This window comes from Acetobacter tropicalis (assembly GCF_001580915.1).
Classification (GTDB): domain Bacteria; phylum Pseudomonadota; class Alphaproteobacteria; order Acetobacterales; family Acetobacteraceae; genus Acetobacter; species Acetobacter tropicalis.
The window spans coordinates 1-45973 of the sequence record NZ_LHZQ01000200.1 but is presented as its reverse complement, the minus strand read 5'-3'; the positions used below and the strand labels follow the sequence as shown (position 1 = coordinate 45973).

35 protein-coding genes, 2 tRNA genes and 1 pseudogene are annotated in these 45973 nt (G+C 50.9%); 31 read left to right on the top strand and 7 right to left on the bottom strand.

The features are described from left to right. From AD944_RS07605 to AD944_RS07570, 9 genes are all read left to right on the top strand, one after another. Positions 1-1202 (top strand): glycogen synthase (locus tag AD944_RS07605; RefSeq protein WP_061474812.1); only part of this gene is annotated, 1202 nt, incomplete at its 5' end. Positions 1203-1204: 2 nt separating this feature from the next. Next, positions 1205-3430 (top strand): 1,4-alpha-glucan branching protein GlgB, encoded by a 2226-nt coding sequence (gene glgB / locus AD944_RS07600; protein WP_045543353.1) that lies wholly within the window; start codon positions 1205-1207, stop codon positions 3428-3430. Then, positions 3427-5556 carry a glycogen debranching protein GlgX gene (glgX, locus tag AD944_RS07595; RefSeq protein WP_035381488.1) on the top strand — a complete coding sequence of 710 codons (2130 nt, stop codon included), beginning with the start codon at positions 3427-3429 and terminating at the stop codon, positions 5554-5556. Before glgB ends, glgX begins: the two co-directional genes overlap by 4 nt. After that, positions 5553-7331 carry a malto-oligosyltrehalose trehalohydrolase gene (treZ, locus tag AD944_RS07590; protein WP_045543354.1) on the top strand — a complete coding sequence of 593 codons (1779 nt, stop codon included), beginning with the start codon at positions 5553-5555 and terminating at the stop codon, positions 7329-7331. Before glgX ends, treZ begins: the two co-directional genes overlap by 4 nt. Then, positions 7328-9349, top strand: coding sequence for a 4-alpha-glucanotransferase (malQ, locus tag AD944_RS07585; protein WP_045543355.1), 2022 nt, complete (start codon positions 7328-7330; stop codon positions 9347-9349). Before treZ ends, malQ begins: the two co-directional genes overlap by 4 nt. Next, the gene (gene treY / locus AD944_RS07580; RefSeq protein WP_052427272.1) at positions 9346-11982 is read left to right on the top strand and encodes a malto-oligosyltrehalose synthase; all 2637 of its coding nucleotides are present in this window, start codon (positions 9346-9348) and stop codon (positions 11980-11982) included. The genes malQ and treY overlap by 4 nt, the downstream gene beginning before the upstream one ends. A 281-nt stretch (positions 11983-12263) precedes the next feature. Beyond that, a complete protein-coding gene (locus tag AD944_RS17065; protein WP_169794939.1) occupies positions 12264-12434 on the top strand; it encodes a hypothetical protein in 171 nt (56 codons plus the stop codon). A gap of 253 nt (positions 12435-12687) precedes the next feature. Then, positions 12688-14166 carry an IMP dehydrogenase gene (gene guaB, locus AD944_RS07575; protein ID WP_045543356.1) on the top strand — a complete coding sequence of 493 codons (1479 nt, stop codon included), beginning with the start codon at positions 12688-12690 and terminating at the stop codon, positions 14164-14166. Positions 14167-14174: 8 nt separating this feature from the next. Continuing rightward, a complete protein-coding gene (locus AD944_RS07570; protein ID WP_045543357.1) occupies positions 14175-15515 on the top strand; it encodes an RsmB/NOP family class I SAM-dependent RNA methyltransferase in 1341 nt (446 codons plus the stop codon). A 121-nt stretch (positions 15516-15636) separates the two neighbouring features. Here AD944_RS07570 and AD944_RS07565 read toward each other — a convergent pair whose 3' ends face one another. Further along, a complete protein-coding gene (locus AD944_RS07565) occupies positions 15637-16155 on the bottom strand; it encodes a L,D-transpeptidase family protein (RefSeq protein ID WP_145912911.1) in 519 nt (172 codons plus the stop codon). A 152-nt stretch (positions 16156-16307) separates the two neighbouring features. Between AD944_RS07565 and AD944_RS07560 the strand changes: the two genes are divergently transcribed. Then, positions 16308-17027 (top strand): response regulator transcription factor, encoded by a 720-nt coding sequence (locus AD944_RS07560; RefSeq protein WP_035381477.1) that lies wholly within the window; start codon positions 16308-16310, stop codon positions 17025-17027. A 393-nt stretch (positions 17028-17420) separates the two neighbouring features. Here AD944_RS07560 and AD944_RS07555 read toward each other — a convergent pair. From AD944_RS07555 to AD944_RS07545, 3 genes are all read right to left on the bottom strand, one after another. Continuing rightward, positions 17421-17495 (bottom strand) — tRNA-Val (locus tag AD944_RS07555). A gap of 57 nt (positions 17496-17552) precedes the next feature. Then, positions 17553-19379, bottom strand: coding sequence for an ABC-F family ATP-binding cassette domain-containing protein (locus tag AD944_RS07550; protein WP_045543488.1), 1827 nt, complete (start codon positions 19377-19379; stop codon positions 17553-17555). Positions 19380-19465: 86 nt separating this feature from the next. Then, a complete protein-coding gene (locus tag AD944_RS07545) occupies positions 19466-20212 on the bottom strand; it encodes a PhyR family response regulator anti-anti-sigma factor (RefSeq protein ID WP_035381967.1) in 747 nt (248 codons plus the stop codon). Between the two features lie 57 nt (positions 20213-20269). Between AD944_RS07545 and AD944_RS07540 the strand changes: the two genes are divergently transcribed. From AD944_RS07540 to glpK, 12 genes are all read left to right on the top strand, one after another. Continuing rightward, positions 20270-20827, top strand: coding sequence for a sigma-70 family RNA polymerase sigma factor (locus AD944_RS07540; RefSeq protein WP_231551870.1), 558 nt, complete (start codon positions 20270-20272; stop codon positions 20825-20827). 122 nt (positions 20828-20949) lie between these two features. Beyond that, positions 20950-21525 carry a sigma-70 family RNA polymerase sigma factor gene (locus tag AD944_RS07535; protein WP_035381965.1) on the top strand — a complete coding sequence of 192 codons (576 nt, stop codon included), beginning with the start codon at positions 20950-20952 and terminating at the stop codon, positions 21523-21525. Between the two features lie 131 nt (positions 21526-21656). Continuing rightward, positions 21657-21824, top strand: coding sequence for a NepR family anti-sigma factor (locus tag AD944_RS16750; RefSeq protein WP_166443776.1), 168 nt, complete (start codon positions 21657-21659; stop codon positions 21822-21824). Between the two features lie 100 nt (positions 21825-21924). Beyond that, positions 21925-23595, top strand: a complete 1671-nt coding sequence (locus tag AD944_RS07530; protein ID WP_052427286.1) for a sensor histidine kinase — start codon at positions 21925-21927, stop codon at positions 23593-23595. A gap of 131 nt (positions 23596-23726) precedes the next feature. Then, complete coding sequence (gene cydD / locus AD944_RS07525) at positions 23727-25448, top strand: thiol reductant ABC exporter subunit CydD (RefSeq protein ID WP_045543492.1); 1722 nt, start codon at positions 23727-23729, stop codon at positions 25446-25448. A gap of 1 nt (position 25449) precedes the next feature. Continuing rightward, on the top strand, positions 25450-27165 hold the full coding sequence (gene cydC / locus AD944_RS07520; protein ID WP_045543491.1) for a thiol reductant ABC exporter subunit CydC: 1716 nt from the start codon (positions 25450-25452) through the stop codon (positions 27163-27165). A gap of 126 nt (positions 27166-27291) precedes the next feature. Then, positions 27292-27669 carry an OmpA family protein gene (locus tag AD944_RS07515; RefSeq protein ID WP_035381962.1) on the top strand — a complete coding sequence of 126 codons (378 nt, stop codon included), beginning with the start codon at positions 27292-27294 and terminating at the stop codon, positions 27667-27669. Positions 27670-27676: 7 nt separating this feature from the next. Then, positions 27677-29575 carry a DNA helicase RecQ gene (gene recQ, locus AD944_RS07510; RefSeq protein WP_082741336.1) on the top strand — a complete coding sequence of 633 codons (1899 nt, stop codon included), beginning with the start codon at positions 27677-27679 and terminating at the stop codon, positions 29573-29575. Then, positions 29572-30378 carry a DeoR/GlpR family DNA-binding transcription regulator gene (locus AD944_RS07505; RefSeq protein ID WP_035381959.1) on the top strand — a complete coding sequence of 269 codons (807 nt, stop codon included), beginning with the start codon at positions 29572-29574 and terminating at the stop codon, positions 30376-30378. Before recQ ends, AD944_RS07505 begins: the two co-directional genes overlap by 4 nt. 94 nt (positions 30379-30472) lie before the next feature. After that, positions 30473-31993: a glycerol-3-phosphate dehydrogenase gene (gene glpD / locus AD944_RS07500; RefSeq protein WP_045543486.1), complete on the top strand. Its 1521-nt coding sequence runs from the start codon at positions 30473-30475 to the stop codon at positions 31991-31993. A gap of 54 nt (positions 31994-32047) precedes the next feature. Continuing rightward, on the top strand, positions 32048-32872 hold the full coding sequence (locus AD944_RS07495; protein ID WP_045543485.1) for an MIP/aquaporin family protein: 825 nt from the start codon (positions 32048-32050) through the stop codon (positions 32870-32872). A 29-nt stretch (positions 32873-32901) separates the two neighbouring features. Then, a complete protein-coding gene (gene glpK / locus AD944_RS07490; protein ID WP_045543484.1) occupies positions 32902-34401 on the top strand; it encodes a glycerol kinase GlpK in 1500 nt (499 codons plus the stop codon). 63 nt (positions 34402-34464) lie between these two features. Here glpK and AD944_RS07485 read toward each other — a convergent pair whose 3' ends face one another. After that, complete coding sequence (locus AD944_RS07485) at positions 34465-34962, bottom strand: copper chaperone PCu(A)C (protein ID WP_052427284.1); 498 nt, start codon at positions 34960-34962, stop codon at positions 34465-34467. A 146-nt stretch (positions 34963-35108) separates the two neighbouring features. On the opposite strand from AD944_RS07485, the gene nrdR reads away from it, so the two are divergent. The 3 genes from nrdR to thiL all read left to right on the top strand — a co-directional run bounded on the left by nrdR (position 35109) and on the right by thiL (position 37139). Further along, positions 35109-35585, top strand: a complete 477-nt coding sequence (gene nrdR / locus AD944_RS07480) for a transcriptional regulator NrdR (RefSeq protein ID WP_035381953.1) — start codon at positions 35109-35111, stop codon at positions 35583-35585. 62 nt (positions 35586-35647) lie between these two features. Further along, the gene (nusB, locus tag AD944_RS07475) at positions 35648-36181 is read left to right on the top strand and encodes a transcription antitermination factor NusB (protein WP_035381951.1); all 534 of its coding nucleotides are present in this window, start codon (positions 35648-35650) and stop codon (positions 36179-36181) included. Then, positions 36174-37139, top strand: coding sequence for a thiamine-phosphate kinase (gene thiL, locus AD944_RS07470; protein WP_045543483.1), 966 nt, complete (start codon positions 36174-36176; stop codon positions 37137-37139). Before nusB ends, thiL begins: the two co-directional genes overlap by 8 nt. A gap of 128 nt (positions 37140-37267) precedes the next feature. Here thiL and AD944_RS07465 read toward each other — a convergent pair whose 3' ends face one another. Next, positions 37268-38413, bottom strand: a complete 1146-nt coding sequence (locus tag AD944_RS07465; protein WP_035381948.1) for a GNAT family N-acetyltransferase — start codon at positions 38411-38413, stop codon at positions 37268-37270. 72 nt (positions 38414-38485) lie between these two features. On the opposite strand from AD944_RS07465, the gene AD944_RS07460 reads away from it, so the two are divergent. Next, positions 38486-39292 (top strand): SDR family NAD(P)-dependent oxidoreductase, encoded by an 807-nt coding sequence (locus AD944_RS07460; RefSeq protein WP_045543482.1) that lies wholly within the window; start codon positions 38486-38488, stop codon positions 39290-39292. 96 nt (positions 39293-39388) lie between these two features. Here the strand turns inward: AD944_RS07460 and AD944_RS07455 are convergent. Next, positions 39389-39462 (bottom strand) — tRNA-Cys (locus AD944_RS07455). Between the two features lie 141 nt (positions 39463-39603). Between AD944_RS07455 and AD944_RS07450 the strand changes: the two genes are divergently transcribed. The 5 genes and pseudogenes from AD944_RS07450 to msrA all read left to right on the top strand — a co-directional run. After that, a complete protein-coding gene (locus AD944_RS07450; RefSeq protein WP_045543481.1) occupies positions 39604-40320 on the top strand; it encodes a protein-L-isoaspartate O-methyltransferase family protein in 717 nt (238 codons plus the stop codon). A 126-nt stretch (positions 40321-40446) separates the two neighbouring features. After that, entirely contained in the window at positions 40447-41880 is a 1434-nt protein-coding gene (locus AD944_RS07445; protein ID WP_035381931.1) for a TolC family outer membrane protein, read from the top strand. 34 nt (positions 41881-41914) lie between these two features. After that, positions 41915-42613 carry a DUF2497 domain-containing protein gene (locus tag AD944_RS07440; protein ID WP_052427283.1) on the top strand — a complete coding sequence of 233 codons (699 nt, stop codon included), beginning with the start codon at positions 41915-41917 and terminating at the stop codon, positions 42611-42613. Positions 42614-42758: 145 nt separating this feature from the next. Further along, the gene (locus tag AD944_RS07435) at positions 42759-45452 is read left to right on the top strand and encodes a valine--tRNA ligase (RefSeq protein ID WP_045543480.1); all 2694 of its coding nucleotides are present in this window, start codon (positions 42759-42761) and stop codon (positions 45450-45452) included. 107 nt (positions 45453-45559) lie between these two features. Continuing rightward, positions 45560-45928: pseudogene (msrA, locus tag AD944_RS07430) on the top strand (peptide-methionine (S)-S-oxide reductase MsrA); the annotation flags it as partial. Positions 45929-45973: the final 45 nt, after the last annotated feature.

Below are 45973 nucleotides of genomic sequence, written 5' to 3'. Positions count from 1 at the left end.
GATCCAAAATTACTCCATCTGTGAGATTTCCGCGTCGACCCGATCTTGTCTTGGCGCATGATTGGCCCGCAGGATTAACAGCCGCGTATCTTCACTTTACGCCTGAAGCCACACCTCCCGTTGTGCAAACCATTCATAATATTGCGTTTCAAGGGCGTTTTAGTGCTGAGTATCTTTCCTCCTTCGAGCTTCCCATTGAAGGATTTTCACAAAATGGATTTGAATTTCATGGGGATATCGGATTTTTAAAGGCAGGTTTATATTATTCGCGATGGCTGATTGCCGTTTCCCCCAATTATGCAGAAGAAATACAGACCGCAGAATTTGGTATGGGCTTGCAAGGGTTATTGTATAGTCGGAGGGCCAGTTTAAGCGGCATTCTTAACGGAGTAGATACGGATGTCTGGAACCCGGAGACAGATCCAGATATCCATTTTCCGTACAAAGCGGGAAACGTATGGACCCGCAGATCAAACAAGGCCGCTTTTCAAGCTGAATTTGGCCTGACTCAAAATCCTGATGCTCTCCTTATCGGCGTTGTCAGCCGCCTGACAGATCAGAAAGGGATAGATCTACTGGCGGAAGCTATGCCAGTTCTCATGCGGCAAAATCATGCTCTGCAATGTGTAGTTGTGGGAGGAGGGGAACTCCACATTGAACGGCAGCTTGGGCACCTTGCTCGTCGCTTTCCAGGACGTTTTGCCTGCACATTACGGTATAGCGAAAGCTTGGGCCACCGTGCTCAGGCTTCTGCTGATGTTATTTTTGTACCTTCCCGTTTTGAACCCTGTGGGCTTACGCAACTTTATGCCCTGCGCTATGGCGCGGTGCCAGTTGTTTCAAGGGTAGGAGGGCTGGCAGACACTATTATTGACGCGAATGCCGCGGCTCTTTCCGCTGGTTGCGCCACGGGTTTTGTTTTTTCCCCCAATGATGCTACGGCGATCATTAACGTCATGCACCGTGTTTATAAAGTCTTCTGCGATAAACCGTTGTGGACGCACCTTCAAAGAAACGGCTCTCAGCAAGATGTGTCTTGGCAGAGACCAGCAGCCCAATATGGCGATTTATTCAGAAAGCTGGTTCCATCCCACCATAGCAATCAAGCCGATGTTCTGTCTTTCAGCGCTAAAACTGCGGCAGGCAAACGAAACATTGCCCGGCGCCCTCCCATCGCCGGTTCAGAACGCTCGGTATCTTGACAATGACGCAACGTGAAACGGCAAAAGCGCTCCCAAGTGTAACACAAGAGCAACTTTCTTCCCTACTACATGGTACCTGCGGTGATCCATTTTCTTTGTTGGGCAGACATAGATCCGGAAGATCTGACATTATCCGTGTGTTCATGCCGGATGCCCGCGAAGTGCGCCTGGTTCGCTGGACACGCACAGGCGTTCAGCGTGAACAGGCCATGAAATGTGTTGCGCAGGCCGGGTTTTATGAAGCACGCATTCCCACTGGTGCCCCTTATAAATTACGGATTGGATGGGCAGATGGGTGGGAAGAAGGGGCAGATCCTTACTCTTTTCCGCCTCTTCTGAGCGCACATGATCTGCATCTTTTTGCAGAAGGAAAACACCGCGAACTGGCCCAGATGATGGGTGCTCAATCCATGACCATTGAGGGGGTGGCGGGCGTACGGTTTGCTGTATGGGCTCCCAATGCGAGAAGCGTGTCCGTGGTCGGAGACTTCAATCTCTGGAACGCCCGGCGTCATCCCATGAGGCTCCGGCATGACGGCGGCATCTGGGAACTGTTCATTCCCAATGTAATGCCGGGGTCGCGTTACAAATATGATATGACAGGCCCTGATGGAGCGCGCCTGCCATTGCATGCTGACCCTTTTGCTCTGGCATCCGAAATTCCACCCGCTACAGCATCTGTTGTGACCTCCTCCACAGAGTTTGAATGGCATGATGACGCGTGGATGGACCGCCGCGCTACATTGCATAAGGAAAATGCTCCTCTCTCAATTTATGAATGTCATGTAGGATCATGGCGACGGCCCGATAAGGATGGCACACGGGTTCTGACGTGGGATGAACTCAGGGAAACCCTTATCCCTTATGTTGTTGATATGGGGTTTACTCATATTGAGCTTATGCCAATCATGGCCCATCCTTTTGATGGATCATGGGGATATCAGCCCCTCGGTTTGTTTGCTCCCGTACCCCGACAAGGAAGCCCGCAACAGCTTGCCGCTTTTATAGATGCCTGCCATCAGGCTGGTTTGGGTGTCATTCTCGATTGGGTGCCAGCTCACTTTCCAAATGATGTCCACGGGATAGCACTCTTTGACGGCACATGCCTCTTTGAGCATCAAGACCCTCGAGAAGGCCTGCACCCTGACTGGCATACCCTTATTTATAACGTAGGACGAAACGAGGTACGAGGGTTTCTGATTGCCAGCGCCTTGATGTGGCTCAACAAATATCACGTTGACGGCCTGCGCGTGGATGCCGTGGCCTCCATGTTATACCGTGATTACAGCCGCCCCCATAATGGTTGGGTTCCTAATTATTATGGAGGCCGGGAAAACCTTGAATCTGTTGAGTTCTTGCGGGAGCTAAACACCGCAGTAGCGCAGTACGCGCCTACAGCCTTGATGATTGCAGAAGAATCAACCGCATGGCCTGGCGTTACGCGAAGCGCAGATAGTGGCGGCCTCGGGTTTCACTACAAATGGAACATGGGGTGGATGCACGACACCCTGTCCTATATTGGCCGGGACCCACTCTGGCGCCGTTATCATCATGATAACATTCTGTTCGGTCTGCACTACGCTTTTTCTGAAAAATTCGTTCTTCCCCTTTCTCATGATGAAGTTGTGCACGGGAAAGGCTCCCTGCTTTCTCGCATGCCCGGAGAAGGGGGGACGCGTTATGCAGGGCTACGCGCCTACCTTGCTTTCATGTGGGGGCATCCCGGCAAAAAGCTTATTTTTATGGGCGCAGAACTGGCTCAGTGGGACGAATGGGACCCTTGCGGTGAACTCGCATGGAACATGCTTGACACCCCTTGGGGACGAGGGATGCATGCCTTGATGCGCGATCTGAACCGTCTCTATCGGACAGAACCGGCTTTTCACCAACGCGACACCCATTCTGACGGATTTGCCTGGGTCATTGGTAATGACACAGAAAACAGTGTTTTTGCCTGGCTCCGTTACGGAGACGAAGGAAAACCCATTCTTGTTGTGTGCAACATGACACCAGTAGCACGGCTCGATTACCGCATAGGGGTTCCTTTGGCAGGATGGTGGGCAGAAAGACTAAACACAAATGCGGGTGAATATGGAGGAGAAGGGGCAGGCAATACGGGGGGGCGCAGTACAGAGCAGGTTGTATCTCATGGGTATGAACAATCCTGCGTTTTGTATCTCCCGCCCTTGAGCGTTCTGTATCTACAACATGAAGGACATGCCGGATGACATCATGGAGTGATGCCCTGCTGCCAGGACTGCCTTATCCTCTCGGAGCGACATGGGACGGAAATGGTGTCAATTTCGCTGTATTTTCTGGCCACGCCCAACGTATTGAACTCTGTCTATTTGATGCATCGTCACGCAAGGAATCCCAACGTTTTAAATTACCAGAATATACAGATGAGATCTGGCATGGTTACTTGCCAGGCGCGCGCCCCGGCACTCTGTATGGCTTTCGCGCTTTTGGTAACTATGAACCCATGCAGGGACACAGGTTCAACCCCCATAAGCTTCTCCTAGACCCATATGCACGCGGTATGGCTGGCCGCCTGACATGGACTGATGCTCTTTTCGGGTACCGCATTAACGCAGCGCGGGCGGATTTAACGCAGGATAAAAGAGACAGCGCTCCTTACATGCCCCGCAGCGTTGTCTGTCATAATGCTTTTGATTGGGGCGATGACAAACGCCCGCATGTGCCATGGGAAGACACGGTTATCATGGAAGCGCATCCACGCGGTCTATCCATGCTGCGTTCGGATATCCAGTTTTCCAAGCGTGGAACGTTTTCTGCCTTATGTGAAAACTGGTTTGTGGCCTACCTCAAAAACCTTGGGGTCACTACCTTGGAACTCATGCCCGTTCAGTCTTTTTTGACAGATCGCTATCTGCAGGACAAAGGACTGGTCAACTATTGGGGGTATAATACTCTTTCTTTCTTTGTGCCGCATGCAGGTTATATCGCCTCTGGTTCTTTAAATGACCTATGCATGCTCGTTCGTATTTTGCACGCATCGGGCATCGAAGTCATTCTGGATGTTGTCTATAATCATACGGCTGAAGGAAATGAACTTGGTCCAACGCTGTGTTATCGCGGCTTGGATAACGCAAGTTACTATCGCCTGGCACCAGACAATCTCCGCTGCTGCATCAACGATACGGGGTGCGGCAATACGTTGAACCTCTCCCATCCGCGGGTTTTGCAGATGGTCATAGACTCTCTGCGATACTGGGCGGAGACGTTTCATATTGACGGTTTTCGATTTGACTTGTGCACGACCTTAGGCCGCGAAGACTACGGCTTTGATCAACGAAGTGGCTTTTTTGATATTTTAAGACAGGACCCACTCCTGTCTCGCCTTAAACTGATTGCGGAACCCTGGGATCCAGGTCCGGGAGGGTATCAGATTGGCAACCATCCGCCCGGTTTTGCAGAATGGAACGATAGTTATAGAGATACCAGCCGACGGTTCTGGAGGGGGGATGAAGGGCAAAGAGGCCTGATTGCAGCCCGCCTTACCGGATCAGGCGATATTTTTGAACGTAAAGGCAGACGTCCCTGGAGTTCTGTCAATTTCCTGACAGCGCATGATGGCTTTACCCTCATGGATGTTGTGAGTTTTAATCAACGACACAACGAGGCCAATGAAGAAAACAACCAAGACGGCCATGGTGAAAATTATAGCACCAACTGGGGGGAGGAAGGACAAAGCGAAGATCCCGGCATCCTGCATGTACGCGATGCAGTTCGGCGCGCAATGTTTGCTACTCTCCTTTTGTCACAGGGCATACCGATGCTTTTGGCTGGGGACGAATTTGGGCAGACCCAGAATGGTAATAACAATGCCTATTGTCAGGATAGTGTCGTCAGTTGGCTGAACTGGTCACTTCTGGACACACCTCGAGAAATGGAAATGGCTGCATTTGTCAAACGGCTTCTCGCAGCGCGTCAAAATCATTTTTCCATAAATTCTGGACGATATCTACATGGTCATACTGAGATCAGCCCCGAGATAACTGACATTGGCTGGTTTTCGACCGATGGAAGCTCCATGAGCGTAGAAGAATGGGAGCGACCAGAAGGACGTACACTTGCCTTAAGACGCGCAGGCTCTCGTAAGGATGAAAAGGATATTACCCTTCTTTTACTAAATGCGAACGCCGACCCACAACTTTTTACTCTTCCTCAACCGAGCGGAGAGTGGCGGTTTATTCTGGAAAGCGCACGGCCCGACAAAGAAGAAAGTCTGGATTTTTCTCCTTTGACCGAAATTGAAGTAAGCGGACGAAGCGTCTTGCTGCTGGCGTATCGCCCAATCCCTGCCACTAAAGAAGCAGGAGCACCCTCATGAAGTCCTCAACCCGGTTCATGCCCCGTTGGGGGGCTTGGCACAAGGAAGACGGAACAACCCGTTTTCGGATATGGGCACCCCATTATAATAAGATTGCTGTTGCTTTAGAGGATAAACCCGCAATTGAGATGTCCCGGGATCAGGAAGGCTGGCACGAAGTTACTTTTCCATGTGCAGCAGGGACACTTTATAACTATCAACTCTCGTTCGGCACACTCATTCCTGACCCGGCATCTCAATGTCAACCAGAGGATGTGCATGGAAAAAGCTTGATTGTAGATCAGGGAGCCTATCAGTGGCGCACCCCACATTGGCGCGGCCGATCGTGGGAAGAAGCCGTTATTTATGAAGTTCATGTAGGGGCCGCAGGAGGATATGCCTCCATCATTAAGCAACTGGATGCACTTTCTGATCTTGGCATAACGGCTATTCAACTGATGCCGTTATCTGAATTCCCTGGCGGGAGAAACTGGGGATATGATGGTGTTTTTCCATATGCTCCAGAATCAAGCTATGGCACGCCGGATGATCTGAAAGCTCTTATCGACGCGGCTCACGAACGCAACATCATGGTTTTTCTGGATGTTGTCTATAATCATTTTGGGCCAGAAGGAAATATTCTCTCCCAATACGTTCCTACATTCTTTGACCCAGATCGACAGACAGCATGGGGACAAGCAATAAGCTTCACACTTCCGGTCGTGCAGGATTTTTTTCTAGATAACGCACTCTATTGGCTCAATATTTACCACTTTGACGGATTACGACTGGATGCAGTGCATGCCATTGCCCCTCAATCCTGGCTTCGGGATCTTCTGCAAAACATACGGGCAGAATGTGATCCGGAAAGGCATATTCACCTTATTCTTGAAAATGAGAATAACGATGCCTCCCTGCTGCGTGCAGGCTACTCCGCCCAATGGAATGATGATGCCCACAATGCCCTACATGTTCTTTTAACAGAAGAAACAGAAGGATATTATGGGAACTTCGCTCACAACCCCACACAGGATCTTGTACAGGCCCTACAGGAAGGTTTTGTTTATCAAGGACAAATTTCGCCCGATACACAAAAACCGCGGGGACAACCCTCTGCAGATTTACCTCCCACCTCTTTTATTTTCTTTCTCCAAAATCACGATCAGATCGGCAACCGTGCTTTAGGAGACCGGCTATCCACACAAATAGACCATGGCGTTTTAGGTGTGGCTCATGCTTTATTATTGCTATCCCCGCAAATTCCTATGCTTTTTATGGGAGAAGAATGGGGATCAAAAACGCCATTTCTCTACTTTGTCAGCCACAGTGAAGGCTTGAATACACTTGTCCGCGAAGGACGGCAGAAAGAAATGGCTTCTTTTTCTACTTTCAGTAGTCAGGAGGCGGCAAATCTTATTCCTGACCCAGCATCCCCTGATACTTTCAAGCGTTCGTGTTTGCACTGGTCTGAACGCACTCAATCTGAACATGTACAAACCTACGAAACAGTAAAAAAACTTCTTTCTGTTCGACAGGAACATATTGTTCCTCGGCTACATAATGCACGATCTGCCTCAAGCCATATCTGGGCTCCGGGAGCCTTCGCTGTCAGTTGGCATATGGGGGACGAAAGAATACTCGAGCTTTTTGTCAACTTCTCGGACACAGACATTACTCTGCTTACCGGCTATGCGGGAGTTGTTCTCTATCGTTCTGTGAATCAGGACTGTAAAATTAACCATACGTTAAAAGCTCATAGTTTCATAGCGACCTTACGAAAAGGTTCTGAACGATGACAAAACGTGATCTGCATCAGGCTGCTAAAAAAGCAGGGCTCGCCATTTCATGGCAGGATGCGTTCGGCAAGACCCATCGCACGGACCCTGATGTACTCAAGGCACTTCTTCAAACTTGTTCGTTCGGAGAGGAAAAAAAATATCCCACCTTGGTAAGCGTGAAAGTTGGGGAAAGTATATGTCTGCCTATTAATAACAAAGGATCAGAATCTTTTTTATTAAAACATGAAGATAATACGCAGACGGAAGGAAAAATTTCTCCCAATAAGGACGGGGTCTTTCAACTGCCGCCTTGTCACAAACCGGGCTACCATAAGGTGGAAATCGCTGGAACAGAGGTTACCCTTGCGGTTGCCCCCGAAACTTGCGCCGCGCTGACATTCCGCGATGAAGGCTCTCGAGCATGGGGCCTTACTGTACAAATTCCCGCACTCAGGCAAAGCAATGATACCGGTATCGGACATTTAGGAAGTGTTGCAAAACTCGCCAAAATAGCCGGGCAGGAAGGAGCGGATGCTCTTATGATGAGTCCGCTCCATGCTCTCTGCCCTTTACGCCCGGAACGATGCAGTCCTTATTCCCCTTCCAGCAGACGATTTTTAAATCCGCTTCTTGCAGATTTGCGGACATGCTTCCCTAAACAACTTATTCACACTGTTTACCGTCAGCACCCAGAATGGGCGGCACAAATTACAGAAAGAACAGCAGAAAAGCTGATCAACTGGAAAGCCGCAGGCACATTGAGGTTTCAGGTGCTTCGGGTACTTTATGAAAAACATATTCGTCCATCTCCCCCCCAAGAGATGCTCTCTTTCATTCAACAGGGAGGAAACGCGTTAAAAAACCATGCGATCTTTGAGGCGCTGCAAGTTTCTCTAAAAACCCGAGGCCCCCGCGGAGACAACTGGAGGCTATGGGAAGCCCCCTTCAAAAAACCGACTACTCCTGAAATTGCCCGCTTTGCCCATCTGCATCAGGAAGAGGTTGGTTTTTGGCTATTTTTGCAATGGCTCGCTGCAAAAAGCCTGAAATACGCGGCCAGTACGGCTCATGATGCGGGAATGTCCATAGGATTAATTGCAGATATTGCCGTAGGCCTTGATCCGTCCGGAGCCGAGTGCTGGGCACAGCAGGACGGTTTTCTTATCGGCGCTTCCATCGGCGCGCCACCGGATCAACTCGCGCCCAAAGGCCAGAATTGGGGGTTAACCACGTTCTCTCCTCAAGCTCTCCAACAAACGGGTTATGAAGCTTTCATTGCCATGCTGCGGGCCGGTTTTGCTGCGGGCGGCGGGATCAGGTTTGATCATGTGATGGGACTTGAACGGATATGGTTGATACCAGATGGTGGGAATTCAAACGAAGGCACGTATCTCACTATGCCCCAGAAAGACCTGAAAAATCTTCTAGCTCTTGAATCCGCAAGAGCCGGAGGCATCGTGATCGGGGAAGATTTGGGAACTGTTCCCAAAGGTTTCAGAAGCCGGATGGCGGAAAAGAAAATATGGGGAATGAATGTGATGTGGTTTACGAAAACCGCGTCAAACCAGTTCCTTCCCCCAGCAGCATGGCCCCCTACAGGTGTTGCCATGACAACCACACATGACCTCCCGACTGTTGCTGGATGGTGGCTGCAAATGGATAACCCTGCCCAGGAGAACAGCAGTGAAGAACATCAGGAAGAGAGCGACCGCCAAGGAGAAAGAAAAGCTTTATGGACAATGCTGAGAGATAATACCGCAGAAAATCAGGATCTCTCTTTGCCTCCTGTAAATGCAGATGGGGCTACTACTGTTGTTGATGCAGCAATTCATGCGGTAGCGAGCACACCATGTCCTTTGATGCTTCTGCCGATGGAAGATCTTCTGGGATTAACAGATCAACCTAATGTGCCGGGAGATCAGAAACTGCATCCAAACTGGCGCAATCGATACCCAGTCACGGTAAAAAACCTCAGACAAAACCAAGATATCTCGCGCCGATTTTCCATTATGAACACAACAAGATATAAAAAATGACCACTCTAAGGGCAACCCTGCGACTTCAAATCCATAAAGATTTCACCTTATATGATGCATGTGAGCATATCGATTACTATAAGGAACTTGGTATCAGCCATCTTTACCTCTCTCCTCTCTTTGAGGCGCGACCTGGTTCCAGTCATGGTTACGATACTATTGATTACAGTCGCATTAGTCAGGAGAGGGGAGGGGACGCTGGGCTTTTACAGCTCAGTAAGGCTGCCCATGCCCGCGGGATTGGTTTAATACTGGATATTGTGCCCAACCACATGGCGGTGGGGGCGGATAACAGATGGTGGCAGGACGTTCTGACATGGGGCCGTTCTTCCCGTTACGCTCCTTTTTTCGATATTGACTGGAGTGAAACACGCCATCGTCCTGGAAATACTATTCTTCTTCCTTTTCTTGATCGCCCCTATGGCGAAGCGTTAAAAGATGGTCTTCTGATTTTATATTATGATGCCGAAAAAGACTCTTTTTCTATCAGGCATTATGAACATTCATTCCCCATCTGCCCGGAGCATCTTTCTTTAGATACGAAAAACAATTGTGGGCCGGAAGAACTACATAATTCAACTCAGAATATTTTAGATTTTTATAATATCCCCTCGAAAGAGCAAATAGAAAGATTACATACCCTTTTGGAAAAACAGTGTTACAGGCTGGCTTGGTGGCGTGTAGCCGATGAGACAATAAACTGGCGCCGTTTTTTTAACATCACGGATTTGATCGCTCTCAATATTGATAAGGACTTTGTCTTTGACGCCGTTCACGCTTACGCTCTTACTCTGTACGAACACGGCGTTATTGACGGTTTTCGTGTGGACCATGTTGATGGGCTGGCATTGCCTGGGCATTACTGCCAGCATCTGAGGCAGGAAATGCAGCAACGGAATGCGTTCCGTCCTTCACTCTCACCGGAAGAACCTATCCTCTTTGTAGAAAAAATTCTGGCTGATGGAGAAAAACTCCCCTCAGCATGGCAGGTCACCGGCACGACAGGCTATGATTTTCTGGAAGAGGTTAGCCTTTTACTGCATGATGATTCTGGAGAAGACTGCCTTACTGCCTTATGGGCAGAGACAGCACCCGACTGGTCCGGTTATGAAGCAGAGAGCCAAAGTGCCCGTATTGAAGTGGCAGAAACATTGCTCTCTGGAGCAACTGATAATTTTATTGCTACTGTTTATTGTCTCACAAGGCAGGATATTACTCTTCGTGATTTTACGGAGCGAGACATCCGCCTTCTTATCACAACGCTTCTCTCACTTCTGCACATGTATCGAACATATAGCGCAGACAATCTTAACCAAACTGGTTATTTATCACCCATATCAGGTAACCAGACTATATTTCTTGAACACGCATATGAACAACTTACAAAAAAAATGCCCATTAGATTATCGCCTTTATTAAACTGGATAAGGGAAAAACTGGCAGGAAAATATAATGATCATGAAATAGTAAGATCTTTTGAGCATTTAAGCGCTCCCCTTGCGGCTAAAGCTATAGAAGACACAGTTTTTTATCGCTATGGACGTTTACTCTCCCGGAATGATGTCGGGACAGATCCTGCACATTTTTCTATGTCAAGTGCCCAATTTCATCAGGCAATGCGAGCACGAAGAAAACACTACCCGGATAGTATGCTCGCAACTGCCACGCATGACCACAAGCGGGGAGAAGACGCCAGAGCCCGGCTCGCCGTGCTTTCATCGTGTTCCTCAGAATGGAGTGAGGTAGTCGCAACATGGTCCACAATAAACGCCCCTCTGAAGGGACAATATGGGCCAGATAAAATAGATGAATTGATTTTGTATCAAACTCTTATTGGAGCATGGCCATTAGAACAGATTAGTCCTAGCTTTTCATTTAAGGAGCGTGTTAGCGCCTGGCAAATAAAGGCAATACGTGAAGCCAAACGGCATGGCAGCTGGGCCGACCCGGATGAAAATTACGAAACCGATTGCCTGAAATTCATTGAGAAAGTTTTTCAGCATGAGCCTTTTCTGATAGAATTTAATCTCTTCTTCCAAAAGATAGCACCAGCAGGTGCGCTAAACGGCCTCACACAAACTCTTCTCCGTTTTACGGTCCCCGGTGTGCCCGATACGTATCAAGGTACAGAATGGTGGGATTTTAGCTTGGTTGATCCAGACAACCGAAAAGCTGTTGACTATAAAGCGAGATCAAAGGCTCTCCTTGGCAAGAAACCATTCTGGCAAGCTGCCAAACGCTGGGAAAACGGACATATCAAGCAAATTTTGATTCAAAAAATACTTGAGATACGCGGTCTATGGCCAAGCCTTTTTGCAGAAGGAGATTACAGTTCGATTACAGTAGAAGCCAATTTTGCAAAATCTCTTGTTAGTTTTGTTCGCCATACTACTACAGAAAAAATTCTAATTTTAGCCCCGAAGCATGGTTTTTTGTTAAACCCAGATTCCATTGACTTGAATACATTAGATTTTTTACAGAGTGGCCGAAAAATTATAGAAAAAACGGAATACACATGGAAATCCATACTCTGGGAGAATGTATGTATACGAAGAAGTGGTGAGGTTACCATTCCCTCGTCCTGCCGTTATTTTCCTGTAGATATTTTGGTTCCTGATTTTGACGAAACTTAAAGCGCATTTCTCAAGACCGTGCTCATCACTGCCCCTCCCATTCGCTAAAATTTCTTTTTCTCATCGGGAAGGAAGGCGTAATCACACATGATTATTCTCGGCTACAGTGCCTTAAAATTTCTTAATGATTGAGAGTGGAAAATATACGCCTGAAAAGGAAAACTTATCGACCTCGAACGTTGAAACGATGAAGCCCGGCAACTCTTACAAAGCACAGGAATGAAATTTCCTGCCTACACTCATTCGGGCTCCATCAAACATCAGCAACATGAGGTGCTGTCATGGTCGATAAAAAGAACAAGAATGGCAAGAAACAGGCTCAGGATGAAAAGCTGGATGAATCCTTGGATGATAGTTTTCCGGCGAGTGATCCACCGTCTCACAGTGGCGTAACGGGAGATCGAGATCCCCCTGCAAAACCATCCAAACCGCAGAAAAAAGAAGGGTCGTAAAACCCTTTTCTTCACCTAAGTAGTGCTCTTTAGGCGCTCTACCCCAAAGAGCACTATTTTTGCGGAAAAACAATAAGCGCGAGACGACGTGTATCGGTGGGACCATATTCCAGAAAATCATGATGAAAGAGCATTTTCATCCCTTGCGTTTATAGCTGCAACGGCATATGAGGAAGCGCCAATGGTCAGGTGACCTGAGGCAACGTCTTGCTATCGGGTGACCCAGTCGCACTCTACTGAAGGGCCCCGTTGTATGACTTCTTCCCCTTACAGCCGTGTTAGCGAAGCCTTGGCGTTCGACGACGTTTTGGTTGTTCCCGCTGCATCCGAGGTCGTTCCGAGTCAGACCTCTGTTCGTACTCGTCTGACACGTTCCATTGAACTCAATATTCCGCTTGTTTCTGCCGCTATGGATACCGTGACGGAAGAGCAGATGGCGATTGCCATGGCACAGCAGGGTGGTTTGGGGGTCATTCATAAAAACCTGTCCCCAGAAGAGCAGGCGGAGCATGTGCGCCGCGTAAAGCGCTTTGAATCCGGCATGGTTGTAAATCCTGTTACGGTAGGGCCGAATCAGACCCTCGCGGAAGTGCGCGAAATCATGCAGCGGAACGGCATCAGCGGTCTTCCCGTGGTTGAGCCGGGCACCCAGAAATTGGTCGGAATTCTGACAAACCGCGATGTGCGCTTTGCCATAGACCCCAATCAGCGTGTGTCTGAACTTATGACACATGAGGGCCTGGTAACCGTTCGGGATGGTGCCGATGCGGATACAGCCCGCCAGCTTCTACATAAACACCGCATTGAAAAACTTCTTGTTGTAGATGATGCCGAACGGTGTGTTGGCATTATTACTGTCAAGGATATGGACAAAGCCGTAGCCTATCCGCTTGCAATCAAGGATAGCATGGGGCGCCTGCGTTGCGCGGCTGCAACCGGAGTAGGGGAAGACGGCTTCAGCCGAGCTAAACTTCTGGTTGACGCGGGCGTGGATGTTCTGGTTGTTGACACCGCACACGGTCATTCTTCCGGGGTGCTCCGCGCAGTCGAGCGCCTTAAAGCATTAGATAGCCAGATTCAGATTGTCGCTGGTAATGTCGCCACTCCAGAGGCGGCTGAAGCCTTGATTGCCTCTGGGGCTGATTGCATAAAAATCGGCATCGGGCCCGGGTCAATCTGCACAACACGTATTGTCGCTGGTGTGGGTGTTCCTCAGTTCTCTGCGGTTCTGGAAACAGCACAGGCATGTCATGCCAAGAATACGCCAGCTATTGCTGACGGAGGCGTCCGTACATCCGGAGACATCGTCAAGGCCATTGGGGCCGGGGCCGATGTTGTCATGGTCGGGTCTCTGCTAGCCGGCACGGAAGAAGCTCCAGGCGAAGTCTTCCTGTATCAAGGGCGTTCCTACAAATCCTATCGAGGCATGGGGAGCCTAGGCGCCATGGCGCGGGGCTCCGCTGACCGCTATTTCCAGCAGGAAGTCAAAGATTCGCTCAAGCTGGTTCCTGAAGGAATTGAAGGCCGGGTTCCTTATAAAGGTACCATGTCGGCTGTTATTCATCAACTGGTTGGTGGCCTGAAAGCCGGTATGGGTTATACGGGCTCCCGCGAAATCAAGGAACTTCAAGAGCGTGCCCGCTTCCGTCGGATTACGGGGGCAGGACTGCGTGAAAGCCACGTGCATGATGTATCCATCACACGTGAAGCACCGAATTATCGCCGGGATTAAGACACTCTATGACTCCTTCTGCCCGACTTGCAGCCTCCATTGACCTTCTTACCGCTATGGAAGCAGCCCCCCGCAAACCGGCAGATGCCGTTGCCAACAGTTTTTTCCGGGAACGACGCTATATTGGCGGCGGGGATCGTCGGGCTATTTCAAGCCTTGTTTGGGATGTCATGCGGACTTGGCGCAGGCTTGGCTGGCACCTTGAGCAAGCGGGAGCAGTCCCCGCAGCCCACAGACTATTGGTTGCTGCCTGTCTGATTTTCAAAGGAACGCCACTTAAAGAGGTGGCCAGTTCTTTTTCTGATGGACGCTTCGCGGCTGGAGCATTGACCTTCCAGGAACAGGACGCTCTTTCAGCATTAGCAGGGAAATCCTTGGATGACCTTGGTATGCCTCGCGCCATCAAACTGGAGGTACCTGACTGGCTTCTTCCCAAACTGGAGGAAACTTTTGGAGAGTTTCTGGAAGAAGAGTTGGCCGCTCTGTCCGAGCCAGCCACTCTTGATCTGAGAGTCAACATCCTCCTCAATTCCCGACAGGAAGCACAAAAAGCGTTAGCGCGAGAAGGGTTACATGCAACTCTGACACCGCTTTCTCCATGGGGACTGCGGCTTAATGGACGCCAGCCTGTTACCTCCACAACGCCTTTTAAAGATGGCCGCGTAGAGATTCAGGATGAAGGTAGCCAACTTGTGGCTGCAATACTGGGAGCAGCTCCGCAGATGCGGGTTCTGGATTATTGTGCCGGGGCAGGGGGTAAAACTCTCGCTCTTGCCATGATGATGGAAAACAAGGGGCATATTGCTGCCTGTGATGTGGCTGAAAAACGCCTTGCTGGAGCAGTGCGTCGCCTCCGTCGCGCCGGTGTCCATAATGTTGAACAGCACCTTCTTCAGGCGGGAGACAAATGGGCAAAGCGCCGGTCCGGTTCTTTTGACAGGGTGCTGGTAGACGCACCTTGCAGCGGGACCGGCACATGGCGCCGCAATCCTGATGCCCGCCTACGCATGACCGAGCAGGATCTGGCAGAACTTCTGGTTAAGCAGGCCGAAATTCTGGACAAAGCCGCTGCTCTTGTAAAACCGGGCGGGAGATTAGTGTACGCCACGTGCTCTGTTCTGCATGCTGAAAACGCAGCGCAGATTGACGCCTTCCTGCATCGTAAACCTGAGTTCACACTTGTTTCATCGGACAGTACAGCGCTGCCAGACACGCTAAAAGAAACAAGTATGTTTTCCCTTTCCCCTCGACAAAATGGGACAGATGGCTTTTTTGCTGCGGTTCTGACACGCGCCGCGCCAGAAGAACTCTCTTCACAGGACGGCGCGACAACAGTAGCTGCATCGTAATACCACTCTATTTCCCTTTCATACCAACCTCTCCAGAAGCGAGTTCCATCTTCGTTGCTCATGCAGGCAATCGGCTTCTGATGAGGGTAAGAAAAATTCCATTAAAGGAAAGTTGGCCCCCTCAACCTTTAAGCGCATGAATATGGATAGCTGTTGCCCCATCAGCTAACACTTGGCGTAAATCCTCTTCTGTCAGTGCAACACATCCTTCAGTCGGAGCCTTATCCTCCCGTTGAAGGTGCATAAAAATGGCCGATCCTCTGCCTGCCTGAATTTTCTCATCATTATATCCTATAATAACAATCAGATCGTAAACATGATCCTCTCGCCAAAGCCGCTCATGCCGTGCAGCATGAGGGAGTAATATTTTCTGGTTATATGCAGGATGAGCAGGATCATCACACCAGCCGTCCTGAAAGGTAAGAGCCACTACGGGTAGAATCGTATCCGGTTTTTTGACACGGTCCGCTCGATAAAACACGTTCCGTAATGGAAAGCGTCCTACAGGCGTTGCGTGATCTCCTTCCTGCTTATCTTGTGTAACACCATTTTTGCCGATCACCACACTCATGATTTTGTGTTCGCAATGCAGTTGTGCATCGCTACGGCTGCATGAGCTGGGTTTAACGTGTATCATCATTGCAACAAGAGTCCTGGCCGTAGATTTTTCTATGATGTCAGGAAGATCATACTTATGGCTATTGGTTTGAGCCCAAAATCGTGACAAACTTGTTAGAGTGGATGGTTTAGGCAGCCATTGGTTACAGGCTGACACAAGGAGATGAAAACCCCATGACGGGTGCACGTCCAATATTGGTTGTTGATGATGACCGGATACTGCGTCAGACGCTGGTTGAGCAACTGCAACTTGAAGGTGAATTCACTGTACAAGAAGCCGCTTCGCTAGCTGAGGCGCGCGAGAAGCTCAAGGCTCCCGATGCTAGATGCGATGCCATTCTACTGGACGTCACGCTGCCTGACGGTGATGGGCGTGACTTTTGTGCCGAGCTACGAAAAGATGGGCTGCGTATGCCCATTATCATGCTGACCGGCTCCGACGACGAAGCAGATATTGTTCGCGGGCTGGATGCCGGAGCAAACGATTATGTTGCCAAGCCATTCAGAATTGCAGAACTGCTTGCGCGCTTGCGTGCGCAGCTAAGACTTTTTGAAAACAGTGAAGACGCTGTTTTTACAATTGGGCCCTATACGTTCCGTCCATCTGCAAAACTATTGCAGGACCCTCAAAAAAATCGCCGTATCCGCCTGACAGAAAAAGAAACGGCCATTCTTAAGTTCTTGTATCGGGCGGGAACACGCCCCGTTCCTCGGCAAGTTCTTTTGAACGAAGTCTGGGGCTATAATGCCGCAGTTACGACTCATACTCTTGAAACTCATATCTATCGGCTACGGCAGAAAATTGAGCCCGATCCAGCAAATGCCTCTCTTCTCATTACAGAAGGGGGCGGATACCGCTTGAATCCAGAAACAGTTGCGGTTGTTTCAGAATAATTTTCTAATTATTCAAATTGAATAAAGGAAATGTTGTACTATTATACAATTTCCTTTATTCAATTCATTGGTGGATAGAGAATTTTTCTTTTATTTTAAAAAATAAGTAACTTTATATGTTTTAACAAAAATCATACAGAAAAATATATTATTTTCTTTCATCTGAAACGATTTTAGAAATATCTATAGCCTAAATTACTTATTTAATGATTCTGAATTATTGGCACTGAGACAGGTTTTGCTTCCAATAAGAGAAATTTTTATTGTTATTTTTTTACAAACATAGATAAGTTCTTTATTACATCTTCAGAAGGAATTCTATGTAGCAGCTTTGTATCACTTTACAAGAACAAAACCAGAAACCACGTATAACCTGCAAAACATCAGGAAACGTGGTGGGTGCGACAGGGATTGAACCTGTGACCCCCGCCGTGTGAAGGCGATGCTCTACCGCTGAGCTACGCACCCGGTTTGTGAAGTTGGTATTAGCTGAGCCTCTGGCTGTTGGCAAGCGGGGGTGAATAATTAATTTGCATCGCTAGCCAGATTTTCTCGTTTCATTTCAAGCTCCAACCACTTTTCCTCAGCAGCGGCAAGAGATGTCTCCACGACCTGTAAGTCTGCACTGAATTTCTCAAATGCCTGAGGATCTTTTGTGTAGAGATCGGCATCCGCTAGCTTGTCGCGTAATGTTGCTGCCTGCTTTTCAAGCTTGGAAATCTCCTTGGGAAGATTGTCCAACGCAAACTGATCCTTGTAACTCAGTTTGCGGACAGATGTTTTCGATGATGGGATTGTATTTTCTGATGACTTCTGAACTCTAACAAGCGGCTCAGCCCCAAGGATGCTCTCTTCAATCCCGCCACGCTTTTGGGCGAGCATGTCACTATAACCACCTGCATACTCGACCCAGACGCCTTCACCTTCTGACGCGAGAACAGAGGTCGCAACTCGGTCCAGAAAATCTCGATCATGGCTCACCAAGAGCACTGTCCCAGCATAGCTCGACAACATTTCCTGAAGGAGGTCCAGCGTTTCAAGATCGAGATCGTTAGTAGGTTCATCCAATACGAGAAGGTTTGACGGTTGAGCCAAGGCGCAGGCCAACATCAGACGGCCTCGTTCTCCGCCTGAAAGTACGCCCACAGGGGTGCGGGCCTGCTCAGGTTTAAACAGGAAATCCTTCATATAACCTATAACATGCCGCTTTTCTGACCCAACTTGAACCATATCTCCGCCGCCGCCAGTAAGGGTATCAGCCAAGCTTTTATGCGGATCTAAGGTTCGCCTTTGCTGATCAAGCGTTACCATGGAAAGGGAAGGCCCTAGTGAGATGGAACCACTATCGGGCTCCTCCTGACCGACCAACAAACGAAGAAGCGTGGTTTTCCCTGCGCCATTGGCGCCAACGAGCGCAAGCCTATCCCCACGAAGCAGCCGCAGATCAAGATCACGCACAATGACGCGATCCCCCCAAGATTTGCTGACATTTTCAGCCACAGCAACCAGCTTACTGGACATCCCTGACGATTGTGCAGCCAAAGAGACAGTGCCGGGTGATCTTACAGCCTCTCGCTTGGCGGCACGTAAGGCAGCCAATTCTCCTACACGGCGCACGTTCCGTTTGCGGCGAGCGGTCACGCCATAGCGCATCCAATCTTCTTCACGCGCGATCTTACGGTCAAGCTTGTGTGCGTCACGTTCCTCCTGCTCAAGAACCTCCTCACGCCATTCTTCAAACCTGCTAAACCCTTGATCCAGACGGCGCGTAATCCCCCGGTCAAGCCACACCACGGAACGAGAGAGTGTAGATAAAAGACGCCTGTCATGGCTGATCATCAACATTGCTGAATTAAGACTCAGCAATTCGCACTCAAGCCATTCGATTGTTGGCATATCCAGATGGTTGGTGGGCTCATCCAGCAGAAGAATATCCGGGGCGGCCGCAAGCGCGCCAGCTATCGCACAACGCCGCGCTTCTCCACCGGAAAGGTGGGAGGTATTTTCTTGACCAGTCAGCCCAAGAGCATCAAGCATGGCAGCGGAACGCCATGAATTTTCAGGCTCAGCTATTTGCGCCAGCACATACTCGGATGTAGTAAGATGTGTGGAAAGATCTGGTTCCTGAGGCAGATAGCGTAACGTTGCTCCGGGCTGAAGAAACACAACGCCTGAATCAGGCTGTAAAACACCAGCCGCAATTTTCAGTAAAGTGGACTTACCTGAGCCATTACGCCCGACAAGGCAGACACGTTCTCCGCGCGCCACGGCAAAGCCTGCTTTATCAAGCAAAGGCCGACCACCAAGAGTAAGAGAAATATCTTGAAGATGGAGAAGGGGAGGGAGAGCCATTCTCCGTTTCTGTGCCAGAGCCCTGAGTGACGCAAGAGGATATTTCCAGATATCACACGTTGGAAAGGAAAAGCCTCACGCAACACTCAGGAACTGGCAAGATCAAAGCTGCTGACAGCCTGATAAGTCGCAACAGCCAACGTCAAAGGTTCAAATGGTTTTGTGATAACAAAACTTGGCTCTGATGTTTCCCCGGTGAGGAGGCGCTCGGGGTAGGCGGTCACGTAGATAACAGGGGCATTATGTGTTTTGGTAATTTCCGCAACAGCCCGCATACCGTCTCCACCACTCCCCAGATTGATATCGGCTAGAATAAGGCCTGGGCGGGTTTCCCGCGCGATACGAATGGCATCTTCCTGCGTATGCGCTACTCCCGCCACTTTATGACCACATTGTAGCACCAGTTCTTCAATATCCATGGCGATAATCGGTTCGTCCTCAATAATCAGGACAGAGGTTTGAATTCCCGTTCTCAGAAAAGAGTAAGCCCGTTCGGTCTCCCGCTCAGCTTCAGCATCTGAAAGATCAAGAATTCTAGCCGCCATGGGGGGAGAAACTTCTTCCAGCGTTAGCAGTAGAAGCAGCTGCCGCTGGAGGATGGACAGGGACCCTTCCTCAAGGTGGTGACCTGACTGGGCGGAGAAATGACGTGATATTTCCTGATAGAGACGACATAAAGCTGGAAGATCATCTGCGGGACGACTTGTGGTCAAAGTCCGCAAACTCTCAGCCACCAGAAGATCACCCCGCGGCTGGCTACGCGTTAGTGCGCGTGCGTAGCGTCTGCCATAGGGAAGTGCCTGAATTAAGGCCGCGCGTTGTGACTCTGGCATGACAAATCTCCTTCGCGTGGAGTAATGACGGTAGGCACGCAGGATCGCAACGATGACATGGCCGATCGTCTGCAGGAAGGGGTAAGTGTTCTGAAACGCGATAAACTGGAGCACCGTAGCGCAACTGCATCATTTTCTCGCACAGATTTATTGGCGCTCATTCCTGCGCTCCGCGCCTTTGCACGTTTACTGGCACGTGATGCAACCCTCGCGGATGATCTTGTGCAGGAAACTATTCTCCGCGCGCTGGCAAAAGCAGACCTGTTCACTCCGGGCACCAATCTGAAAGCATGGACATTTTCCATACTGCGCAATCTGTTTCTTGAACAGGCGCGGCGCAAGCAGAAAGAACAAGAAGTGTTGGATCACTACGCCTCCAATGCCCAGTCACACCTTCCGAATCGTCAGAATGGGCCGGACCGGGAGGCGATTCGGGACTTGGATCATTATCTTTGGCAGCTTTCTCCTCTTTTAAGGGAAGCACTGGTTCTGATCGGCGCGCAGGAAATGACCTATGAAGAAGCAGCAAGCATTTGCGAGGTTTCGGTTGGAACCATGAAAACACGGGTATCACGTGCCAGGGCAGAACTTCAGGCTCTGACCCAAGGGGACTGAAAACTGCCCTACAAAGCTTAATTCACTTTTACGTGATAATTTTCTTTGGCTTTTTTTTGTAACCTTTCCTGCGTCCCGTTCATTCTGTTTTCAAGAATGTATAAAGGCGAAGGAAAAATCCCATGACGAAGTCATTCCATGATCAGGTTATTGCCATTCTGCCCAAACTGCGCGTGCAGGCACTGGCACTGACACGGAACCGCGCCGCCGCCGAAGACTTGGTTCAGGATGCCGTATGCAATGCACTTTCTGCCCAAGACAGCTTTGCTCCGGGCACAAATTTCCCGGCCTGGATGCACCGCATTCTACGAAACCGTTTTATTTCTGATTTGCGCAAGAAACGCGAAACAACAGACATTGATGATATGCCGCCCTCATTTCTTTCTACGAACGCCCCTCATGAAGATCGGATTGTTCTGAAAGACCTTGATGCAGCGCTTGCACGTCTGCCAGACGACCAGCGGGAAGCTCTGGTGTTGGGCGTTCTTGAGGGAATGAGCTATCAGGAACTGGCGGAAGTGGCTGGATGTGCTGTTGGAACAGCTAAAAGCCGCGTTTTCCGTGCGCGTCGCCAGCTTGAAGCGTGGATGATTGGCGAAGAACATGTGGGCAATGATCGTCTGAAAGCTCAGGCGGCAGCCTTGCAGCGGAAGGTAGAGCGGCATACACAGGAAAAAGCCGCATCAAGCCGCGTTTGAGATAAGATCAGGACGGTGGGCGTAAAGGCCCACATATGAAGGTAGGCTAACGAGCTTGAGTATGTCAGATGTTTGCTATTCAGACAGACAACATGGCATTTCCGTCGGGCGGAGTAAGGGTGCACCACCGGATGGAAAAATTCATGGGTGACGATCCACCAAAAAAACCTAAAAAAACGTCTGATCAGGCGTTCGATCTCTGGCTCAAACGCGGACTTCACCAGCTTTTCGACGATGTAGCGAACGAACCTATTCCAGAAGAACTGCTGAAGCTCATTGAAGAAGATCGTCGAGACTAGGCCGGGGCAGGAACACGGAAAGCTTTTACGCTCAGGGCGTAAGCTTCTTGCTTCCCTGCTTTCTGGCATTGGTCATATCTTCAGCACAACCAGCGCCCGCATGCGGCTCCTGATCTGTCTGTCCGCCATACCTGTGGTGGCGATTGGATCAGTTCTTGCTGTCCATAATTATAATGAACTCATGGTTGGCAGTGCACAGCCTGCCGCCACGGCCATTACACGTCTGGATCTTCAGTTCCGACATGATACGGATCGCTTGCGTAGTGCTCTTGAGACCATTGGCGGCATGGGACTAACCCCTGAGCAAATTGGCCATGCTCTTAAATTGGCCGAAACCATGAGCGGCCAACGTTATTGCTATCTAGGGGTGTTGAATGCTGATGGCACCGTAATCCAGTCAATTTCCACCCCTGGAAGCGGCTGTCAGAAGGTGGAGGAAGAAGAAACATCACCTTCTTTTCAAGGCACTCTGCTGGAAGCTGTTCAGAGCAATAGCACCTCTGAAGGCAGTGGCTCTTTCCTTAAAATTACCGTCCCCGCAGTTTTCCTTTCAATTCCCGAGACGCATGGGTACCTGGTCGGCATTCTCCAGCTCTCACGAAAAGCCGCCTACCTTTCCAACAGTATAGGCTGGCAGGCATTTTCGGATGAAAATAATCCCCTTAAAGCGTGGCTCATCAACCAGGATGGGTCTCTAAGTTCCGTTTGCACAGATTGCCGATGGGAACCGCCTCCCGGCTTTATCGTCGGAGCTTTGCAACGTCGACTAGAAGCCAGCGCTGGTTCTGTTGTTTCTCTTCCCACCCCTGAAGGCGGGTACGCATTGGGTGCCATTGCCGGTGGAGCTGACATTCTCGTGTCTGCGCAAAGAACAGCCCGAGAATCGGGGGCTCTACGGACTATGATTCTCGAAATTTCTGGACTGGTTCTTCTGTTGGGTGCAGGGCTGGTTGGCGTAACACTGGCAGCCAACATTGTTCTGGTCTGGCCCCTCCGTCGCCTGACCTATTCTGTTCAGAAATGGCAGATAGAAGGGGTGTTTGATACGCACATAACCCGCTCCATGCCTTTGGAGCTTCAAAGGCTTGGGCAGGCCTTTACACGAGCAACCCGTAGGCTTTCCCGTCATGAGGCGCGCCTAAAAAAAGCCATGGCGCACCAGGAATTGCTGATGCGTGAAATTCATCATCGCGTAAAAAACAATCTTCAGATTGTTGCGTCCCTTTTGAACCTGCAGGCAAGCCGCATTTCAAACCCTGATGTACGCGCAGAATTTGCTCTGGCGCGAGATAGGGTGAGAGCTCTGGCCACCCTCCACCGAACGCTCTACGCAGAAGATCGGCTGGATAGCCTCAATATGGCGAGTTTCCTCAAGGAACTCTGCGACCAAACGCTGCATATTGCGGGAGAAGAAAGCGCTGCGCGTATTACGCTTGACGTTGTTGCTGACGATTTTTCCATGAACCCTGATCAGGCGGTTCCCTTGGCCCTGATCGTGACAGAAATTGTTACAAACTCCATCAAATATGCCTTCCCCGATGGACGACACGGCACGATTGCTGTCAGGCTGACTCTACAAGGTACGAATGTCAGGCTTTCAGTCAGTGATGACGGAATAGGATGCCTGATTGACCCCGCCACTGCGGCTGACCAACATGGCATCGGCCTAAAGCTTATCCGAGGATTTGCGCGACAATTAAACGCCGAGTTTGAAAAAAATTGCGAACACGGCACTCGTTACAATTTTATTTTTCCCCTCGACGACCACTAAAAACGTTTACACGTGCTTTCGACTATCTGCATGCTCCTGCCACACAAAAAGTGTGGTATGCCCTGTTTGCAGCCGGGGCTGGCGTGCTTAATGGTTTGCGTCCTTCCCTGTCCGGTATAAACGCCTACGTCATGAGCGGTAAAAAACAAGCGATACGCGGGTGGACGCGGACACAAACCCGTCTGGGACGCAAAGCAGCCGGACCCGTAGTGGTCTTTGGCATCCTGTCTTCTCTTGTTGGTGTAGCGCAGGCATGGTGCATAGCCGTTGTGCTTGGCCATTCATTGATAAGCCTTCATTCCAGCACCGTTCCCGCGGCTTTGCCCCTCTGGCCAATAGGGGCCTTTCTGGTTCTGGCCATTGTGCGGACCTGCTTTCTGGCTGGCGTGGATATAGGCGCGGCCAATGCAGGGATAGAAGCCCGCAAGCGGCTAAGAGCAGAGGTGCTCTCCTCTGTTTTAACCGGAGGCCCAGCGCTACTGCGTCAAGAACATAGTGGAGTTCTTGCCACTACGGTTGTTGATCGCGTTGAAGCTCTGGATGGCTTTTTCGGTCGATGGATCCCTGCCTCAATCACATGGATTGCGGCACCTGTTCTTGTTCTCATCCCCGTCTGCTTCGTTCAGCCCCGTGCTGGACTTGTTCTTGGCCTCTGTGGTTTGGCCGTTCCTGTGGGGCAAGCCCTCTTTGGTATAGGTGCCGCCGTTGCATCCCGTAACCAGTTCCTTGCCATGACACGCCTGCAAGCGCGCTTTCTGGACCGGGTAAAAGGTATCGCAACTATCGTCCTCGCAGGACGGACGGAAGATGAGACACACCGCTTGGCCGAAGCCGCAGACGAACTGCGACTGCGGACCATGAAAGTTCTACGGGTCGCTTTTCTTTCTTCCGCATCCATTGATGCAGCCATGGTGGTCGCCCTGATTGTAGTTGCCATCATGGACAGCCATGCAGCCCTGAGCCTGCAAGAGCAGAATTCAGCACCTTTGCTAGAGCATATCCTGACAAGCAGCCTGTTTGTGCTCCTGGTTATTCCTGAATTCTTTTCTCCCTTGCGTGCTTTAGCTCTTGCCTATCAAGACCGTGCTCATGCGCAGGGCGCTGCGACAGCGGTGATTGATCTGCCTGTCGCCGAAGAGCATAGAACCGTATCTGAGCAAGACCTTTTCCCAGACCGCTCCATTTCAATCACGCTTGATCAGGTCTGTTTTACCTGGGACCCGGCACGCGGTCAGGCTCTTGATCACATCAGCATTAAAGTGCCTGCAGGGGAAACCGTTATTTTAACCGGCACCTCCGGCTCAGGGAAATCGACCCTGATGGAACTGCTGTTGAAGTTCATCAGCCCTGATAGTGGGCAGATCCTTTTGAACGACATTCCTCTTGAAACTATTCCAGCTGATGCTCTTTCTCATATTTTTTCCTGGATCGGGCAAAAACCAATCCTGTTTGCGGGCACCCTTCGAGACAACATTCTTTTTGCGCATCCGGATGCCGATGAAGAAGCTCTGATGGCGGCCGTCAAAGCTGCAGCAGTTGATCAGTTTCTACCTTCTCTTTCGGAAGGATTAGACACACGCATTGGCGAAGGCGGCTTTGGGTTGTCAGGAGGACAGGCCCAGCGTATTGCCATTGCGCGTGCCTATTTGAAAAATGCTCCCGTCCTGCTGCTGGATGAGCCGACAGCCCACCTTGATCCGGAAACAGAGAAAAGCGTCTTTGAAAGCCTACAGCGGCTTGCTCTCAACAAAACGGTCATTTTGGCGACCCATTCTGCCGCGACCCATATGTTCAATGGGCACAGAATTGGTCTCCAGGATGGAAAGATTGTCCAAAAGCAGGGATCTGCGTGAAATGCCTGAGATAGACCAAATATCACCAGCATCCACCAATCAGTCTGGCCCCTCGCGCATTACAGACAGGCAGGCTATTTTTCGCATCCTGAGGCTCTGGCAAAGACAGGCACCCCGGCTTGCTATCGGCTTAATGCTGGCTCTACTGGCGTTGTGCGCAGGGCTTCTGCTTATGCAGGTTTCTGGCCTGCGGCTGGCGGGAGTAGTTCTAGGCGAGATTATCATTACCACAGCCCTGCTTCGTTGGGTGGGGATTGGCCGGGTTCTGCTACGTTACTCAGAGCGGCTGTTTGCCCATGATGCCATGTTCCGGGCGCTAGCTGATTTGCGGGTTTGGTTCTTTCATTCTCTGGCACAAGGAGCCGCTTCTGGGCTCGGTTTTCGGCGGGCGGGGGACATGCTCTCTCGCCTGGTGTCTGATATTGGCACGCTAGATGGTCTCTATTTGCGCATTCTGGTGCCATTCATGTGCGCCACTCTCACACTCCCCATTCTGCTGGTTCAACTATGTTCCCAAAATCTCATGCTTGGGTGCCTGACCGGCCTGCTTTTTGCTTGTTCCGCTTTTCTTTTTCCTTACCTCATCGCGCGCTCCGGCCGACAGGAAGCTGAACAGCTTACCCGGAGCCTTTCCGCCTTACGCATCAGTGTGCTTGATCTAGTGGGAGGGCTGCGCGAAGTTCGAGCCTTTGGGGCTGAGCCGCAGATGTTGGCTCGCGTGGAGGCTGATGATGCAGCGTTGCTGGGTGGACAAAAACAACTGGCCCGGCGGGCTGCTCTTGCCAATGCCACGGCTTACCTTTGCGGGCAAATCGCTATTCTTTTCGTTCTGCTTGCTATCTCAGGCGTAGGCTTCTCAAAGGTTGCGCCTCTGTCTGGCGTGGGCATTCTGTTTTTGACTGTAGCGGCATTTGAGAGCGCGGGCGCTCTCACCAGAGCCGGAGTGCAAGCGGGAGCAATGGGGGCCGCTGCTCGTCGGGTTGTAGAGATTGCGCAGGGTACTCCTGCAGTCTCAACAACAGGGCAAGAAGTAGATGCCCCAACAGATACCCATATTGGTATTACTGGTGTGAAATTCAGATGGGCTTCTGATCGTCCTTACGTGTTTGACGGTCTGAATCTTGATATTCCTGCTGGAGCCCGCGTTGCTATTCTAGGTCCCTCTGGGGTAGGAAAATCCAGTCTGGCAGCCCTCCTGTTAAAAGCAGCAACGCCAGAATCTGGCAGCATTACCCTCGGGGGGATCGATATCTCGCACATACGGGCAACTTCTTTACGCCGCCAAATCGCCTGGCTCTCTCAAGCCACCCATCTGTTTGACGACACAATCCGTTCTAACCTTCTGCTCGGTAAGCCTGACGCCACTGAAGATGATTTGTGGCGCGCACTCGAGGATGCAGCCATAGCAGGAGTTGTTCGCAATCTTCCCGAAGGGCTTGATACGTGGCTTGGTGAAGGCGGAGTTAATCTTTCTGGGGGGCAGGGCCGACGCATAGCATTAGCCCGTACCCTGCTGACTGACGCCCCGATCATGATTCTGGATGAGCCGACAACTGGCTTGGATGCTCAAACGGAGCAGGATTTCTTACGCACGCTCAACACAGTGACCGCAGGGCGCACGATTATCCTGATAGCCCATAGGCTCACTGGCGTAGAAAAGCTCGATCAAGTGTGGCGTCTGTCACATGGTCAGGCAGCAGCCGTTCCCCTCTCGTAAACACAGCAGTTGACGAGAGGGGAAGCAAAGGGCACCAAATGTCGTTCTGCTCTGGTTTTAATTCCTGGGCAGATCAGTATTTGAACAAGATGTTATATCTTAACCAATCTAGCCGGGGTTAAACTCATGCGTCGCCTGCTGCCAGTTCTGGGCCTTTCTCTTCTTGCCGGATGCGCCGCTCAGCCTCCGCGCAAATATGTTGTCTTTTTTGCCAACAACTCGGTTGAACTCGACAGTTCGTCCCGTGCGGTCATCTCGGAAATTTCCGCCAAGGCACAAAGGCATCCTACGCGGGTTGTCCAGGTTGAGGGCTATGCAGGCGCAGGGAATGATCTTTCCGCCGATTCTCTTCTGGCAGTACAACGTGCCAAACTTGTGGCGGAACAATTGCATGAAGATGGCGTGTCTGGTGATCGAATCCGTCAGACACCGCGTGCACCCTCTACAACAGAAGCCTCTGCTGTTGGTTCTCGTCGCGTAGAAATCGAACTGGTAAACCCCTGATTTATCCATGACACAATCACAGGCCGGTCTTGTTTCTCTTCCCGTCCTTCCTGAGAACGAGAAGGGAAGGGACCGGTTTGTAAGCAGCACTCCTCAGGAAGTGCTGCAATCTGTTTTTGGTTATCCGGATTTTCGCAGCCTCCAGGCGCAAGCTGTAACGGGCATTATGGACGGGCAAGATACGCTTGTTCTGATGCCCACAGGGGGTGGTAAAAGTATCTGCTATCAGATACCCGCCCTGTGTCGCGCCGGTATGGGGCTCGTCGTTTCCCCTCTCATTGCCCTGATGGACGATCAGGTTGCGGGTCTGCGACAGTTGGGCATCAATGCCGCCGCCCTTCATTCCGAACTGGAAAATGAAGAAGCCTCCAAAATCCGCGCGGATCTGGCCGCAGGCAGAATTGACCTTCTGTATGTGTCTCCTGAACGTCTTCTCTCACCAGGGACCCTAGACCGACTTACGCGCCAGCCTATCTCAGTTATCGCAATTGATGAAGCGCACTGCATCTCGGCATGGGGGCACGAATTCAGGCCGGAATACCGTGAGCTTGCCGCTCTTCCGCGCCATTTTCCTGGTGTGCCTCGCATTGCCTTGACAGCGACAGCAGATCAGAGGACGCGCGACGATATTCTTACCGCCCTGGATATGCCCCATGCCAGAGTTCTCATTTCCAGTTTCCACAGACCCAATCTGAATATAGCGGCGCTTCCCAAAGCCTCAGAATTGCGTCAGCTCACCACCGTTCTGGAGCGGCACAAAGAAGAGGCTTGCATTGTCTATTGTGGGAGCCGGGCAAGAACTGAGCGTATAGCCGCCTCTCTTAGGGAGCGCGGATGGACGGCTCTCGCCTTCCATGCTGGGCTTTCCCCCATAGAAAAACGAGCGGCCCTTCTGCGGTTTCGTTCTGGAGAACCTATTGTCATTGTGGCGACTGTTGCCTTTGGCATGGGAATTGACCGGCCAGATGTAAGAGCCGTTATCCATCTGGATATGCCCGCCTCACCAGAGGCCTATTATCAGCAGATCGGTCGAGCGGGACGTGATGGTTTGCCGTCTGATACGGTGCTTCTCTATGGAGGAGAAGACATGGCCCGTGCGCGTTATTGGCTGGAGCAGTCAAATGCACCCGATTCTGAAAAACGCATCATGCGGTCCCGTCTGGAAGCAATGATTGCTTTGACAGAAACAACAGGCTGCCGCACGCAAGCTTTGCTCCACTGCTTCGGTGAAACGCTGAGCGAACCGTGCGGTCATTGTGATAACTGCCGTCATCCTGTCATTACGTTCGATGGCACGGAATCAGCACGCAAATTTCTCTCTGCGGTCTATCGTACTGGACAGCATTATGGGGCCTTGCACATTATTGCTGTTTTACGGGGCAAACGCACCGATGCGGTGGAACGGAACAGGCATGATACTCTCTCTGTGTGGGAAATTGGGAAAGACAAGCCCGAACCTTTCTGGCGGAGTGTTGTCAGGCAGCTTATTGCCCGCGGCGCCTTGAAGTCAGAGGGGCAGTATGGTGGCTTGGCACTCAATAATGAAATTGCTCGTCCTATCTTACGCGGGGAAGAAAGTATCCAGCTTCGGGCGGACGCCACGGCGGAGCTCGAAAAGGGAAATACGTCTCGTAGCAGGCAGTCCTCTCCAGCCACTGAATTACCCGAAGACAAACAGGCTCTATTTGCCGCACTCCGAAAATGGCGCCTCGACGAGGCCCGTGAACAGGAAATTCCACCTTACGTTATTTTTCATGATGCCGCCTTGAAAGACATTGCGGTGCAAGAGCCCTCTACTCTGGAAGCTCTGGGTGAGATAAAAGGGGTAGGACGGTCAAAACTGGAACGGTATGGAAAAAACGTTCTGGCTGTTATTGCTGCATCCCACCCAGGTCAAGACGCATGACCACGGGTGTAAAAGAACGGCGCGCCCGAATTTTGCAATTTGTGCAACAGCAAGGCTATGCCGCCAACGAAGATCTGGCCAAGGTTTTAAACGTTACCGTCCAAACCGTAAGGCGCGACGTTAACAGTATGGCTGCCGAGGGGATTGTCACCCGCCATCACGGAGGGGCATCGGCCATTTCCCCCACGGAAAACATTGCTTATTCTGACCGCCAGATCCTAAACCTGAAACAGAAAGAAACCATTGGGCAGGCAGCCGCACTGGCTATCCCCGATGGAGCATCATTGTTCATCAATATTGGCACGACCACAGAAGCCTTTGCGCGCTGCCTCCGCGGGCACCGTGCTCTGCGAGTTATTACAAACAATATTCATGTAGCATCTCTTCTGGCGCCTGCACCGGAATGCAATCTGATCATCGCCGGAGGAACTGTTCGGTTACGGGATGGAGGAATTGTTGGGCCGGCAGCAGCAGCCATGATTGAACAATACCGTGCTGACTTTGGTGTTATCGGCATCAGCGGCATTGATGAGGATGGAACACTTCTGGATTTTGATGCCGATGAAATCAACGCGGCTCAGGCCATTATACGAAACGCCCGTACAGTCTTTCTTTTGGCTGACCATACCAAGTTCAAACGCCGCCCCATGGCACGGGTCGGTCATATTTCGGAAATCAGCGCTTTCTACACGGATATCCCTCCACCGCCTGCAATTGAGGCCATTTTACATAAGGCCGGGGTCGTTCTTCACGTTGTCAATGGCTCGGAATTTTCGGAAAGGAAAACAAGGAAGCCAGTTTAAGTCTCAATAGTCATATTAAGGCCATTGTTTTCCGCTCTTGTTTTCGGATACGAAGATCAGAGATCGTTTTCATTTGTTGGTATCGGAAGAGAAAATGCTAGAGACTGCATCTGCAACAGGGCGCCCTTATGACCTGCTGATTGTAGGCGGAGGCGTAAACGGAGCGGGGATTGCACGTGATGCAGTCGGGCGCGGTGCTTCGGTTCTCCTGGTAGAACAGGATGATCTTGCAAGTTATACCTCTTCGGCCAGCACAAAACTGATCCATGGTGGTCTGCGTTATCTGGAGTACTATGAGTTCCGATTGGTGCGGGAAGCTCTGACCGAACGTGAGCGTCTGCTAAAAATGGCTCCACATATCATGTGGCCCATGCGCTTCGTTCTTCCTCATTCCAAACTTGTACGGCCAGCATGGATGCTGCGAGCAGGACTTTTCCTTTACGATCATCTTGCATCCAACATGACTCTTCCAAAATCCCGGGCAATTGACTTCCGGACACACTCTTCCGGTCGTCCCTTGAAGTCGGATTATACTAAGGGTTTTGTTTATTCAGACGGATGGGTGCAAGACAGCCGGCTGGTTGTTTTAAATGCCATAGACGCCGCTGAACGAGGCGCTGATATCCGCACACGCACGCGCCTTGTTCATGCTGAACGCGTGAATGGCCTCTGGCAAGCCACGCTTGAGGACCGAAACACAGGAACCACTCAGGTGGTGCAGGCGCGCGCGCTCGTTAACGCCGCTGGGCCATGGGTAGCAAGGCTGCTTGCTGACACCCTTAAAATTCCTAACTCCAAATCAGTCCGACTGGTTAAGGGCAGTCACATTATTGTCCCGCGTGTATTTGAGGGACCTCAGGCTTACATTTTCCAGAACCCGGACAAACGTATTGTTTTCGCCATCCCATATGAACAGAATTTCACGCTGATCGGCACCACCGATATTCCATGGAAAGACGCTCCTGGACGCGTAGGCATTGCGCCAGATGAAATTACCTATCTTTGCGAAAGTGTGAATCGTTATTTCAAGGCAGAAGTTAAAGAAAGTGATGTTGTCTGGAGCTATGCGGGACTGCGGCCTCTTTATGATGACGCATCCGCCAATGCCTCCGCTGTAACACGCGATTATGTTCTGGATCTGGATACCCAGAACGGCGCACCGTTGCTTTCAATCTTTGGTGGCAAGATTACAACCTACCGGAAGCTTGCAGAACATGCGCTTGAAAAGCTGGCTCCTGTTCTTCCTGCTGTAGCGGGAGGAAGCTGGACAGCGAATGAGGTTCTTCCAGGAGGAGACATCGGTGAAGGTGGGTTCGAGGCAGCCCTGGGTCGCTTGCGGCGTGCTGCCCCGTGGCTTGCTGCCTCATTGGCATGGCGTCTGCTCCGCAATTACGGTAGCCGTACCTACGAGATCATTGGGGAAGCAAATGCCATGACAGATCTGGGCGAGGTTCTGGGTGGAGACCTGACGACCCGTGAAGTTGATTATCTGATTGAGCGTGAATGGGCACGGACCGCAGAGGACGTATTGTGGCGCCGCAGCAAATTGGGGCTGCATCTGAACGAAGCAGAAAAAACCAAGGTTGCTGATTACCTCAAGCAGAAAGCGGCTTGATCACATAACGGCAACCCTTTCTTTCCCAAGAAAAACAATGAAGATGAGGAAAGTATGACAGGTGTAAACAAGGCTTTCATCGGCGAATTAATTGCCGAATGTGTCGCCGTTTTCATTATTATTGTGTTCGGGGATTCTGTAGCAGCGATGTATTCGCTCTACGATCCCAGCCCCTACAAACTTGCCTATTGGGGCGTATGTATTGTGTGGGGGCTTGGCGTCACCATAGCCATATATGTTACCGGAGCCGTTTCAGGCACGCATGCAAATCCTGCCGTTACGCTAGCCTTGGCGTGCTTCCGGGGCTTTTCATGGAAAAAAGTGTTTCCCTACTGGGGCGCGCAGGTGCTCGGTGGCTTTCTTGGGGCCATCATTGTTTACACCCTCTTTTCCCCCGTCATTGACCATTATGCAGCCATTCACCAGATGGACCGACTGCATGATGGAGCCGGGGCAGGGGTATTTTTTACCCATCCCGGTGATTTCATTACCCCCATGCATGCCTTTGTAGATGAGATCATCCTCACCGCAATGCTGCTTCTGGGTATTTTCGCAGTTACTTGCGAGTACAATACTCAGGCACCCCAAGCGAATTCCGGTGCATTGATTATCGGCTTTCTGGTTGCCGCTATCGGGGCGTCCGCAGGCTATCTGGAAGGATGGGCTATCAACCCGGCTCGTGACTTCGGGCCGCGTCTGTTCTGCTATTTTGCAGGCTGGGGCTCTTCAGCCCTTCCGTCACCCGCAAATTACTGGTGGGTGCCTATTGCCGGACCATTGATAGGAGGCGTTATCGGAGGGGCTTTCTATCAGGGGCTTCTCAAACCCTTCATGCCATCTTTAAACAAGGCCCGTGCTTCCGACACGGCTCACGACTAACAAGCTCCGATCAAAGAAGGATAATCTCGATGAGCGCGCAAGACTACGTATTAGCTATTGATCAAGGCACGACCTCAACACGTTCGATCGTCTTTGATCGTCATGCTCACGAGATTTCCAGGGCTCGGCAGGAATTCGCCCAACATTATCCAAATGCAGGATGGGTTGAACATTGCCCAGAAGACATCTGGAATGATGTTGTCACAACATCCAAGGCTGCTCTGGAACAAGCCGGAGGGGCAGACCGCATTGCCGGCATAGGCATTACAAACCAGCGTGAGACGATTGTGGTTTGGGATCGCGTTACGGGCAAGCCCGTGCACCGGGCCATTGTGTGGCAGGACCGTAGAACGGCGGTCACCTGTCAAAAATTGAAAGAGGAAGGAGCCGAGGCACTCGTTCGCGAACGTACGGGCCTTCTGATCGACCCTTATTTCTCTGCCACCAAACTGGCCTGGATACTGGACAACGTCAGTGGAGCACGCGGGCGTGCAGAAAAGGGAGAGTTAGCTTTTGGAACGATCGATTCCTTCATTCTCTGGCGTCTGACTGGTGGAAAAGTACATGCCACTGATATTACAAACGCCGCCCGCACATTGCTGTTCAACATTCACACCCAGCAATGGGACCCGGAACTTCTGCGGCTGTTCAACATCCCCGCAGCCCTCCTGCCAGAAGTAAAAGACAACAGTACCCTTTTTGGTGAAACTGATCCGTCCCTCTATGGGCGCGCCATTCCAATTGCCGGCATGGCAGGAGATCAGCAGGCTGCCGTGGTCGGCCAAGCCTGCTTCACACCGGGCATGGCCAAGGCCACGTATGGCACTGGCTGCTTTGTTCTTCTGAACACAGGAGAAAAACCCGTTGTTTCAAAGCACCGGATGCTGACAACCATAGCCTATCGCATTGGCGGCAAAACCACTTACGCCCTTGAAGGATCAATTTTTGTGGCTGGGGCTGCCATCAAATGGCTACGCGATGGACTGCATCTCATTACGCATGCCTCCCAGACAGATGACATGGCCACCCGCATTCCCCATAGCCATGGTGTTTATATGGTCCCTGGCTTTGTCGGGCTGGGTGCGCCGCATTGGGACCCGGATGCACGCGGCCTGATCTGCGGCCTGACACTGGATGCCACCGCAGCCCATATTGCACGGGCAGCCTTGGAATCCGTTGCTTATCAAACGCTTGATCTGGTGACTGCCATGATGCAGGACGGAGGCGGCACGACGGATGCCTTACGTGTGGATGGTGGTATGTCTGCCAATGACTGGTTTTGTCAGTTCTTGGCGGACATGCTTCAGGTGAAGGTCGAACGTCCCCAGAATGTTGAAACTACAGCGCTTGGAGCAGGTTTTCTTGCCGGACTGGCTACTGGCGTATGGGAAAATGAGGCAACGCTGGCTTCCGAGTGGAAACGTGGCGAACTCTTTGAACCATCAATGAACAATGAGCAGCGCCGCACAATGATTGCTGGCTGGCATCAGGCCGTAAAGCGTACCCTTACCAATCAGTCACAAGGCTAACACGCATGCCTATCCTGCCTGCATCCCTCAAATATGCAGGCAGGATAAAAAAAGAGGCAGATATTACTCTACTGCCTTCTCCTCTCCCACCGGGATTGTCACATTTTTGGAAGAGCCTCCCAAAAAAGAAAAGGTAAAAGTGGCTTCCTGTCCGGGCTTAAGAGCCGGATCAGGGTCCAAACACAGAAGATGATAGCCACCATGAGGGAATACCAGCGTGGTATTGGCTGGCAAAGAGAGATGGGTAAAGAGATTAAGGGTGCCGGTCGTGCTTTCCTGGTCAGAATGATGCCCTACCAACGTCCGGCATGAGGATGACGAAACATTCGTAACCAGATGGGCGTTTTCACCCTTGTTTGTCAGCGTAAAATAAACTGCGTAAACGTGCCCGGCTGGCCGGACAAGTTGCATGCTGACGTCTTTAATCTCGATATCCTTCTGGGCATTTTCCTGCCCTGGAATTGCTTTTCCCGGGTCTCTATCTTCCGCAATGGCGGGTGTATGAACCAGGAGCCCGGCGAGCAATGCAGGCATGATACCGAGATGGTAGTGAAGTTTCATCGTGACTCCGGTGTTTTTAGCCTCAGATACGTATATAACGCCAAGGCAGGTCCAAGCATGGTGTAGCTTCACTATACCGCAATATTGTTGGGCTGTAAGAAGGTTCTACCAGGGGTAGCCAGCCAGTTTGAGAGGCCAGATTACAAATGCGTTGCCCATTTTGCGGGAACCCGGACAGTCAGGTTAAAGATAGCCGCCCTAATGAAGAAGGCTCGGCCATACGCCGCCGTAGAGCCTGCTTATCCTGTGGCCAACGCTTTACCACCGTTGAACGTGTGCAGTTACGAGATCTTGTCGTTGTCAAAGCGAATGGTCGCCGTGCTCCATTTGAGCGGGAAAAACTTGCCCGCTCCATTCGAATTGCCTTGCGCAAGCGACCACTGCCCGAAACCAGAATCGAACAAATTGTCAGCGGGCTGGTTAGACAACTTGAAGCTTCGGGTGAAACTGAAGTGCCATCCTCGCGTATAGGTAAGCTTGCCATGGATGTGCTCAAGGAAGTGGACACCGTAGGCTATGTCCGCTTTGCTAGCGTGTACAGAGATTTTACAGAAGCCAAGGATTTTTCGGAAATTCTGACATCCATGGATAATTCCGAAGCAGAGAAGCAGGAAAAAGACTAGACCTTTAGCCATAAAGGCGTCATGAAACCCCGCTCCCTCAATAGGGCACGCAGGAGACAGGGATGACAGAGCTGCAGGACCAACCGGAACTTAAAGGAGCGCAACGACCGCGTACCGCGGCTCGTGTCGCGGCTGTTCAAGCGCTCTTCCAGATTGAGCAGAACGATGATCGCGCTGAAAGTGTTGTTCAGCAGTTTATGGTCCACCGCTTCGGAACCACGCTGAATAATGAATCCTATGAGGAAGGATATGTACCGGAGCCTGATACGCGCCTTTTTATATCTGTTGTAAAACAGGCCGTCTCTCATCGGAGTGCCATTTTGGAGCAGTTGGGGCTCACGTTACCTGCGACATGGCCTGTTAGCCGTCTTGATCCTGTTTTGCGGGCTCTTTTCCTTGCCGCTCTTGGCGAAGCACTGACTGGCGATGTACCGGCTAGTGTGATTATTAACGAGTATATGGACATCGCTCACGGTTTCTTTTCTGGAGAGGAACCCAAACTGGTCAATGGGGTGCTGGACACCGCCATAAAGCGCCTTGCTACAACAGAAGAAAAACCCGCCTCTTCTGAAATAGAGGACAACAAAGCTGACTAACCTTCCGCCGGAATTTACATTTATCCGTCGGCACTTTTCAGCCTTGGCTGGACCTGGGGCTCTTGGTCTGACAGATGACGCTGCCATTTTCCCCCCCCCCGTGGGCCGTGAACTAGTGGTCGCGGCTGATGCAATGGTCGAGAATGTGCATTTCCTGCCAGACGATCCGCCAGACACCGTTGGACGTAAGCTTCTACGCTGTAATCTGTCCGATCTGGCAGCTATGGGAGCTCGACCCGAAGGCTGGCTGCTTACCATTGCGCGACCACCTTCAATAGAAGATCAATGGTTTGAAGGCTTCTGCCACGGCCTCAAAGAGGATCAAATCCTTTTTGAGCTTGGCTTGCTCGGGGGGGATACAACCTCAACCTCTGGCCCATTGGTTCTTTCCCTGACCATTTTGGGATCAGTACTCCCCGGACATGCAATAAAGCGTCAAGGTATTCACGCGGGCGATGGCCTCTGGGTTACTGGAACGATTGGCGATGGTGCGCTGGGCTTGCGAGCCCTCCAAGGCCAAGTTGACGACCCCACAGGCTATCTGACTCATCGTTATCGCCTTCCTCAACCCAGAGTAGGGGCTCCTCTCTATGGTTTGGCTTCAGGCGCTATGGATGTTTCTGATGGTCTTCTTCAAGATACAGCCCATCTTGGAAGAGAAAATGCTCTCGGCGTAACCCTTCATGTTGATGCCATCCCGTTTTCTCCTGCCGCTCGTGAATGTGGACCAGAATGGCTGGAGACATGCCTTACAGGCGGAGATGACTACGAACTTCTTTTCGCCGTGCCGCCCGATAAAGAAGACACGCTTTTACGGTCGCCTTTCTTGGCCACTATCACTGGAAATGTTCCTGTAACCCGCATCGGCTCTTTCGACCAAGACAGTAATGGTGTGAGAGTAATTGATAGCAACAATAAAGTGCTATCTTTCAAAAAATCTGGCTGGAGCCATTTTTAATGGCTTTCCAGATTATTATTTTACTTTGGTATAATTAAATATCTCTGAAAAATCCCTATAATGCAAAATGGTTAGAGATATTACCACGCAGGGCGCATCCATCAAATTTGAATGCACCATTTTTATTTTCAAGAGATAGTTTTCTCGTACATTCGATGCTTTTTGTAAGGCGTGGGTACAATGCGTTCTATCAGGTTGCGTATTCCAACGTTTGTTTCCAACACCCAGCCTAGCTCAATAGTCCTATAAGGCAGAACATGCCCCCGCTGCATTAGTTCATCAATCAGCAGGGCAGGAATAACGGCACTCAAAGCGGTTCCCGCCAGCTTCTTCTTTACACCCAACAAAATGACTCGGGCTGAATGAAAATCATGGGTCAGAATTCGGGAGCCAAGCTTAACCCAACCAATAGGGGAGGGAGCACCATTCAAGTCACCACTGATATCAAAAATGTTCGGCACAACCAGCGCGATTGCTACTGGTTCACCTTCAAATTCAACAAGAACATACTGTTCTGGCTTCAGTACAGGTTTCAGTGAGGCTAAAAGAGCCTGCACTTCATCACGGGTAATCGGCACGTTCCCCCACGTTCCCGCCCATGCATCATTATAGATATCCCGGAGAATATCGGCGTCTTCCGCAATATGATCCTTGCGCAGACTGCGTACCGTAACTGCCCCCAGACGAGCTCGCAGATTGGCAGGAACTCGGTTGGCACGCTCCGCAACGGGACTGACTTCCATGCGATAAGAAAGAAGGTCCATGGCCTTGGCGAAGCCAGCTCGCTCGATAGCTGGGCCCAACGTTTCCGGATGCCAGCCTGTACCAACCATAGGCGGCTCCATTTGCCCTTCGATCATGGTGCCGGATTCACCATGATAATTCAGCGTCCAAGGACCCCGAATACGTTCTATCCCTTGCTGGCGCAACCAATCCGTTGCTGCATCAAGCAAAGGTTTGACACACTCAGTCTCCACCGCATCCAATGCACCAAAGAAACCGGTCCGTGGTCCATCCTGCTCCAGAGCCAATTGGTCAATCTGTGCAGAAATACGCCCAATCGGCTTTCCGTTACGCCATGCCAGAAAGTAACAAGCAGAACCATGCTCAAAAAAACGTGAGCGTTTGGGGTGGAGCATTCCTTTCTGCTCCATATCCAAAGGCGGCACATAACTTGGCAAACCGCTATACAAAAGCCGTGGCAGCCGGATAAATAGCGCAAGCTGACGCGCACCCGAAACGGGGGATACGACAATCTGGTCAGAATTAGTCATCGGTGCTCCATCAACTGCGCCTTCAAACCGAACGGTGATGCCTCATTCCGACCGAATGGAAAAGGGGGAAGTGTGAACCAGGTTCATCTCAAAGGCTCTGAACTACGCTCGATTCTGATTACTGGCGCTACAGGAGGCATCGGGATGGAGCTAGCCAGACGTTATGCAAAACCCGGACGAACCCTGATTTTATGGGGACGAAATGCGGAGCGCCTTCAGCGTCTGGCGACACTTTGTTGCGCCCGAGGGGCTGCCGTTGTCACCCGCCAGATCAATCTTCTGGATGGCAAAGCCGCCCTTCAGGCCATACGGGAAGACGATACCAAGCACCCACTCGACCTTGTTATTCTTGGAGCTGGCCTTTCTGATATTCAGACGGCAGGGCACCCTACAGAAGATCCTGAAAAAGTTCTGGCGCTCTCTCTCGTCAATTTTGCCATCCCCACCACACTGGCGACGGCTGCTGCTGAACGCATGATTCCGCGAGGCGGTGGAAAAATTGCACTCATCGGCTCTGTTGCAGGATTCTATGAGTTACCTTTTGCGGCATCCTACAGCAGCTCGAAAGCGGGACTTGCGCGGTTTGCCGAGGCGGCCAATCTGGGATGGGCCAAACATAACGTTCGCACCACACTCATCATTCCTGGATTTGTGGACACACCAATGAGCCAACGACTTGAAGGGACGCTTCCCTTTCTTGTCTCTGCTGGTAGTGCAGCCCGTCGCATCATGCGGGCGATCAACGCTGGTAAAAAAGAGTATATTTTTCCCTGGCAGTTTCGGGCCCTGCGTGTCGCAGAACGCCTCGTTCCTCATTTTCTGAGGGAACGTATCCTGCTCAACCTGAAGGCCGACCAAAAACCAGCAAAAAATTCATAGCCGGAAAGCCTTTCTTTTTTGAAAAGAAAGGCTTTTACATATTTTCAAAAGGAAGAACGTGAGCCCTTTTAAAAAGGCATTCTCCAGCCATAAAACTGGAGGTCCGGGCGGGAATCGAACCCACGTACGCGGATTTGCAGTCCGCTGCATCACCATTCTGCCACCGGACCAGTGACGTGAGAGCCTTATGTCCTGTCAGGGCGCATCGGTCAAGCCGTTGTGTTGTGCGATTTTACCCACCCTGTGCCACACAGACTTATGTGCGATGATTTTTATCTCATCAGTGACGCGGAAGAGGGCACTTGAAACACATGACTGCTGACTGTTCGACCACCAGCCTCCTTGGCAATCGGCCCCAGTTTTATCTGAATGATTTTGCACAGGCCCGCGATTATATGGTTGATGACCAACTCCGGCCTTCAGAAATTACCGATCCTCAGCTTTTGAAGATCATGCGCACGTTGCCACGCGAAGAATGTGTTCCCACTGCACAACAGGCAATCGCCTATGCGGATGTAAATGTGCCAATCGGGCAGAAGCGCGTTTTAGCTCAACCACTTATTACAGCACGCCTGGTACAAGCCAGCTTTTCCGGATCACTCAAAAAAACATTAATCGTCGGTGCCGGAGCTGGGTACACGGCGGCAATTTTTGCTCATTTAGGCAAAAACGTCACAGCTTTGGAATCTGATCCTACCCTCGCAGAAATCGGGGAGAGATTCTGCCAACGTCATGCCCCTTCCGTGACATGGGTTGTAGGCAACCTCAAAGATGGTCACCCTTCGAACGCACCTTACGATCTGATCTATTTCGACGGCACAGTGTTTGATGTGCCCCAATTTTGCGATGAACAACTGAGTGACAAGGGGGCTATTGTCGGCATGTGGGCCACAACTCATGGCATGGCCTCTGGCTTTCAGGCGTACCGAGAAAATCGCTCTTCAACAATTTTTACCAAAACTTTCCTCTTTGATGGCTTTTTACCTCCTCTCCAGGGCCTATCGCCAACCTCAAGTTTTCAATTTTAGGCTCTGAAATATTCAACCAGAAAAATCGAGGGAGTGTGTTTTTCGAGTTTAAGTGATAGAAATATGTCCTATGTCGTGCCATGTAAGGGCAGCATAAATATTTAGTCATTTAAGTGGGAGAAGCACATGAGGCGTATTTGCGGAGTGGGCATCGGCTTAACAGCCGCGCTTTGCAGTTCCACCGCGTGGGCTCAAAAATATGATGGGAGCGGCTCCCCCACTTTTGTGCCGCATACACTGCAGGAAGCTCTTGCGTCTGCGTATCTGACTAATCCGACCCTGCAGCAAGCCCGCGCCACCTTGCGTGCTACGGACGAACAAGTGCCGACTGCCCTGGCTGGATGGCGGCCGACAGTTACGGGCAATGTCGGCCTAACTTACTATAAGGGACAGAACGACTATCAAGGCAGCGCCGATCAGCCTGGTTATTTACGCATATATGATACGCCTGGCTATACTGCCGGGGTCTCAATTCAGCAGCCTATTTATAGCGGTGGCAAGACAACGGCAGCTACCCATCAGGCTGTTAATAAGGTAATGGCCGCTCGTGCCAATCTGATTTCTGTAGAGCAGCAAGTCTTCAAGAATGTAGTGAACGCCTATGTCAGCGTTATTGAAGACGAGCAGCTTCTTCAGCTTAACATTAATAATGAGCGCGTTTTGCAGCAGCAGCTACGTGCGACCAATGAACGCTTCCGTGTAGGAGAGATTACCCGCACAGATGTAGCGCAGGCAGAATCAGCCTATGCTACAGCTAAAGCAGCCCGTCAGCAGTCTGAAGGGACGTTGCAGACAGCCCAGGCAACTTATATGCAAATTGTTGGAATGGCACCTCCGCCCAATCTCGTGCCACCACAACCGTTGGTTCTTCCGGTAAAAAATGAGCAAACGGCAGCCGCTATGGCTGTGCGTAACAATCCAGACGTTATTAATGCTCTTTTCACCGAATCTTCACAGAAAGACGCTGTTTCTGTCGCCATTTCAGCGATCATGCCAAAAATTTCTGCGACAGCAGCATATCAACGGCAAGTAAACCAAAGTTTGAATCATCAAATTGATGAAAACAAATACGCCATGCTGAATTTCAATATTCCAGTCTATCAGGGTGGTTCGGAATATGCTGCTGTTCGGCAGGCCAAACAGCAGGTGCAGGCGGCTCACCGGGAAGTTGATATTCAGCGCCGGACCGCCGCGCAGGATGCTGTTTCCAATTGGCAGAAACTGGTATCCTATCAAGCTGCCATTTCCAGCAATCGCGCTGCTATCAGAGCAGGAACCGTGGCGCTGGATGGTGTGGAACGTCAGGCTATTGTTGGAACAAGCACCACACTGGAAGTTCTTCAGCAACAGGAAACACTTCTGCAGGCTCAGGTCGCTCTCGTGCAAAGTCTGAGCAATATGGTCTTGGCATCATATAATGTTGCATCTGCAATCGGCCGCCTTACGGCTGCAGACTTGAAACTGAATGTGCCCCTTTATGATGACAAAGCCTATTACCAAGCAGTAAAAGACCGGCTATGGGGAATAAACGACTACGCAGTCAATCAGCCAGGTCGTTAATTGCTGAGAGCAGTCGTTTGGCAGGAATTTTTTAATGACGTCACCTCACGAGACAGAAGAAACAGGGCGATCTGTTGCGGATGTGTTGTCATCCATAAGGCAGGTTTTGCACAACGAGCATATGGCTGCGCAGAGCGCTGGTCCATCTTCCAGCTCCGAGGATGAAGATGAGGACATCCTTGTTCTGTCCCCCGCGATGATGGCAGGCGGGACCGATTCGCATACTCATGACGGCATGCCTTTAGGAACAGAGGACCAAACTGATACTGGACAGCCTCTCGGTTCAGAGGCCATAAAACAGAAGCATGACAGTCATGCAGATGGACCGGATAAAAGCACGCAGGTTTTGGTGAAAGAGGCACCATCAGATGCCTCTCTCCCAGAAAATGCGGACAGTAACGAGGTTCTGTCTGTTACTGATCTCAGACAAATTGAACTGATTGATAAGGCTGAAAATATGTCCGGTTCCCTGCCGATTCCCCTGAATGACGAAACCATTTCCGACACTGGAAGTTCGTTTTCCGTTCTGCAAAAAACCCTTCAGGAAAAGTACCTGAGAGAACATGAGGAGAGAAAAGTGGCCATCACACATGAAGGTTCTCTGACTGTCGAAGATATCGTCCGTCAGGAGGTGCGTGTTTTCCTCAAAAAATGGCTGGATGCTCATCTGGCGGGAATCGTGCAGGCGGCAGTCCGTAAGGAAGTAGAGCGTCTGACTCAACGCGGCCTATAACCCTGCGGTAAATATCTCTTTCCTGTCCAAGCGCAGGAAAGAGAATTACTGCTTGGTCTCTTCTTGGTATGCAGGATGCTCCATTCTGCTTGAGGCGGGGGTATAATATGCCTTCCGCCTTTTTTACGTTTGCTGGTTGGATATGATGCTGAACAAAACGTTTGAGCCTGCTGAAACTGAAAAGCGCCTTTATACTTTGTGGGAAAGCCAGAAGGCCTTTTCAGCTCAGCCTGAAAGCACCCAAGAGCCTTTCACCATCATGATCCCGCCGCCGAACGTAACAGGCACTCTGCACATGGGGCATGCGCTCACCATGACATTGCAGGATACGCTGATCCGCTGGAAACGGATGCAAGGCTTTGATACTCTGTGGCAGCCAGGCACAGATCATGCTGGCATCGCGACTCAGATGGTTGTTGAACGTGCACTCGCGGCAGAAAACACCACGCGCCAAGAATTGGGGCGAGACGCTTTCACGCAACGTGTGTGGAAGTGGAAAGAGGAATCCGGTGGCGGAATTACGCAGCAGCTTCGTCGGTTAGGAGCCTCTCTTGATTGGCCACGTGAACGCTTCACCATGGATGAAGGGCTATCACGTGCTGTTAAGGAAGTTTTTGTCACACTGTATCAGGAAGGCCTGATCTATCGTGACCGGCGGCTCGTTAACTGGGATCCGGTGTTCCGCTCTGCTATTTCTGACCTTGAAGTTGAAAGCAAAGATGTTGCGGGCAAACTCTGGTACATCCGTTATCCGGTAGAAGGGCAGGGCGATATCTGCATTACGGTTGCCACGACCCGGCCGGAAACCATGCTGGGTGACGTGGCCGTTGCCGTACATCCTGAAGATGAACGTTACGCCGCCCTGATTGGTCAGTCCGTCCGCCTCCCTCTCACTGGGCGCTTGATTCCCATTGTCGCGGATCTTCACTCCGATCCTGAAAAGGGAACAGGGGCGGTAAAAATTACCCCTGCACATGACTTTAATGACTTTGAAGTTGGACGCCGACATCAACTTCCCATGCTCTCCGTGCTTGATGAAGAAGCACGCATCATACTCGAAGAAATAGAAGACGAATTACAGCTTGTTCCGGGCCTGGCTGATCCTGATTTTGTCAAAACATTGAACGGCCTCTCACGTGAAGAGGCCCGCAAGGTCATTGTCACCGAACTGGAAACCTTGGGCTGGCTCGAAAAAATAGAGCCACACCGGCATCAGGTGCCACATGCTGAACGCGGCGGTGCAGTGATTGAGCCGCGCCTGACAACCCAGTGGTACTGTGACGCCGCCAAACTGGCAGGCCCGGCCATTGAAGCTGTTACCAGTGGTAAAATCACTTTCATCCCCAAACAGTGGGAAAATACCTTTTTCGCGTGGATGCGTGACATTCAGCCATGGTGTATTTCTCGCCAGTTGTGGTGGGGCCATCGTATTCCCGCTTGGTATGGACCAGATGGACACGTATTTGTTGCGCGAGATGAAGCTGACGCTCAAGCTCAGGCGGTAGGTCATTACGGTAAAACTGAATCTCTCACGCAAGATGAAGATGTTCTTGATACATGGTTTTCATCTGGGCTTTGGCCATTTTCCACACTAGGCTGGCCAGAGAAAACACCTGAACTTGCACGCTACTACCCGACAGACGTTTTGGTGACGGGCTTTGACATCATTTTCTTCTGGGTTGCCAGAATGATTATGATGGGTGAGCACTTCATGAAAGATGTGCCGTTCCGCCACGTTTTTATTCATGGATTGGTGCGGGACGAGCGTGGACAGAAAATGTCCAAGAGCAAAGGAAACGGCATCGACCCTCTGGACCTGATTGACGATTTCGGTGCCGATGCTATGCGCTTCACGATTTGCGCACTGACCGGCATTGGTCGAGACGTCAAGCTGGGGCGTAAAAAAGTTGAAGACTACCGCGCTTTTGTTACCAAAATCTGGAATGCGGCGCGCTTCTGCGAAATGAACGGCGTTAAAGCACAGGAAAATTTTGATCCAGCAACTGTCCAGTCCTCGCTCGGCCGCTGGATCATAACGGAAGCTTCCGCCGCTATTCAGGACGCCACCAGAGCGTTGGAAGTCTACCGTTTCGATGAATACGCATTAACCTGCTATCGCTTCATCTGGAATCGTTTCTGCGATTGGTTCCTTGAGTTTGCCAAGCCCGTTTTTGCCTCAACCAATGCAGCAGAAGCCGCCGAAATTCGTGGTGTTGCGGCGTATGTGCTAAACATCATCCTGCGCCTGCTGCAGCCCGTTATGCCATTTGTCACAGATGATCTATGGCATTCGTTTGGCTTTGGAGCAGAAGGAAGTCTGATTTCTGCTCCATGGCCCGAACCTGTGAAGATGACAGAAGCACAGACAGCACTTTCTGAATGTGATCAGATTATCCGTCTGATTTCCGAAATACGGACCGTGCGTTCAGAAATGAATGTTCCGCCTTCTCAGAAAGCTCCGGTATTTCTGAAAGATGCAAACCCGGAAACCGTTGCTCGTGCTGAGCGCTGGAAAGAAGCCATCGCCCGTATGGCACGCGTCTCTGAGGTTGCGGCTTTGGAAGGTGAAGTTCCCCGCGGTTCGGCTCAAGCTGTTGTTGATGAAGCAACACTGGTTATTCCGCTGGAAGGCTTGATTGACATCACAGCCGAGCAAGAACGCCTCAAGAAAGAACTGGCTAAGGCAGAGGATGAGATTGAAAAAACCGCGAAAAAACTCGGTAACGAAAATTTTGTGACCCGCGCAAAGCCTGAAATTGTAGAAGAAATGCGGGAACGTTTGGAAAATCAGCAAGGTGAGCGCTCTCGTCTGCAAGCAGCGCTTGCACGCATCAGCTAATATAGCGAAGAGTGATGCAATAGCGGTCAGCGTCTGAAGAGTATGCTGACCGACTTGCGTTTACTGCGTTATGGCTTTTTCTATGACCTGAATAATCGGAGACTGAAATGTCTGATACAGCTGTTCTCGGTGGTGGATGTTTCTGGTGCGTCGAGGCCGTTTTACGTGGCATGCGCGGCATTTTATCTCTGACGCCCGGTTATGCCGGGGGCGACACGGAAGCCCCAACCTACAAGCAGGTTTGTAGCGGTCAGACAGGCCACGCCGAAGTAGTTGAGGTTGAATTTGATCCTGAAATAATCAGCTACAAAGATTTGCTGAAAATCTTCTTTACCTTGCATGATCCTACCACGCTTAATCGGCAGGGAAATGACATAGGAACGCAGTATCGTTCTGTCATATTTTATAAAGATGAAAATCAAAAAAAAACTGCTGAAGCTGTCAAAACAGAGATTGAAAAAGAAAATATATGGGGGGCACCCCTAGGGCCTGTTAGCACTTGAAATACTTCCTATATTATA

Bases quoted from the DNA above. Each gene is read 5' to 3' on its own strand.
- AD944_RS07535 (WP_035381965.1), top strand. From the start codon at position 20,950: ATGACGAAGTCATTCCATGATCAGGTTATTGCCATTCTGCCCAAACTG.
- AD944_RS07450 (WP_045543481.1), top strand. From the start codon at position 39,604: ATGACTGCTGACTGTTCGACCACCAGCCTCCTTGGCAATCGGCCCCAG.
- glgB (WP_045543353.1), top strand. From the start codon at position 1,205: ATGACGCAACGTGAAACGGCAAAAGCGCTCCCAAGTGTAACACAAGAG.
- glgX (WP_035381488.1), top strand. From the start codon at position 3,427: ATGACATCATGGAGTGATGCCCTGCTGCCAGGACTGCCTTATCCTCTC.
- glpD (WP_045543486.1), top strand. From the start codon at position 30,473: ATGCTAGAGACTGCATCTGCAACAGGGCGCCCTTATGACCTGCTGATT.
- AD944_RS16750 (WP_166443776.1), top strand. From the start codon at position 21,657: ATGGAAAAATTCATGGGTGACGATCCACCAAAAAAACCTAAAAAAACG.
- nusB (WP_035381951.1), top strand. From the start codon at position 35,648: ATGACAGAGCTGCAGGACCAACCGGAACTTAAAGGAGCGCAACGACCG.
- AD944_RS07485 (WP_052427284.1), bottom strand. From the start codon at position 34,962: ATGAAACTTCACTACCATCTCGGTATCATGCCTGCATTGCTCGCCGGG.
- AD944_RS07545 (WP_035381967.1), bottom strand. From the start codon at position 20,212: ATGCCAGAGTCACAACGCGCGGCCTTAATTCAGGCACTTCCCTATGGC.
- AD944_RS07505 (WP_035381959.1), top strand. From the start codon at position 29,572: ATGACCACGGGTGTAAAAGAACGGCGCGCCCGAATTTTGCAATTTGTG.
- malQ (WP_045543355.1), top strand. From the start codon at position 7,328: ATGACAAAACGTGATCTGCATCAGGCTGCTAAAAAAGCAGGGCTCGCC.
- treZ (WP_045543354.1), top strand. From the start codon at position 5,553: ATGAAGTCCTCAACCCGGTTCATGCCCCGTTGGGGGGCTTGGCACAAG.
- AD944_RS07565 (WP_145912911.1), bottom strand. From the start codon at position 16,155: ATGATGATACACGTTAAACCCAGCTCATGCAGCCGTAGCGATGCACAA.
- glpK (WP_045543484.1), top strand. From the start codon at position 32,902: ATGAGCGCGCAAGACTACGTATTAGCTATTGATCAAGGCACGACCTCA.
- AD944_RS07570 (WP_045543357.1), top strand. From the start codon at position 14,175: ATGACTCCTTCTGCCCGACTTGCAGCCTCCATTGACCTTCTTACCGCT.
- cydC (WP_045543491.1), top strand. From the start codon at position 25,450: ATGCCTGAGATAGACCAAATATCACCAGCATCCACCAATCAGTCTGGC.
- nrdR (WP_035381953.1), top strand. From the start codon at position 35,109: ATGCGTTGCCCATTTTGCGGGAACCCGGACAGTCAGGTTAAAGATAGC.
- AD944_RS17065 (WP_169794939.1), top strand. From the start codon at position 12,264: ATGGTCGATAAAAAGAACAAGAATGGCAAGAAACAGGCTCAGGATGAA.
- AD944_RS07530 (WP_052427286.1), top strand. From the start codon at position 21,925: ATGCGGCTCCTGATCTGTCTGTCCGCCATACCTGTGGTGGCGATTGGA.
- AD944_RS07445 (WP_035381931.1), top strand. From the start codon at position 40,447: ATGAGGCGTATTTGCGGAGTGGGCATCGGCTTAACAGCCGCGCTTTGC.
- AD944_RS07465 (WP_035381948.1), bottom strand. From the start codon at position 38,413: ATGACTAATTCTGACCAGATTGTCGTATCCCCCGTTTCGGGTGCGCGT.
- treY (WP_052427272.1), top strand. From the start codon at position 9,346: ATGACCACTCTAAGGGCAACCCTGCGACTTCAAATCCATAAAGATTTC.
- AD944_RS07540 (WP_231551870.1), top strand. From the start codon at position 20,270: ATGGCCGATCGTCTGCAGGAAGGGGTAAGTGTTCTGAAACGCGATAAA.
- AD944_RS07515 (WP_035381962.1), top strand. From the start codon at position 27,292: ATGCGTCGCCTGCTGCCAGTTCTGGGCCTTTCTCTTCTTGCCGGATGC.
- AD944_RS07560 (WP_035381477.1), top strand. From the start codon at position 16,308: ATGACGGGTGCACGTCCAATATTGGTTGTTGATGATGACCGGATACTG.
- AD944_RS07550 (WP_045543488.1), bottom strand. From the start codon at position 19,379: ATGGCTCTCCCTCCCCTTCTCCATCTTCAAGATATTTCTCTTACTCTT.
- AD944_RS07495 (WP_045543485.1), top strand. From the start codon at position 32,048: ATGACAGGTGTAAACAAGGCTTTCATCGGCGAATTAATTGCCGAATGT.
- AD944_RS07435 (WP_045543480.1), top strand. From the start codon at position 42,759: ATGCTGAACAAAACGTTTGAGCCTGCTGAAACTGAAAAGCGCCTTTAT.
- recQ (WP_082741336.1), top strand. From the start codon at position 27,677: ATGACACAATCACAGGCCGGTCTTGTTTCTCTTCCCGTCCTTCCTGAG.
- guaB (WP_045543356.1), top strand. From the start codon at position 12,688: ATGACTTCTTCCCCTTACAGCCGTGTTAGCGAAGCCTTGGCGTTCGAC.
- cydD (WP_045543492.1), top strand. From the start codon at position 23,727: ATGAGCGGTAAAAAACAAGCGATACGCGGGTGGACGCGGACACAAACC.
- AD944_RS07440 (WP_052427283.1), top strand. From the start codon at position 41,915: ATGACGTCACCTCACGAGACAGAAGAAACAGGGCGATCTGTTGCGGAT.